Genomic DNA, 54,084 nt, shown 5'->3' with positions numbered 1-54,084 from the left:
TCCGCGGGCAGTCCGAAGGCCTTCGCCTGCGCGCGCCAATACCAGGGGCGGCCCCAGAGGTGCAACTGCAGGGTGTTGACGAAGCGGGCCAGGCCGTGGATGCCGTCCAGGGGAACGCCCGAGACGAGGCAGGAGCGCAGCAGGCCGGGATGGCGCGCCATGACCTGCACCGCTACGAGGCCGCCGAGGGAGAGCCCGACCAGGTGGGCGCGGCCGCCGTGCGCGTGCTCGGCGATGGCGGCGGCGACGTCGTCGGCGGTCTCGGCGAGTGAGCGCCAGTCTTCGGTGGAGCGGGCCCCGAAGCCCGGCAGGTCAGGGGTGAGCAGGTGGCGGCCGGGGAGGCCGGCGACCTGGGGCTCCCAGGACCAGGCCGCGACGGACCCGCCGTGCAGGAAGACGATCGTGTCGGTGTCGGTCGCTTCGGCGCCGTGTTCGAGGGGGTAGTTCATGACAGCGCCTCCACTGTTTCGGCCAGCCAGGCCAGCTCGGCCGCGGCGTGGCGGATCCCGTTCCGGAGGGTGGCGCGCCGGAGCGTGTGCGCGAGGTCGACGGCTTCGCCGCCGTCCTGCCCGACCAGGGCGGTGAGCCGAAACAGGACGGCATCCGCCTCGGCCCGGCGAGCCTGGAGCAGCGCGGTCGCGGCCGGGATCCCGAGTTCACCGACGAAGAAGACCCGCACCAGGAAGGCGTCGTGCGGGGTCTCCGGGGGCAGCGGCGAGGCCAGCCATCCGTGCAGGGCGGTCAGGCCGGTCGGGGTGATCCGGTGCAGGCGCCGGTCCGGACGCCCGTCCTGAGTGATCACTTCCACCTCAGCGAGACCGTCGGCGACGAGGAGGGCCAGGGTGCGGTAGATCTGGGACTGGTCGGCGGACCAGAAGTGGGCGACAGACGCTTCGATGGTCTTCTTGAGGTCGTAGCCCGTGTGCGGTTTCAGCTCGAGGACCCCGAGGATGGCGAATTTCAGTGACATGGTTATATTAGACCATGCACATATAGGACTTAGCAAGTATTAAATGGGGGCGAAAAGACACCCCTTTGTGGGGGAAGTGCGACCGGCCAACCGAGCCCCCGTTTCAGTACTCTGAGTATGCAGGCCTTGTGTTTCACGTCGAGCTAACCGACTGCTCGGTGTTCGTGAGGGGACGTACCCGAGTTTGCTCTTAGCGGCGGCACTGATATCCGCCTCACTGACCTTCCACACGGTCAGTGAGCCCCTCGGGGTGCACTCGCTCACGCCCCCGGCGGTGAGCGCCAGGGTCTCGGCCGCCCCGGCACCGGCGGGCGCCGTCATCCTGTCCACGCCGCTCCGACTGGACCTCGCGGTCTCCGGGGAGCCAGGGGTCGCCGGGCAACCGGCCATCTCCGTGCAACCGGCGGCCTCACTGGTCGCGGGGGCGGACGCCGCTCTCGAATCAGTGCGACGGATGTCGGGGGCCAGCCTCCTCGCCGGCCTGTCCCGGCTGTCCGTCGGCGACATTTCCACCTTCGTCGCCGAGTTCCCCGGCCAGGTCGACTCCCTGCTGGCCGTGCCCCCCGCCGCAACCGAGGTCACCGGGTGGTGGACCGGATTGGACGGCACCGAGCGGTCGTCCCTCCTCGCCGGGGCGCCCCGGCTGGTCGGCAACCTCGACGGGATCCCCTTCCGCGAACGCGGGCGGGCCAACGCCCGCTACCTGGGCCAGAGCCTGGCCGCGGTGGACCGCCGGCTCGCGGGCACGCTCGACGACGCGGCCCGGGACGCCGCCACGCGCGAGCGCGCCATCCTGACCCAGGTGCAGGCCGCTCTCCGCCCAGCCGACGGGGGTCCGCGGCGATCCCTGGTCCTCCTCGACACCGTGGCGGGGGGCCGGGCCGCCATCGCCCTCGGCAACCCGGACACCGCGGCATTCGTCAGCTACCTCGTGCCGGGCATGAACTACGGGGTAGAACCCCAGATCGTGAACTGGACCGCGACCGCGGAGTCCCTGTACGCCGAACAGCGCGCCGTCCTCGCCGAGCGGGCAGCGAGCGCCCGCGGATCGGTCGCCGCGAGCATCTCCGTCGTCTCCTGGATCGGCTACGAGGCCCCGGACCTGTTCAGCGTCGGGGGTCTCGACCACGCCGGCGCCGGCGCCGACTTCCTCGAGAAGTACTCGCAGGGCATCCGCTCGGACCGTGCCGGCGACCAGCCCTTCGTCTCGGTGTTCGCGCACTCCTACGGCTCCACGGTCGCGCTCACGGCCCTGTCCCGCGGATCGTTCGAGGTCGACGCGCTGGTCCTGGTCGGTTCTCCCGGCAGCCAGATCCAGTCCGTCGACAGCCTGAGCGTGGCCAACGGCAACGTGTTCGTGGGGAAGGCCGACTGGGACCCGGCGGTCAACAGCGCCTTCTTCGGCAGCGACCCGGGGGCGGAATCGTACGGCGCCCGGCCGCTGGGGGTGTTCGGAGCGCACAACCGGCTCACCGGGACCTGGCTCTCCGGTTCGCTCGGCCACAACGCCTATTTCGACCGGGGCAGCGAGTCACTGCACAACATGGCCCTGATCGGAACGGACAACGCGGATCTGGTCACCAACGGCTCCGAATAGAATTGGGGAATCCACCTCGACGATAATCGGAGCAACATGTCTGAAATCACGGCCGAGCAGGTAGCGCATTTGGCCAACCTCGCCCGGATCGACCTCAGCCCGGAGGAGATCAACCGCCTCACCACGGAACTCGGCCAGATCGTTGATTCCGTCGCGAAGGTGGCCGAAGTGGCCACCCCTGACGTTCCGGCGACCAGCCATCCGATGCCGCTGACCAACGTTTTCCGCCCCGACACGGTCGTTCCCTCGCTCACCGTCGAACAGGCGCTCTCCGGCGCGCCCGACCACGACGGCGACAAGTTCCGAGTGCCCGCGATCCTGGACGAGGAGTGACCATGACCAACCTGATCAAGCTGTCCGCCGCCGACCTGTCCGGCCTGCTCGCCGACCGATCGGTGAGCTCCGTCGAAGTGACGCGCGCCCACCTCGACCACATCGCGGCCATCGACACCGATGTGCACGCCTTCCTGCACGTGGCCGGGGATGCCGCCCTCGCCACCGCGGCCCGGATCGACGCCCGCCGCGCCGCCGGCGAGGTCCTCGGCCCGCTCGCCGGGGTGCCGATCGCCATCAAGGACGTGCTCGCCACCCAGGACATGCCCTCCACGGCCGGCTCGAAGATCCTCGAGGGCTGGATCCCGCCCTACGACGCCACCGTCGTCAGGCGCGTGCGCGACGCCGGGCTGATTCCCCTCGGCAAGACCAACATGGACGAATTCGCGATGGGCTCGTCGACCGAGTTCTCCGCGTACGGTCCGACCCACAACCCGTGGGACCTGGACCGGATCCCCGGCGGGTCGGGAGGCGGCTCTGCCGCCGCGGTGAGTTCCTTCGAGGCTCCCCTCGCCCTCGGCAGTGACACCGGCGGTTCCATCCGCCAGCCGGCTGCCGTCACCGGCTCGGTCGGCGTCAAGCCCACCTACGGCGGAGTGTCCCGCTACGGCTCGATCGCGCTCGCGTCCTCGCTCGACCAGGTCGGCCCCGTCACCCGCACGGTCTACGACGCGGCCCTGCTGCACGATGTGATCGGCGGGCACGACCCGCTCGACTCGACCTCGCTCACCGATTCCTGGCCGTCGATGGCCGCCGCCGCACGCGCCGGACTGGCCGACGGCGCCCTGAAGGGCGTTCGGGTCGGCGTGATCAAGGAGCTCGCCGGCGAGGGATTCCAGCCCGGCGTCAAGCAGCGCTTCGAGGAGACGCTCGCCCTGCTCGCCCGTGCCGGAGCGGAGATCGTGCAGGTCAGCGCGCCCAACTTCGAGTACGCGATCGCCGCGTACTACCTGATCCTGCCCGCGGAGGCCTCGAGCAACCTGGCCCGGTTCGACTCGGTGCGCTTCGGCATCCGGGTCAACCCGGCCGAGGGCCCTCTCACCAGTGAGCGGGTGATGGCGGCCACCCGCGACGCCGGCTTCGGTCCCGAGGTCAAGCGCCGCATCATCCTCGGCACCTACGCCCTCAGCGCCGGCTACTACGACGCCTACTACGGCAGCGCCCAGAAGGTGCGCACGCTCATCCAGCGCGACTTCGACGCGGCCTTCGCCCAGGTCGACGTGCTGGTGTCGCCGAGCGCACCCACCACGGCCTTCAAATTCGGTGAGAAGATGACCGACCCGATGGCGATGTACCTCAACGACGTCACCACCATCCCGGCGAACCTCGCCGGCGTGCCGGGAATGAGCCTTCCGATGGGGCTCGCGCCAGAGGACGGGCTGCCCGTCGGCCTGCAGATCATGGCGCCGGCGAAACTGGATGCCCGCCTGTACACCTTCGGTGCCGCCGTCGAGCGCCTGCTCGAGGCCACCTGGGGGCACACCCTGCTCAGCCAGGCGCCCGAACTCGCGCCCACCGAAATGTTCGCCAGCGAAGAGGGAGTCGTCTGATGAAAAAGGCCGAACTGATGGACTACGACAAGGCCCTCGAACTGTTCGAGCCGGTGCTCGGCTTCGAGGTGCACGTCGAACTCAACACCAAGACCAAGATGTTCTGCGGCTGTGCCAACGAATTCGGCCAGGGTGCCAACACGAACACCTGCCCGACCTGCCTCGGCCTGCCGGGCGGGCTCCCGCAGGTGAACGCGAAGGCGATCGAGTCGAGCATCCGCCTGGGCCTCGCCCTCGGCTGCGAGATCGCCGAGTACTCCCGCTTCGCCCGCAAGAACTACTTCTACCCGGACACCGCGAAGAACTTCCAGACCTCGCAGTACGACGAGCCGATCGCGTTCAACGGTCAGCTCACCATCGAACTCGAAAGCGGCCGCCAGGTCACGGTCGACATCGAGCGCGCGCACATGGAGGACGACGCCGGCAAGCTCACCCACGTGGGTGGGGCAACCGGTCGCATCCAGGGTGCCGACTACTCGTTGGTCGACTACAACCGCGGCGGCGTGCCGTTGGTCGAGATCGTCACCCAGATGATCGAGGGCGGCGAGGCCGACTCCCCGGAGATCGGGCGCACCTACGTCGCCGCGATCCGCGAGATCGTGAAAGGCCTCGGCGTCTCCAACGCCCGGATGGAGGAGGGCAACGTGCGCTGCGACGCCAACGTCTCGCTCCGCCCGCGCGGCTCGAACATCCTCGGCACGCGCACCGAGACCAAGAATGTCAACTCCCTGCGCTCGGTCGAGCGTGCCGTGCGCTACGAGATCCAGCGCCAGGCGGCGCTGCTGGCCGCGGGCGGAACCATCACCCAGGAGACCCGGCACTGGCACGAGGACACCGGCATCACCTCGGCCGGCCGGCCCAAGTCGGATGCCGACGACTACCGCTACTTCCCCGAGCCCGACCTCGTTCCCGTCGCGCCGTCGCGGGAATGGGTCGAGGAGCTCCGTGCGACCCTGCCGGAGCCCCCGGCCGCCCGGCGCAAGCGGCTCCAGGCCGATTGGGGTTTCGCGAACCTGGAGTTCCAGGACGTCGTCAACTCCGACCTGCTCGACGCCGTCGAGGCCACCATCGCCGCCGGATCGGCAGCCCAGGCCGCCCGCAAGTGGTGGACCGGTGAGGTGGCCAGGCTCGCGAACGTGGCCGGCGTGGCCGCCGACTCCCTCGTGCACCCCGTTCAGGTTGCCGCGCTGATCGAACTCGTCGTGGCCGGAACGCTCACCGACCGCCTGGCCCGCCAGGTGCTCGAGGGCGTAATCGCCGGCGAGGGCACCCCGCTCGAGGTCGTCGAGCTGCGCGGCCTCGCGGTCGTGTCGGACGACGGCGCGCTCATCGCCGCGATCGACGAGGCCCTGGCTGCGCAGCCCGACGTGCTCGCGAAGATCCGCGACGGCAAGGTGCAGGCCGCCGGCGCCGTGATCGGTGCCGTCATGAAGGCCATGCGCGGCCAGGCGGATGCCGCCCGGGTGCGCGAGCTCGTGCTGGAGAGAGCGGGAGCGGCGGAGTAATGGCATTCGGGAAGAAGCAGCGGCCGGCCGAACCCGGGCGAACCGGGTTCGGCGTGGGGGTCCAGGTCGTGGTGCGGCTCGACCGCGGCAACTACCCGGATTCCCACGCGCCGGACCCGAGCGGGGTGATCGTGGCCGGTGGGGACATGGAAGGCGCCGCGCTCTACGCCCCGGTGACCCTGCGCGAGGCGGTCTGGGTCGTGCAATTCGACGAACCGTTCTACGGCCTCGACGGGTCGGGCCCGCACGAGTCCGCCCGGGTGACCCAGAGTCACCTCGAAGCGGCGCTGGAAGCATGAGCGTGACCCACGAGCGCCCGGCCGGCGCGGCGGACATCCGTCGCTGGCGACAGTACCTGGCCGACGAGCAGGCCGAGGCCGCGGTCTACCGCGACCTGGCCGCGCGTCGCACCGGGGAGGAGAAGGAGATCCTGCTCGCCCTCGCCGAGGCGGAGGGCCGCCACGAAGCGCATTGGCGCGGCCTTCTCGGAGACCAGGCCGGGACACCGCGGCGCGGCGCCATGCGCACCCGCTTCCTGGGGTTCCTGGCCCGCCGGTTCGGCTCGGTGTTCGTGCTCGCCCTGGCCCAGCGGGCCGAGTCCCGTTCGCCCTACGACGACGACGCGGATGCCACCAGTACGATGGCCGCGGACGAACGCATCCACGAGGAGGTCGTGCGCGGGCTCGCGGCCCGCGGTCGCCAGCGTCTGGCCGGAACCTTCCGTGCCGCGGTCTTCGGCATCAACGACGGCCTGGTGAGCAACCTGGCACTGGTGCTCGGAATCGGAGCCACCGGGGTTCCGACGTCCACAATCCTGTTCACCGGCATCGCCGGGCTGCTCGCCGGCGCCCTGTCGATGGGAGCCGGGGAATACGTGTCCGTGCGCTCCCAGCGGGAACTGCTCGAGGCATCCACCCCGAACCCGGCGACCCGAACGGTTTTGTCCCACCTCGACCTTGCGGCCAACGAACTGACCCTGGTCTACCGAGCGCAGGGAATGAGCCCGGAGCGGGCCGAGGTGCACGCCCGGGAGGTGCTGCGCACGGTGGCCATCGCCACCGGTCCGGTCGACGTCGCTCCCCGGGGCGGGCTCTCGCCCGCGGTCGACGAGCACGAGGCGATCGGCACCGGCCTCGGCGCGGCAACGTCGAGTTTCTGTTTCTTCGCCTCCGGGGCGATCCTGCCCGTCCTTCCCTACCTGTTCGGGCTCAGCGGGCCTGCGGCGATCATCGTGGCGGCCGTGCTCGTCGGCCTCGCCCTGCTGGCCACCGGCGCAATCGTCGGGCTGCTCTCCGGCGGACCGCCTCTCAGACGAGCCCTCCGACAGCTGCTGATCGGCTTCGGCGCCGCCGGCGTCACCTACCTGCTCGGATTGCTCTTCGGCACGTCGATGGCCTGATCTGGTCTGACTCCAGAGATCGAACTCGTCCGAACCCCCGCACCTCGTCTCGCTATGCTCGACCACCGCCGGTGATTGAGCTCAGTACGCGCGGTGATCGACGAACGGCATCCTCGGCCCGCGCCGAGGCTTCCCGGCCACGCCGCTGTTCTCCAGCAGCCGCACCACCCGGAAGCGGTGCGGCCGCCACTGCTCCATGGCGGCCACCAGCTGCCGGTCGTCGAACTCCATGTCGAACAGGGCATGCCCGATGAACCCGGCCAGGTGGTAGTCGCCGACCGAGAGCGCATCCGCGTCGCCGAGGGCCCGCTGGGCGACCTCCGCTGCCGTCCAGACCCCCACGCCCGGCACCGATCGGAGCCTGGACGCCGCCTCTTCCGGGGACAGCTCCACACAGCGCTCCAGCTGCCGCGCCACGGCCAGGACAGCCATCACGGTCCGTGACCGTTGAGGATCGACGCCGGCCTTGTGCCATTCCCAGGACGGGATCAGCTGCCAGGCGCGCACGGTCGGCACGACCATCATGGGACCGGGGGTCGGGCCGGGGGCCGGCGTGCCGTACGCGTGCACCAACCGCCGCCACGATGCGGTAGCCTGCACGGCGATGACCCGCTGCTCGAGGATCGCCGGGATCAGCGCCTCCATCACCCGTCCCGTCTTCGGGATGCGCAGGCCCGGATGCCGCCGGTGCGCGCCGTCGAGCACCGGATGGGCGGGGCAGAACCCGGCCGGGTCATCATCCCGCCCGACCATCGCGGGTGCCGCGTCGATCGCGGCCCGGGCGCCGGCGCCCCAGGCCTGGCAGGTGATGGTGTGCAGGTCCGACTGCGCGAACCGCAGCGAGGCCGGTCCGTCGACGGTGAGTGTGGTGCGCCACAGCGACCCGTCGGCGGCGACCTGATGGGTCGGGTCGGCGCGGCCGCGCCGCAGGTGGGCGAGGGTGAGGGCGACGTCGGTCGGATGCCCGGGGTGCCAGGTGGAGGCGGCATCCGGGGAAATCGTGGGTGGGAGAGTCATCGTCCTCGTCGGGCGTAGCCATCCAACTCCCGGCGTGCCGCAGGGGCGAGCGTGCACTCGGGCAGACGCCGGGCAGAAGCGTCTTGATCGGAGCGATCGTTTCGCAAAAGTGTACGCCTTCGGCCGGCTGCGCGGCGGGTCGGCCGTGGCCGGGTGCCCGCAGCATGGACCGGTGCCGACGAGGCCCTGGCCACGAGCAACGGTCAGGCCGATCTGGTCGAGCAGAAGCGCGGGTTCTGGGTGGCCGGGCTCGGCATCTTCGCGCTCTGGAACCTGTTCACCCTGGTCGGTGCCCTCGCGGGCGACAGCCCGGTCTGCCCATCCTGGTCGCGGCCGTCGCGACCGGCCAGACCCTGAGCCTCGACTCCCGGGTGGGGACACCCGGCCGGGGGTCGCCCTTGTAGAATCGTCCATGGCCCTGCGCCTCCAGGGACACCGCACCGGAGTCCCACGGGTGCCCCTGAACCGCCCCTCGAGAGGCAGCAATGAGCCTGATCCGGCTGAACGACGTCAGCGTCCGCTTTGAAAACGCGCAGATCCTGCGCGAGGCGTTCTTCCGCCTCGAAACCGGCGACAGGGTCGGCCTGATCGGCAAGAACGGGTCGGGCAAGACGTCGATTCTGAAGCTGGTCCTCGGCCAGGTCCTTCCGGACACCGGCACCGTCAGCCTCGACGCCGACATCAAGGTGGGCTACTTCTCCCAGTTCTCCGAGCTGAACGGCCAATCCACGATCCTCGAGGTGCTCGACGAGCTCTTCGCCCCGATCAAGGCCATCGAAGCCGAACTGGCGTCGATCGACGCGGCCATCGCCGCCGACCCGTCGGGCAGTGCGGAACTGGACCGGCTCATCCACCGCCAGGCCGAGCTTTTCGAGGACATGGACCGGCTCGACGGCTGGGACTACACCCGCCGCATCGACACCGCACTGACCACCCTGGGCTTCGACGAGGCCCACCGGGTCTGCTCGATCGACGAGCTGTCGGGCGGGTGGCGCAACCGCGCCGCCCTGGCCAAGATCCTGCTCGAAGGCCCCGACGTCCTCCTGTTGGACGAGCCCACCAACTACCTCGACGTGGCCGGTGTCGAATGGCTGGAAGCCTGGTTCCGCACCTTCCGGGGCGCCGCGATCATCGTCTCCCACGACCGCAGGTTCCTCGACGCCGTCGTCACCCGGATCATCGAGGTCGAGAACTTCCACCTGCACGAGTACCCGGGCAACTTCGGCGAGTATGTGGTGCAGAAACAGTTCAGGCTCAAGAACCTGGAACAGCAATTCGTGCACGAATCAGAACTGCTCGCCTTCGAAGCGGAGGGGATCGCCGACCGCCGGGAGGCCGCGAAGGCTGCCACCCGGGACCTCGGAAACCAGCTGGCAAAGATCAAGAAGGCCCGCACGCCGCGACCCGTCGACCAGATCATCACCGAGATCTACGGTGGCCTGCACGTGAAGGATGTCCTCTGCCGGGTCGAATCGCTCGGCAAGTCCTACGGCGACAAGGTGCTCTTCCAGGGGCTCAGCTTCGAGATCAGGCGGGGCAACCGGATCGTGGTCCTCGGCGCCAACGGCAGCGGGAAGACCACCCTGCTCCGGGTGCTCACGGGCGAGGAACGGGCCGACTCCGGCGAGGTAGCCTGGGCGAGCGGGACCGCCGTGGTGTCCTACAACCAGGTCCTCGCCGAACTCGACGACACCGACACGGTCACCCACGCCGTCAACGCGATGCCCGGCAGCCTGGCCTTCACGGCGACCCGGAAGTCCGTCGGCCGGTTCCTGTCGATGTTCCAGTTCTCTGAGGCCGACCTCAAGCAGAAGATCGGCAACCTGTCCGGCGGCCAGCGTGCGCGCGTCGCGATGGCGCAGTGCCTGCTCTCCGGCGCATCCGTGCTGCTGCTGGACGAACCGACCAACCACCTCGACATGTCCAGCACCCAGGTGATGGAGCGGGCGCTGCTGCACTTCCCCGGCGCCGTGGTCGTGGTCAGCCACGACCGCTTCTTCAGCGACAAGATCGCCAACCGGCACCTCGTCTTCGGCGGCGACACCGCGGCGCCCGGTGAGATCGAGGTGCGCGCGGCCTGATGGTGGCCGGGTCGCGTCGTGCGGCCTACGCTAGCGGTCATGGGAGCCAATGCCGACAAGCCGATCGTGCTCTTCGAGACGGTGGCCGACTGGGAAGCGTGGTTGGAGCAGAATGCCGGCCATGACGGAGTGAGACTCCAATTGCGCAAGAAGAAATCCGTCGTACCCGGGATCACCTATCCGCTGGCGTTGGAGAGCGCGCTCTGCTTCGGCTGGATCGACGGGCAGGCCGGGTCTCTCGACGACGACTACCATCTGCAGGTCTTCACCCCGCGGCGCGCCCGCAGCGTGTGGTCGCAGCGCAACCAGGGCCTGGTCGCCGCGCTCATCGCGGACGGGCGGATGCGCCCCGCCGGCCACGCGGAGATCGACCGGGCCAGGGCGGACGGCCGGTGGGAGGTGGCTTACCGCCAGAAGGACAGCCCGGTGCCCGAGGACCTCCGGGTGGCCCTCGACGCCAACCCTGCCGCCTCGTCGGCGTTCGCGACACTGGACTCCCAGAACCGGTTCGCGATCCTGTTCCGCATCAACGCTGTGAAAAGAGCCCAGACCCGCGCCGCGAAGATCGCGGGCTACGTGGAGATGCTCGCGGACGGCCGCGCGATCTACCCGCGATGAGCCTCCGGCGAACGGATGCCTAAGGAGCCAGGTCGCGCCGGCGGAACGCCGTCGTTCCCGCGGCCAGGAACGCGACCGCGACCACCGTGAGCCAGAGCAGGCCGTCGAGGTTCGGATCGGGCCCCGGCAGGAGCGGCGAGTGCGCGAACGGGCTGAGGTCGATGACCATTTGGGGCACGCCCCACAGTGTGCCGAACTCGCCGGCCAGGATGAACGCGATGTAGGCGACCCAGGCGCCCGCGGTGGCCCGGGGCCAGAGGCCCCAGATGAGGATGGCCAGTCCCACCACGACCCACGCGGCCGGGATCCTCGCGATCGCCGCGATCGTGACCCGGGCGATCTGGCTCGGATCATCCACGGCGAGGGCATGACCGGCGCCCGTTCCGGCACCGGCGATGATCAGCAGCCAGGCGACACCGGCGAGGGCCAGCCCGCCGTGAGCGGCGAGCATCCGGACCCGCCCGACCGACGTCGCGAGGAGCGCCTCCGCGTGCCCCGCGGCTTCCTCGCCCCGGAGCCGGGACACCGCGACGATGCCGTAGGCGGCGACGAAGGTGCCGAACAGCCCGATCTCGGCGGCGAGGAAGGCATCCGTCAGACCCTGCCTGCCGCCGAGCTGTTCGATGATCGCCTTCATACCGGGGGAGTTGAGAAGCTCGGCAACCGTGTGCGCGATCGTGCCGAGAACCGGGCCCAGGATGGCCAGTGCGATGGTCCAGGCCAGCAGCGTGGGGGCCTGCAGGCGCCAGGCCAGGCCGAGCGGCGTCCCCAGCCGGCCCGATGCCGGACCGGAGCGCTCGGTGATCATCCCGCTGCCGAGGTCCCGGCGACGACGCAGGAGGAACGCAGCGGCCGTGGTCACCGCCGTGGCGGCCAGGGGGAGTGCCAGGACGCCCCAGTGGTCACCCGCGAACGCCCTGATCTGCTGATTCCACCCGATCGGCGACAGCCAGGACAGCCAGCCTGGTCCGGCTTCGGAGAGGTCACCGACCGCCCGGAGCAGATAGGCGACCCCGATCCCCGCCAGGGCCAGCCCGCTGGCGGCTCGTGCGCCCGTGGTGACCTGCGCGGTCGCTGCGGCCAGGCCGGCGAAACAGGCCCCCGTGACCGCCCAGCCGGCGCCGAACGCCACCGAACCGGCCGCAGGCAGGCCCGCGGCGAGGAGCCCCGCGGCGGTGGCCGCCCCGATTGCCGCGCTGGCCCCGATGGCGACGATCAACGCCGCGGCGAGCGGGGCCGAGCGCCCGACCGCGCCGGCGCCGATAATCTCGAGCCGTCCCGACTCCTCCTCGGCGCGGGTGTGCCGGATCACGACGACCACCATCAGGATCGCCACGGCCACCGCACCGAAAACGGCGGGTTTGAACATGGCCAGCGCGCCGAGCGAGGCGGGATCGTAGATCCGCCCGTACATGGCCACGATCGCGGCGGACGCGTTGACCGCCCCGGCCGCCTCGATCCGGGACGCCGGATCGGGGTACAGGCCCGCGGTCGCCGACGCGGACGAGGCGGCGATCCCGGCGAATCCGAGAACGGACCCGAGCAGCAGCCAGCGGTCCCGGCGCAGTGCCAGACGTAGCAGGCTGCCCGTGCCCCGCAGCTGGGTGCTCACCTCCGTACGCTCTCGTAGTGGCGCAGGAACAGCTCCTCCAGGGTCGGCGGGCTGCTCGTCAGCGAGCTGACCCCTGCCGCGCCGAGCGCGGCGAGCAGCCCGGGGAGACCGGCCGTTTCCACGCTCGCCGTGATGCGGTTGCCGGTCACCACCACCTCGTGCACGCCGGGCATCGCGGCGAGACCGGCCGGCACCGCCGGCACCTCGGCCTGGATCACCGTGCGGGTCAGGCGCCGCATGGCGGCGATGGAGCCGGTCTCCACGACGGCGCCATTTCGGATGATGCTGACCCGGTCGCACAACGCCTCGACCTCGGCCAGGATGTGGCTGCTCAGCAGTACCGTGCGCCCGGCGGTGCGCAACTCCTGCACGCAGGAACGGAAGGTGGCCTCCATCAGCGGGTCCAGGCCGGAGGTCGGTTCGTCCAGGAGCAACAGCTCGACGTCGCTGGCCAATGCGGCGATCAACGCCACCTTCTGCCGGTTGCCCTTCGAGTAGGTGCGGCACTTCTTGGTGGGATCCAGCTGAAACCTCTCCAACAGGTCGGCGCGCCGCACCGGGTTGAGTCCGCCGCGCAACCGGCCGAGCAGATCGATGACCTCTCCGCCGGACAGAGACGGCCAGAGCGTCACATCCCCGGGCACATAGGCCAGGCGGCGGTGCAGGTCGACCGCGTCGGACCACGGGTCGCCCCCGAGCAACGCCACCTCTCCGAAGTCGGCCCGGAGAAGCCCCAGCAGGATGCGCAGGGTCGTCGTCTTTCCCGAACCGTTCGGTCCCAGGAAGCCGTGAACCTCGCCGACCTCCACAGCCAGGTCGAGGCGATCCAGGGCCCTGACCTTGCCGAAACTCTTCGTCAGGCCCCGCACACTGATGGCTTCGCTCATATTTCACACCCTACTCAGCCTGACGGGCGCGGACGAGAGGGGCCATGATGGCGGCGAAGCGCATTGTGACCCGACCGCAACATCGGAAACCGGACGAAGTTACATCCGCTTCCATATGATTTAGCGACAAGGACGAGCGAGGAGGCCCCGTGGCTGCTGACCGACCAGCGATCCGGTTGACCGGGTTGACCAAGACGTTCGGCGCGGTCAACGCCGTCGACGGGGTCGACCTCGACATCGCGGAGGGGGAGTTCTTCTCCATGCTCGGGCCGTCCGGCTCGGGCAAGACGACAGTGCTCCGCCTGATCGCCGGATTCGAACAGCCCACCAGCGGCACGGTGTCCCTCTTCGGCCAGGACGTCACGGAGCGCGCGCCATTCGACCGTGACGTCAACACGGTCTTCCAGGACTACGCGCTCTTCCCGCACATGAGCGTGCTCGACAACGTCGCCTACGGACTCCGGGTGCGCGGGATGCCGAGACGCGAACGGCACGCACTGGCCAGGGAAGCGCTCACCACCGTGCGCCTCGAGGGTTACGGCGACCGTAAACCAGGTCAGTTGTCCGGCGGCCAGCGCCAACGGGTCGCCCTCGCCAGGGCGACGGTGGTGCGCCCCAAGGCGCTGCTCCTCGACGAGCCGCTCGGTGCCCTCGACCTCAAACTCCGGGAACAGATGCAGGTCGAGCTCAAGGAACTGCAGCGCGAACTCGGGATCACCTTCATCTTCGTCACGCACGACCAGGAGGAAGCCCTCACCCTCAGCGACCGGATCGCGGTCTTCAACGAGGGCCGAATCGAGCAACTCGGCAGTCCGGCCGAGATCTACGACAAACCGGTCTCACCGTTCGTCGCCGCGTTCGTCGGCACCTCCAACATCTTCGACGACACCCTGTCCAGGCTGGTGCTCGGGCGCGGCGGCATCCACTCCGTGCGGCCGGAGAAGATGAGCATCGGCCGCGAGGGCACCGCCATCCACACCGACCGCGAGGCGGCGGGCGTCATCGCCGAGGTCATCTACGTGGGCAGCAGCACCCGACTGATCGTCGACCTCGACATCGGCACACGCGTCACCGTGCTCGAACAGAACGACGCCGACCGGGTCGGCGAAGACGAACGCGGATCCCGGGTGCAGGTGGGCTGGGACGAACGCGACACGGTGGCCCTGGCCGCCGCCCCGGTTCCCGCCGACGACCTTCCCCCGCTCACCAGACCAGAACCCGCAACACGCTAACTCGAATGGAGACCGCAATGAATCGCTCTACTCCCCCTCGTCGCACGAAGACGTCGGCCACCCTCGCCGGGCTGGCCATCCTCTCCGTCGCCCTCCTGACCGCCTGCGGCACGACCTCGGCCGGCAACGGCGGAAGCACGGGGGCTAAGGCCCCGACGAAACTCGGCACCAACGAAGGGGCGGTGTCGATCCTCGCCTGGCCGGGCTACGTGGAGGACGGCAGCAACGACCCGGCCGTCGACTGGGTCAGCGCCTTCCAGGACGAGACCGGGTGCAAGGTCACCAGCAAGACCTACGGCACCTCGGACGAGGCGTTCAACCTGATGAAGACCGGCGACTACGACGTGGTCGCGGCATCCGGCGACGCCTCGCTTCGTCTCGTCGCGGCCGGCGACGTCGCCCCCGTGAACACCGACCTGATCCCCAACTACGCGGGCGTCTACGACTTCCTCAAACTGCAGGCCTGGAACAGCGTCGACGGCGTCTCCTACGGGGTGCCGCACGGCTACGGGGCGAATCTGCTCATGTACACAACGGACGCCGTGACCCCGGCGCCCACGTCCTGGGACGTCGTGTTCGACAAGTCCTCGGCCTACAAAGGCAAGGTCACCGCCTACGACTCGCCGATCTACATCGCGGATGCCGCCATGTACCTGATGAGCCACCAGCCCGACCTCGGCATCAAGAACCCCTACGCCCTCGACGAGAAGCAGCTGGCCGCGGCCGTGGACCTCCTCAAGGTGCAGCGCCCGAACATCGGCGAGTACTGGTCTGACTACCTCAAGTCGATCCAGGCATTCGAGACCGGGGACACCGTCGTCGGCACGACCTGGCAGGTCATCCGCAACTCCCTGGCCCCGGGCACCAAGGCGGAGGTCGTCGTGCCCTCCGAGGGAGTCACCGGTTGGTCGGACACCTGGATGGTCGCGGCGAAGGCGAAGAACCCGAACTGCGCGTACGCCTGGCTGAACTACATCAGCAGCCCGAAGGCCAACGCCCAGGCCACCGAGTACTTCGGCGAGGCACCCTCCAACCAGAAGGCCTGCGACTTCATGTCTAACCCTGACCAGTGCTCGCTCTTCCACGCCGGCGACGCCGACTACGCGTCGAAGATCTGGTATTGGACCACCCCGATCGCCACCTGCGTCGACGGCCGCACCGACGTGAAGTGCACCGACTACGCCGCCTGGACCACCGCCTGGCAGGGGATCAAGGGCTGACGCGCGGGCCATCCACCCTCCGTTTGAGCCGCGTCCGGCGAGAGAAAGACACCATGACCGTTGACACCCCGACCCGGCCTGCCGGCCGGCCGATCGTTCCCGCCCCGCGGGACACGGTCGCCCGGCGGGGCTCGGTCTTCCTGAGCAGGCATCCGAGGCTGCGCCTGTCGCTGCTGCTGTCGGCGCCGATGTTCTGGCTGGGCCTGGTCTACATCGCGGCCCTGGCTGCCCTGTTGATCACCGCGCTCTGGACGGTCGACACCTTCACCGGCACAATCTCGCAGACCTGGACTCTCGACAACATCGTCGCGGTGCTCACCGGGTCGCTCTACCAAACGGTCACCCTCCGTACGCTCGGGGTGGCCCTGATGGTGACCCTCGTCGACATCCTGATCGCCCTGCCGATCGCGTTCTACATGGCCAAGGTGGCCAGCGCCCGACTGCAACGGGTGCTCGTGATCGCGGTGCTGATGCCGCTCTGGGCGAGCTATCTCGTCAAGGCCTACGCCTGGCGCTCCGTGCTCTCCCGGGACGGGATCTTCGAATGGCTGGCGGCGCCGTTCGGCGGTCACACCCCGGGCTACGGCCTGCCCGCGACCATCATCACGCTGTCCTACCTGTGGCTGCCGTACGTGATCCTCCCCATCTACGCGGGGCTCGAGCGGGTGCCGGACTCGCTGCTGGAGGCATCCGGAGACCTGGGCGGCAAGACCTGGTCGACGCTGCGCCTCGTGGTGCTGCCGATGATCTGGCCGGCCATCATCGCCGGCTCGATCTTCAGCTTCAGCCTGTCGCTCGGCGACTACATCACGGTGAACATCGTCGGCGGGGCCAACCAGATGCTCGGAAACCTCGTCTACACGAACGTCGGCGCGGCCAACAACCTGCCGCTCGCCGCGGCCATCGCGCTGATCCCGATCGTGATCATCTTCGCCTACCTCGCCGCGGTGCGCCGCACCGGTGCGCTGGAAAACCTGTAGGGGCCATCATGAGACTGAGCCGCCCAGCCCGGGGCCTCCTGGCCGCGATCACGATCGTCGTGCTCGCGGCAATCTACCTGCCGCTTGTCGTGGTGCTCGTCAACTCGTTCAGCACGAGCACGAGCCTGACCTGGCCACCGCCCGGCTTCACCCTGGAGTGGTGGGTGAAGGCCTTCGGCAACGCGGGCGCGCTCGATGCGGTGCTGACCAGCGTGCAGGTCGCGCTCGCCGCCACCGTGATCTCCCTGGTGCTCGGCACGCTGGCCTCCCTGGCCCTGCAGCGCTTCGAGTTCTTCGGGCGGGAGGCGGTGAGCCTGCTGGTGATCCTGCCGATCGCGCTGCCCGGCATCATCACCGGCATCGCGCTCAACAACGCGTTCCGCACGATCCTCGGCGTGCAACTCTCCATCGTCACCGTGATCGTCGCCCACGCCACGTTCTGCATCGTCACGGTGTTCAACAACGTGATCGCGCGCCTCCGCCGGCTCGGCACGAGCTACGAGGATGCGTCCGCCGATCTGGGCGCGGGGGTATGGACGACCTTCCGGCTGATCACGTTCCCCCAGCTGCGATCCGCACTGTTCGCGGGTGGGCTGCTGGCGTTCGCCCTGTCCTTCGACGAGATCATTGTCACGACCTTCACGGCAGGGTCGTCGGTGAAGACCCTGCCGCTCTGGATCCTCGACAACCTGTTCCGGCCGAACCAGGCCCCCGTGGTCAACGTGATCGCCGTCGTGCTCGTGCTGGTGTCGATCGTGCCGATCTACATCGCCCAGCGCATCGCCGGGGCTGAGAAGATCGCCCGGTAGGGCACCCGTCCGGTCGAGACCCCGGGTCTCGGCACTAGATGTACCCGGCCATAACGTTGGTGACACTTTCGGGCTTGTGAAGAAGGAGGACCTCCGGGCTTAGTGGAGGTATCTGAAATCTTCACAAGTCACGGAGGTCCTCATGGGTCACATTAACGCGCGTTTGACTGTTCATGGAAAAGTTCTCCTGATCGAGCGGGTGACTGTGGATAACCGGCCCGTCGCTCACGTCGCGAAAGAGCTCGGCATCTCCCGCCAGTGCGCCCACCGCTGGGTCGCCCGCTACCGCGCCCAGGGCTATTCTGGGCTCCTCGAACGATCCTCCCGGCCCGGGTCCTCACCACGGAAGACCAGCCCGGAGCGCGAAGAGCTCGTGCTGAAATCACGCCGCGATCTCAAGTCCGGGCCGCTGCGTATCGCCGCAGCGACCGGCGCGCCGGCCCGGACCGTGTCCCGGATACTGGCCCGACACCACGTCCCCCCGCTGGCCTGGTGCGATCCCCTCACCGGGCAACTGATCCGCGCGACCCGGGCCACGGCCAACCGCTACGGACGCGAGCGACCCGGCGAACTCGTCCACATCGACGTGAAGAAACTCGGCCGGATCCCCGACGGCGGCGGCTGGAGAGCCCACGGCCGCAGCGAACAGGTGCGCGGCCGCGGCATCGGATTCGACTACGTCCACGCCGTGATCGACGACCACACCCGCCTCGCCTACATCGAAATCCACCCAGATGAGAAAGGCGTCACCGCCGCCGGCGTCCTCACCCGGGCGGCCGCATTCTTCGCCGATAACGGCATCCCAAAAATCGAACGAGTCCTCTCCGACAACGCCTTCGCCTACCGGAATTCCGCCGCATTCCACCAGGCCGTCGCCGACCTCGGCGCGGAGCAACGCTTCATCAAACCGCACTGCCCCTGGACCAACGGCAAAGTCGAACGCCTCAACCGCACCCTCGCCACCGAATGGGCCTACAGCCGAGTCTTCACCAGCAACGACGAACGCACAGCAGCTCTTGCACCCTGGCTCAATTACTACAACACTGAACGCATCCACACCGGCATCGGAACAACCCCCATCAGCCGAGTGTCACCAACGTCATGACTCAGTACAAACTAGACCCGCGCGTCCCGCCCGGTCAGGGCGAGCAGCCGCGACTGCAGCGGGGCATCCTCGGCGACCGGCACAGGGGAGGCGAAGAGGCCGCTGGCCTCCAGCGTGTCCCGCTGCGGCTCGAAGACCGTCCAGACGGCCTCGACGAGCGACCCGTCGAGCGTGTCGTCTGCGGCCGTCGCCCGGGCGAGGTCCCAGGTGTGGATGGCGACCTCGGAGACCTGCTCTCGCAGGTAGTCGAGTGCGGTCACGGTGTCGTAGGACAGGGCCACAGGGGCGTCCAGCGGCGTCGCCCGCCACGCGGCGGTCGCTGCCTCCGAGTAGGTGCGCCATTCGGCGGCCAGGTCCGCACCCAGCGGAGCCAGCGCGCGGCGGGCCTCGAGCGGGGAGAGCCCGCTGAGCAGGGGCGGGATCCACTGTTGCTCGAGCACCACATGGCGCACGAGGTCCCGCACGGTCCAGTCGGCGTCGGGCGTGGCCTGGTCCCACTCGGTGATCCGGTCCATCCGGGCGGTGAACTCGTCGTGGGCCAATTTCTGCAGCGCAATCCAATCGTGCGTCATGGGTGCTCCTTTCGTTGTCGAGTGCAACCGAGTTCGGCCCGCCCGCATTCCGGGAGACGACATCGGATGCCGGGAATCGGGTGGCGCGCGAAGGCCGCCGAGTGGGTTAGGGTCGCTCCATGAGCAGGCAGGACGGAAGCGACCGCACGGTCTCGGCGGCATCCGTCGACGACAGCACCGCGACCCTGCTGCACGTCGACCTCGACGCGTTCTTCGCCTCCGTGGAACTGCTCGACCACCCCGAACTCGTCGACAAGCCCGTTATCGTGGGGCACCGCTCCGGCCGGTCCGTCGTCACCGCGGCGAACTACGTGGCCCGGCGCTACGGGGTCAACTCGGCCATGCCAATGGCACTCGCGTTGCGCCGCTGCCCGGCCGCGATCGTGCTCGAGCCCCAGATGAGCCGGTACAAGCATTTCTCGGACCAGGTGATGGGCATCTTCGGCGACATCACGCCGCTCGTCGAACAGCTCGGCATCGACGAGGCGTTCCTCGACGTTGCGGGCGCCCGACGGCTGCACGGTTCGCCGGCCGTGATCGGGGCCCTGATCCGGCGCACCGTGGAGGCCGAGACCGGGCTCACCTGCTCCGTCGGCGCCGCGTCGACCAAGTTCGTGGCCAAGACGGCGTCGGGGCGCGCCAAACCCAACGGGCTGCTCGTGATCCCGGCGGAGGAGACCCTCGCCTTCTTGCATCCGCTGCCCGTCGGTGCCCTCTGGGGGGTCGGCCAGACGACCGAGGCCTCCCTGCTGCGGCTCGGCCTGCGGCAGATCGGCGATGTGGCCCGCACCCCGCTCGCGGTGCTGCAGAAGACCGTGGGGGAGGCGTCCGGACGCAAACTGCACGACCTGGCCTGGGGGCGGGACCCGCGCACGGTCACCACCGAGCGTGAGGAGAAGAGCGTCGGCCACGAGGTCACCTTCGAGCACGACGTCACGGATGTCGCCCGCCTGCGGAGCGAATTGCTGCGCCAGTCCGATGCGGTGGCGGCCCGGCTTCGCGGCGCAGGCCTCGTCGGCCGGTGCGTGGTGCTCAAACTGCGCTACGCGGACTTCAGCACGGTGACCCGGTCGCGCACGCTCGCGGATGCCACCGACGTCGGCCGGCGGATCTATGAGGAGGCTGCGGCCAGCTTCGACACCCTCGCCGCCTCGGGCATCCGAGTGCGCCTGATCGGGGTGCGCGTCGAGCAACTGGGCGACGGTGACGGCCAGGGCCTCGGCCTGTGGGACCCGGACGACGACTGGCGGGGAGCCGAGCGGGCCGTTGACACGGTCACCGCCCGGTTCGGGCGGGGCGCGGTGCGTCCGGCCTCGTTGCTCAAACCCGACAAGGGGTAGCCTGAGGGCATGACTAGCCTGCCAGAGAAGCTCGCAGAAATTTCCCGTTCCGCCGGCGTGAAGACCGCCTACGGCGACCCCGTTCAGGTGGACGGCATCAGCCTGGTGCCCGTCGCCCTCGTCTACTACGGCTTCGGCGGCGGCGAAGGCGATTCCGCGGAGAGCGGCAAGGGCAGCGGTGGCGGCGGCGGCGGAATGTCCCTCCCGATCGGCGCCTACGTGAAGTCGGGCGGTTCGCTGCGTTTCGAGCCGAACGTGATTTCGTTGCTCGCCGTCGGCATCCCGTTCGTCTGGGTGGCCGGCAAGGCGATCTCCCGCGTCATCCGCGCGCTGAAGCGCTGACGCGCCAGGGCACTCGGGTCGTCGAGACCGACCGTTCAGTTGACGAAGACGTCGGGGACGCCGTCGCTGTCCTCGTCGAGCCGTTCCTTCGCTTCGACCAGTCGGTAGTGCCGGTTCCGTGCGCGCAGCACGACCGTGGCGAGGAGCGCGGCGAGCAGTGACCCGGTCAGGATGGCCACCTTGGCGTGGTCGTCCAGCACCGTGCCGTGACCGAATCCGAGTTCGCTGATCAGCAGCGAGACCGTGAATCCCACCCCGGCGAGCATCGCCACCCCGATCACGTCGACCCAGGCCAGGTCAGGGTCCAGGGTTCCCCTTGTGGTCCTGGTGACCAGCCAGGTGGCGAAGAGGATGCCCACCGGCTTCCCGACGACCAGGGCGACGACGATGCCGATGGCAATCGGGTCGGTCAGGGCCTTCGTGAGTCCCTCGGCGCCGCCGATGCTCACCCCGGCGGAGAAGAACGCGAACACGGGCACGGCGAAACCCGCCGAGATAGGGCGGATGCGGTGCTCGAGTGTCTGGGCGAGGCCGGGACCGGCGTCGGGGCCGCCCCCCTTCCGGCTGCGCAGCACCGGCACGGCGAAGCCGAGCAGCACGCCGGCGACCGTGGCATGGATGCCGGAACCGTGCACGAGGGCCCAGACGAGCAGCCCGATCGGCAGCAGGATGACCCAGCCCGCCCAGGTCTTCCTGCCGAAGAAGTTCGAGTGCCGGTGGGTGAGGTAGGCGAAGAGGGCCAGCGGCACGACGGCCAGGAGGAGCATCATCGGCTGGATGTCAGTGGAGTAGAAGAACGCGATGATCCCGATGGCGAGCAGGTCGTCGACCACGGCGAGCGTGAGCAGGAAGATGCGCAGTGCGCTTGGCAGGTGGGAGCCGATCACGGCGAGGACGGCGACGGCGAAGGCGATGTCGGTGGCGGTGGGCACGGCCCAGCCGCGGAGCGCTTCCGGTCCGCCGCCGATGTTGATGGCCACGAAGAACAGGGCCGGGGTGATGACACCGCCGATCGCGGCCGCCACGGGGACGACGGCGCGGCTGAAGGTGCGCAGGTCGCCGGCGACGAACTCGCGCTTCAGCTCGAGACCGGCGATGAAGAAGAAGATGGCCAGAAGGCCGTCGGCCGCCCACGTGCCGAGGCTGAGCTTCAGGTGCCACGGCTCGAAACCGACCTCGAAGTCGCGCAGCGAGAAGTAGAAGCCGGCGGCCGGGGTATTGGCAAGAATGAGGGCGACAACGGTCGCCGCCAGGAGCAGGGCGCCGCCCACGGTCTCCTTGCGCAGGATCTGCGCGACGTGGAGGTGCTCCAGGTAGCTGCTCCGGCGGAAGATCTGCGCCCTGGTCTCTTCGGCGGGGGCGGACGGAGATGGTGGGTTCACGGGAGATCCTCTGGATTTCGGCTCGGCTCTAGGGCGTCGACCAGGCTTCCCGACTCACCGCTTCCAGCGTACACGGGGTCGGTTCCGGAGCCAGGCCGGCAGGTGCCAGGGGCCGCTCACTGGAAGCCCGCGCAGGAGCCGGCGCCGGCGCAGGATGAAGCGGCGTAGCAGCACGATCAGCAATGCCGCGAGCAGCAGGGGGACGGCGACGCTCACCCTGGGACGACCGGACGGGTCGACCGACCGTATCCGGTCCGGGCGCGGATTCGAGTCATCGTCCGAGTCTACGCGGCGGTCTATACTCGACTACGAACACGGGAGTCCGGTCAACCGGGCTGAGAGGAAGCTTCGGAAAGCTTCGACCGTCGAACCTGATCTGGATCATGCCAGCGCAGGGAGGCAGATTATCTCGTACCCGTGCCCTGTTTTCTCTACGGAAAGGGCACGAACAGTGCACACTGAAACCATCATCGCCACCCGGTCGGTCTCACGGAAATGGCGGGTCGTCGACATCGTCATCGCCAGCGTCATCGGCGTGGCCAGCGGCTTGATCTTCGTGGTCTGGAACCAGGCCTACAACCCGCTCAGCGGGCTGCTCACCCCGCTCCTGCCCGGACTCCAGGCCCTCCTCGGAGGCGGCTGGCTGTTCGCCGGGGTGCTCGGCGGCCTGATCATCCGGAAGCCCGGGGCTGCCCTGTACGCCGAGCTGCTCGCAGCCGTGGTCTCCACCCTCGTGGGCGGCACGGCCTGGGGTGCCACCATTCTCGTCTCCGGGGTGGTCCAGGGTCTCGGCGCCGAACTGGTGTTCGCGATCTTCCTTTACGCCAACTACCGCCTGTACGTCGCCCTCCTGGCCGGCGCCGGCGCCGGGCTCGCCCTGGCGGTCAACGACCTGCTGTTCTGGTACCCCGGTTCCGCGGCGCCGTTCATCACGATCTACACGCTCTCCTCCGTCCTCTCCGGCATCGTCGTGGCCGGTCTGTTGTCCTGGTTGGCCATGCGCGGCCTGGCCCGCACCGGGGCGCTGTCCCGGTTCGCCGCCGGCCGGGCGGTTCGTGCCTCGAACTAGGGCGCGGAAACGATGACCGCCGCGAATTCGCCGACCTCCCGGGGTGCGTCCGTCGACGCCCGGGGGTGGGGCTGGCGGCACGCCGGACGCACCGGCTGGGCCGTCTCCCGGCTCGACCTGCGAATCGAACCCGGCGAACGCGTGCTGCTGCTCGGCGCGTCCGGGGCGGGGAAGTCGACACTGCTGCACGCACTGGCCGGCGTACTCGGCGGCGACGATGAGGGCGAACAGCACGGCAGACTGCTGGTCAACGGTGGCGAGCCGGCCGCGGCCCGCGGCCAGGCCGGGCTGCTGCTGCAGGACCCGGACTCGCAGGTCATCCTTGCCCGGGTCGGCGACGACGTCGCCTTCGGCTGCGAGAACCTCGGTGCGCCGCGCGAGGAAATCTGGCGGCGCGTGCAGGAGAGCCTCCACATGGTGGGACTGGACGTACCGCTGGACCACCCCACCTCGGCATTGTCCGGCGGCCAGAAACAACGCCTCGCCCTGGCCGGCGTGCTCGCGATGAGGCCGGGTTTGCTCTTGCTCGACGAACCCACGGCGAATCTCGACCCCGCAGGAGTGATCGAGGTGCGCGACGCCGTGGCTCGGATTCTCGAGCATTCGGCGGCGACCTTCATCGTGATCGAGCACCGGGTGGCCATCTGGCAGGAACTGGTGGACCGGGTGATCGTGCTCGACCAGACCGGGGGAGTGCTGGCCGACGGCCGACCGGATGACGTGCTGGCCAGCCAGGGCGAGCGGCTCTCGGCCGCCGGGGTCTGGGTGCCCGGACGCGGCCACGGGATGCCGATCCGGCGGGCCACCGTACGCGACGTGGCGGACGGCACCCTGCTTCGCGCGGAGTCCCTCGCCATCGCACGCACGAAGAGCGTCGTCGTCGCCCGGGACCTCGACCTCACCGTTCGGGCAGGGTCCGCCCTGGCTGTCACCGGGCCGAACGGGTCTGGGAAGTCGACCCTGGCGCTCACGCTCGCCGGGCTGGTGAAGCCGGCGGGTGGACGGTTGGAGGCGAGTGCCGGGTTCGCCGACGGGGCGGGCGCCGCTCCGATCGGCTGGACCTCCCGGCAGCTTCTGACCAGGGTCGGCACGGTGTTCCAGGATCCCGAGCACCAATTCGTCGCCGGCACCGTGCGGGCCGAGCTCGCGGTCGGCCCCCGGGCCCTCGGCCGGAGCGGGCCGGCCGTCGACAGCCGGGTCGACACCCTGCTGCAGCGGCTCAGGCTCGACCACCTCGCGGAGGCGAATCCGTTCACCCTGTCCGGCGGGGAGAAACGACGCCTGTCTGTCGGCACAGTGCTGGCTACCCAGCCGCGCCTGCTCGTCCTCGACGAACCGACATTCGGCCAGGACTTCCGCACCTGGCGTGAAGTGGTGGCGCTGCTGCTCGAGCTCATCGACGACGGAACAGGGGTGCTGGCGGTCTCCCACGACAGCGACTTCGTCGCGGCCGTTGCCGACCGGGAATACCGCCTGACCGACCGCGTCGCCAACCGCCAGCCGGCGGCCCCGAGATGAGCGTGCTCAGGGTCCCCGAAGGGACGCAGGCGATCTTCCGGGTCAATCCGGTGGCCAAGCTGGCGGCGGCGCTCCTCCTCGCCGGCGTGCTCATGCTCACCATCGACTGGGTGTCCGCCCTCGTCGCGCTCGGCTGTGAGGCCGTCCTGTTCTTCTGGGCCGGATTGAGCGCACGGATGTTCCTGCTCCGCACCCTGCCGGTCTGGCTGGCCGCGCCGACGGCTGGCCTGACCACCCTCCTCTACGGGCAGGCTGCCGGTCAGGTGTACTGGGCATTCGGGCTCGTCCACGTGACACAGGGGTCAACCGACCTGGCTGTGGCCACGACCCTGCGGATCCTGGCGATCGGCCTCCCGTCGGTCGTGCTGTTCGTCACGGTCGACCCGACCGACCTCGCCGACGGCCTCGCCCAGGTCGTGCGCCTGCCGTCCCGGTTCGTGCTCGGAGGCCTGGCCGGCCTCAGGCTGGTCGGCCTGTTCATCGAGGACTGGCGTGCCCTCGAACTGGCCAGGCGGGCCAGGGGAATCGGCGACGGCGGCGCCATCCGCCGGCTGGCCGGCCAGGCGTTCGCGCTGCTGGTGTTGTCCATCCGGCGCGGGAGCAAACTGGCGACGGCGATGGAGGCCAGGGGCTTCGGCGCCCCGGTCCGTCGCACCTGGGCCAGGCCGTCCAGGTTCGGCGGGCGCGAGTATGCCCTGGTCGGCATCGGCCTGCTCGTGGCGTTGCTGGCCGTCATCGTCTCGGTGGCGACGGGAAACTGGAACTTTGTCCTCGCCTGAGCCGGACGGGCGCATGTCGGCGCTGCTCGCACCGATCCTCGCCGCCCTGGCCGGCGCCGGGCCCACCCCCGTCGTGCTCATCGACGGGCCGAGCGGGGCCGGCAAGAGCACCCTGGCCGACCGGCTCGCCGCCGCCTGGCCGGGGGAAGAGCCGGTTCTGGTGCGGCTCGACGACATCTACCCCGGCTGGCAGGGACTCGACGCCGCCGTTGAACATCTGACCCGGCAGGTGCTCACCCCGCGAGCGGACGGACTGCCCGCGGCCTGGCAGCGCTACGACTGGGCCAACGCCCGCGCCGCCGAATGGCATCCGGTTGATCCGGCGTGTCCGCTCATCGTGGAGGGATGCGGCGCCCTCGCCGCCGCGCACCTCCCGTTCAGCGAGATCCGGGTCTGGCTCGCCGCCGACGACGGCGTCCGCAAGAAGCGCGCCCTGGCGAGGGACGGGGACATGTTCCGGTCGCACTGGGACGAGTGGCAGCACGAGTGGGAAGCCTACCTGGGCCGGGACGACCCGGAACACGGCGCCACGATCCGGCTCAGCGGGACGACGGAGATTCCCTGCCCGCCGGCGCCTGAAATCGGCCGCCTAAAACCGGCCGTCCCGGACTAGGTTGGAGACATGGCCAGCCCCGAAACCCACAACGTCCTCTACACGGCGGAGTTCATCGACGGTCCCCTCGAGGGGCAGGTCGATTCACGCGTCCTCGTGCACGGCAAGCACGATTCCCGGATCAGCATGCTCGCCGCCGTCGAGGGCATCGAAGCCCTGTTCTGGTACGACGAGGTCGACGAACGCGACGTGCAGGGCCGGTTGCACGTGCGCTACCGCTTCGATGCCGGCGACAGCGACCCGTACCTGCCGACCGACGAACAGGACTGACGAACAGGATTGTCGGGCAGCAATGACGGCCAGCAGGGGCCGTCCGTCAGTCCTGAGGGTTAGCGGCGCGCCGCCAGCAGCGCGGTGATCATGGGGACCGGATTCAATAGGCGCCAGCCCGGACCCGGTGCGCTGATCGTGCGGTCGAGCACGAGCGGCGCCGAGACCGGGGTGCCGGCCGCTTCGACCGACACCCGGCCGATGGTGCGCCCCGCCCGCCCCGTCGAGAAGGTGTCCAGGGTGACCGTGGCCGCCCCGGGAGCCTGGGCCTGCCAGCCGAACCGGGTCTTCGAGGCGCGCACCGTTCCGGACGAGGCGGCGCCCCACGGGGTGCTGAACCGCACGTAGGCGTCTCCCTTGGCCAGCACCGGAAGCTCGCTGACCCCGGAGCGGGCGCTCTCCATCAACGCGGTGAGATCCGTCTTGAGCGTGTCGTAGTCGGGTTCGCCGATCACCGCTCCGGAGAAGGTGAAGACGGATTCATCGCTGCTGACACGGGCGGTGAACAGGAAGCAGACGCCGGCGGCATCCGTGTAGCTGCGGGACACGCCCGTGATGCCCTCGTCGGGCAGATAGGCCGTGGTGTTGTCGACGCCGCGCTGGCCGACCAGCGCCGACGGGGGCTGGGAGAGCATTCCCGCGATGACCGGGTCGGAGGCGGCCATGCCGGCCAGGCGGGCCAGGTCGGTGGCCGTTCCGGCGCTTGCGTCGTGGAGGCCGTTGGCGTCGGCGACCGTCGTGCCGTCCAGGCCGTGCGCGGTCAGCCAGGTGTTGGCGGCCGCGACATAGGCGTCGATGGAGCCGAACGCCCAGCGCGCGAGGGTGTCGGCGTGGTTGTTGCTGGAGCCGAGGACCATCGCCTGGAGCAGCTCCGTCTCCGTCCACAGCTCACCGGGGAAGACGACGACGGTGCGCGCGCCCGAGTTGCCGTAGTCGATGTAGTCCTGGTAATCGGCGGTGGTGATCGGGATCTTCGGACCCGCGGTACCGGCTGCCAGGGGCTTCGCGTCCAGGACCACCAGCGCGGTCACGATCTTCGCGGCCGACGCCATCGGCAGTGCGTCTGCGTTGCCGCCGACGGCGATCGGGGCGGTCTTCGCTATCGCGGAGGCATCCGGTGTTGTCGCGCCAGGGGCTGCGGTGTCGAGGGCGACGATGGCGCTGCCTCCCTGAGCGGGCAGCACGGGTGGGAACGGAGTGGCGTCGTTGAGCGCGGGGGTCAACCGAGTGGCGGTCGCGGCCGGGAGCGGGCCGAGGAGGGTCGCCGGGCCGTACACGCCGATCAGCAGGATAGCGAGCGCGCCGACCGTGATGCCGATGAAACGGCCAGGTCGGAATCTGTTCATGGGTTCAGGCTAGCAAGCGCCGGTCATCCCCAGCCGAGGTCGTGCAGCCTGTCGTCGTCGATGCCGTAGTAGTGCGCGATCTCATGCACGAGGGTGATGTGCACCTGGTCGCGCAGGTCGTCCAGATCGGCGCACAGCTCGAGGAGCGGTTCGCGGAACACCACGATGCGATCGGGCATCTCGCCGAACCCGTATTGGCCGCGCTCGGTCAGCGCCACGCCGTCGTAGAGACCCAGGGTGTCCAGTTCGCCGTCTTCCGGGCGGTCCTCGACCACGAAGATCACATTGTCGAGCCCGTCGACCATATCGTCGGGCAGGAGATCGAGTTCGTCGATAACCAGACTTTCGAACTCCTCGGGACCCAGTTGCAGCATCCGTTCAGCATCTCACGGGCGCGGGGCGATCGGGATGCCTAGCCGTTCGCCGCGGCGTTGATCGTGATCGTGTCGAGCCCGCCGTCGGCGACGCCCCACTTGTCGAGGATCGCTGCGTAGGAACCGTCATCGACCATCGACTGAAGGGCGGCCTGCACGGCCTTGGCCAGTGGCGCCCCTTTGGCGACGGCCAGGCCGTAGGGCGAGACATCGAACGTCTTCCCGGCAGTCTGCAGTTTGCCGCCGGTACGGGAGATCGCGTAGAGGGTGACGGGCGAGTCGGCGCTGAACGCGTCGGCCTGGCCGAGGATGGCGGCGTTGGTCGCAGCGTCCTGGGTGTCGAATTTCAACTTGGTGATCGGTGGCTTCCCGGCCGCGACGCAGGCATCGCTCTTCGCCGGGATCTCATCGGTGTCTTCGTAGGTGGTGGCCTGCACGGCAACCGTCAGCCCACAGGCGTTCTCGGGGTCGACGGACTTCCCCTTGGCCGATGCCCACTGGATGCCTGCCGTGTAGTAATTGACGAAGTCGACCTGCTCTTCGCGCTTGACGTTGTCGGTGAACGAAGACTCACCGACGTGCATCTTGCCGCCGATGATGTTCGGGATGATGGTGTCGAAGTTGGCCACCTTGTATTCGGCGGTGAGGCCGAGCTTGGCGGCGAGAGCATCGGTCAATTCAATGCCCCAGCCGATCGGGTTGCCGGAGTCGTCCTTGAACTCGTTCGGGGAGTAGTTCGGGCTCGTGCCGATCACGAGAACGCCGGCTGCGGTGATCTCCTTCGGCAGCAGGGCCGCGGCCGTGTCATCCTTGCCCACGGCGGTGCCGGTCGCGGTCCCGGTGGAGCCGCCCGGCGAACCGGCGGAATTGTTGACGCAACCGGTCAAGAGCAGCGCGGCCAGGGCCGCGACTGCGGGGACTGCATAGCGCACGCGCATGGAGACTCCTTCGTCTGTTTTCCCCCACCCGTCGAGTGTGCGGCGCGGAGCCGGAACGGAAGGATTCCCCCGGAGTCTATGAGGCCGGCTGGGAGGGAGCGCTGCCGGAGGACACAGTGCCGGGAATGACAACCGGATCGTGATGGAGGCCGGCCGGAACCGGACCATGTTCGGGGCTTAAACGCAGAAGCTCCACCCGAGGTGGAGCTTCTGCGACATTGGGGTGACTGACGGGGCTTGAACCCGCGACCTTCCGGACCACAACCGGACGCTCTACCAACTGAGCTACAACCACCATGTGTTGCGCTTCTCCCGAAGAAGCAGCGGCAACTCAAGAATTCTATTACACGTTTGGGCTGAATGTGGACACGGCTTCGGCCGCGCGCGATTTCGCCTGGTCGCTGGTGGGCCCGGGGTCGGTCACGAAGACCGTCTGGCGGTAGTAGGCGAGCTCGCGGATGGATTCCAGGATGTCGGCCAGGGCGCGGTGACCGCCGTCCTTGGCCGGCGCGTTGAAGTACACCCGCGGGTACCAGCGGCGGGCGAGTTCCTTGATCGAGGACACGTCGACGTTGCGGTAGTGCAACTGGTTGTCCAGGCGTGGCATGTACTTGGAGAGGAAGGCCCGGTCGGTTCCGATCGAATTGCCCGCGAGCGGGGCCTTCTGCTCGGCCGGGATGAACTTCAGCACGTACTCGAGGACCTCGAACTCGGCCTCGGCCGCGCTGACCCCGTTGGGGATCTCCTCGATCAACCCGGAGGAGGTGTGCATCTCCCGAACGAAGTCACCCATGTTGGCCAGGGCGGAATCGTTCGGCTTGATCACGATGTCGAGGCCCGGGTCGATGATGTTGAGGTCGTAGTCGGTGATCACGACCGCGATTTCCACGAGTTCGTCCGAATCCAGGTCCAAACCGGTCATCTCACAGTCAATCCAAACCAACCGGTCACTACTTTTTGTCATGTGACGAGTCTAGCGGCGGCCACCGACCGGCCCTGGGGGAGCGGCCCCGCGCCGACCTAGACTGGTTCCGACACCGTCGACGGCACGGATACGTTGCCCCGGCACCGTCTGGAAGGGAACCCCTGATGGAACTGACCTACTTTTCTTCCGCGTTCTGTGAGCCGTGCCGGCAGACCAGGGCGGTGCTGGCTGAGGTGGAGCGCCTGGTTCCCCAGGCGCACGTACGGGAGCTCGACGTGGCCAGGGACACCGCGGAGGCCGAGGCCAGCGGCATCCGGATCACGCCGACCGTCATCGTGCATGATTCCGCCGGGGCGGAGGTGTTCCGGGCGACCGGCGTGCCCACCCTCTCCCAGGTGCTCGTGGCAATCGCGAAGGCCCTGTGACCAACCCGGCGGGCCGTCTGCTGTATCGTTGAACCGCTTTCCCCGCCCCCGTAGCTCAGTGGATAGAGCAGCGGCCTTCTAATCCGCTTGTCGTTGGTTCGATTCCAACCGGGGGCACCACGAGCGCGGTCTGATCAGGTTTTTTTGTCCTCATGGAAAAGCCAAGACTTGATGCACTCAACGTATATTCAACGTTTATTCCACCGTGCCCGCGGTCCGCGTCAACCTGGGGGAGAGGGGCGAGATTGTGGTCAACATCATGTTGACCAGCTCGAACCCGCGAATCTAGGGCGCCGGGGACGCGACCGGCATCCGATGTGTTTGCCGGGTCCTGCCGTTGGAATACGTCCCCGGGCCGTAGTCAACCGGGATATTCGCGGCTTCGTCAAGATCGTCGCCGACGCCGAGACAGGCGGATCGTGGGGATAAGGTCACAGGACGACTCAGCTTCGGCGAACGCCCAGCCTGGCTATTCAGCGGACTGCGGTAGTTTAAGACTTTGCAGACTTTCAACTAAGAAGGCGAACAGCCCCTGTTGGCTACATGGGGTAATCCATGCCCAGCACTAGGGAATTGAAGATGGCGGCACTGAGAGAATTCACGAAGACAAACTTGGATAAGCAAGGATTTGGAGGCCTCGATGATGACGCCAAGTCCTGCTACTCGCGGCCCCTACGATTCACACCGGCAATTGGCACTGTCTTGATCGTTGTCGGATTGGTCTTGCAGTCGCCTATATTTCTGGGTGTGGGGGCAATCGTTCCTCTCACCGGGGCACTATTCCCCCGTGGCATGATTCTCGACCTGGTCTATAACTTGGGCGTCCGCCATCTGTTTCGTGCTCCGGCGCTTCCCCCCACGCCCAGTCCACGACGGTTTTCCTACCTGCTGTCTACTGTGCTGATTGTAGGTTCAGCCTTGTCCTTCTACTACGGATTGGCAGCGCTGGGATTCGTGCTGGGAGGAATGGTCGCTCTCGGAGGCACAATCCTCGCCACCACCCATTGGTGTCTCGGATCGTGGTTCTACAGACTGATTTTCGCTCACGCGGCGGCAAAGTAAAGGGCAGGGCCACGCAACAAAAGCACAGTGCACCCGTGAGGTCCGCAAGACTGGGTTGGGCTGGGCACAGCTGTACTTCCACAACCACATGGTGCCTTTCGGGCATTGGCTTCGTGGTCCGTCCATGATCGTCCTGCCAATCAGCTACCGGAGGATCAGCGGACGTAGGAGAAGACACCCATCATGCCGCGGCCAGCGTGATAGGCGTTGTGGCAGTGGGCGAGCCACTGCCCGGGATCATCCGCCTCGAATTCGATGGCCACCGTTTCGTTAGGACGGACGATGACGGTGTCCTCACGGGCTCCGTTGCCGGCAATTTGGAAAGTGTGCCCGTGCAGATGCATGGGGTGCCACATCTTCGTCTCGTTGATGATCTTCACTCGGATGCGGTCGGTGGCGGCGACCTCGAAGGCGCCGGCGAAGGGGTTCAGCATGTCAAAATGACGGCCGTTGATGCCCCAGTTGTATTTCGCCATGGTGCCGGTCAGGCGCATGGTGTGCCCGCGGTCGGGCGACCGGGATGGCAGCAGGACGGACTCGTGACCCTTCAGCCGACCGCCGTCGGTGACTTTTCCCTCCAGCACGGTGGGCAGCCCCGCTGCATCCGGGGCCGACCCGGTAGGCGGTGTCGCCTGCTGCGTTGAGGATTCGCAGGCGAACGCGGTTGCCGGGAGGGCTGGCAAGGACTTCGGCGTCACTGGTTGTTTTGCCGTTGAAGAGATGGGCCGGCATGTCGCGTCCCCTGCGTCGCCGCCGAGGTAGGAGCTGTGGGAGACCTTGAGCATGTGTTTCATGCTCATTACGGGATTCCAAGTCCCACACAGTAGTACAGCCCCAACAGGGCACCTCGCCCAGGGGATCCCGTGCCGAGGCTGAGGAGTGAAATGGCCGTCAGGGTCGGCCCGAGGCAGGGCGTCCAGCCGATGTCGAAGACCAGACCGAGTAGAGGTCCCCCGGCCAGCCCGGTGGCCGGTGCGAAACGGGGTTTCACTGTGCGTTGGAACGTGGAGAAGGCGCCGATGAACGTAAGTCCCATGATGATCACGACGATTCCGAGAGCGCGGGTGATCGGATCTTGCCAGGGGACCAGCCAGTACCCCGCCGCTCCGAAAGCGGCGCCATAAGAGATGAACACCACCGAGAAGCCCAGGACGAACAGGCCGACCCCGGTCAGGCGGCGCCGCCGGGGGTGGGCGCCTTCTTGACCGGCCATGCCGCCGACGTAGGCCAGGTATCCGGGGACCAATGGCAGCACGCAGGGGGAAGCGAATGAGATGAGGCCGGCCGGCACGGCGATGGGGATGGCCATCAGCAGTTGCCCGTTGAGGACGATTTGGGCGAAGTTTTCACCCATCGTTGCTCTTCGTCGACGGCATCATTTCTGTCCGGTGGCGTCGCCGGTCGGTACGTCGTCGGCGTCAGTGGATGCGGCAGTCGGTGGGAGTTCCGTGATCGGTTGGTGAAGCGAGGTCCATTGCCGACCGGGCAGGTATGGGCTTGGTTCCGGTTCCGTATGGCGGCGCGATTGGACGATGATCAGGATGAGGCCGACGACGGCGACTGCCGTGGCTGTGATCATGTTGATCTTGATCCCGAGCAACTCGAATTCGGTGGGGTCGAGCCGGAAGGATTCGAACCAGGTGCGACCCACCCCGTAGATGATCAGGTAGAGGCCGAGGGTCTTGCCCCAGCGGAGGTTGTACTGACGTTCGGCGAGCAGGACGATAATGACGCCGGCCAAGTTCCACAGAATCTCGTACAGGAACAGGGGGTGAAAGAGGGTGTCCGCGGGCAATCCGGTCGGGAACGCGGGCTGGGACGGGGTGATCTGCAGGCCCCACGGGAGCGTGGTGGGGGTGCCGAAAAGTTCCTGATTGAAGTAATTTCCGAGGCGCCCGAACGACTGGGCGAGGAGCATACCGGGGGCAAGGGCGTCGCCGAACGAGAGGAATCGCACTCCGGCTCGACGGCAGGCAACGTATGCTCCGAGGCCACCGAAGAGGATCGCACCGAAGATTGCCAGCCCGCCCTCCCACACATAGAGGGTCTTCCAGAGATCCGCTCCGGGAAAAAAGTAGTCGGTCGGATGCGTGACCACATGATAAAGCCGTCCGCCGATGATGCCGAACGGGACAGCCCACAGCGTGATGTCGAGGACGATTCCGGGCTCTCCGCCGCGGCGGGTGAGTCGGCGGGAGGTCAGGATCACGGCGACAACGATGCCGGTGAGAATGAACAGGGCGTAGAAGTGAATCTGGAAGGGTCCGACCTGGATGGAGCTGATGTCGGGGCTCGGGATGCTGGTGGGAATGGTCATGGGTGGGGCGTGCTTTCCTGGGTCTGGCGCGGGCGGCGGGCGCTCGTGTGCCGCCGTGAGATGGTCATTCTTCTGGTTCGAGCGCGGTCTTGATCAGCGCATCGAGGACGCTGGAGTCGGGGATCCGGCCGAGTATCCGTGCGGACAACCGGCCTTTTGTGCCAAGGTCGAGTGTGTCCGCAACGGCGTTCGGGGCGACCGTTCCCCCGATCCGGGAATTCCGCCGACGGTCATCCAAGGGCGATCCCTCTCGCGCTCATGAAGGGCGCCGGGTTGATTCGGGCGCCATCGACTCGAGTCTCGAAGTGTAAGTGGCATCCGCTGGATGCCCCAGTCGTGCCCACGAGGGAGATGGTCTCGCCGGCGGCAACCTGCTGGCCATTGCTTACCAGGATTTGGCTGTTGTGTGCGTAGCCGGTCTGAACGCCGTTGCCGTGGTCGAGGAGGACCCAGTTGCCGTAGCTTCCCAGATACCCGGCGTAGATGACCGTGCCTCCGGTCGCGGCAGATACCGCTCGCCCGCACCCGGCAGCAATGTCGGTTCCGTAGTGAAAGGCGCCCACTCCGGCGACGGGTCTGGAGGGGCGTGGGCCGAAGGAGTCGCTGATCCAGCCAGACACGGGAAGCGCCCAGCCTTGCTCGCTGAGCTGACCGACATCGAGCGCGGATCCTCCGCCACCACCCCTGGACGCAGCAGCAGCAGCCGCTGCCGCGGCCGCCGCTGCGGCCGCTGCCGCTTCGGCTGCTCGACGCACTTCCTCGCCCTTGGCGTAGTCAGCTTCAGTGGCGGCACGATTTTCGCTGAGAACCGCGAGTTGCGCCTGGAGAGTGCCTGCGTTCTCTTCCTGTTCCGCAAGCTTGGACTCCAGTGCGGCTCTGGCCGCGATGGCCTCGGTGAGCGCCGTCTCGGCTCTCCTGGCCAAGGCGCCAAGCGCATCCTTTGCTACCTTCGCCTGGTCGGTCAATGCGGTCGCCGAATTCCGGTCCGCTGCTGCCCTGTCATAGATCATGGTTGAACGCTCGGTGAGCTTGCTCATGGCGCCCAGCTGGTAGAGCAGGGCGTCGGAGTTTTCGCCCTGGAGAAAGAGGGTCATCGAGAGATCGGACGCACCCGCACGGGCCAGCGTTGCAGCCAATCGGCCGGCCTGTTGTTGGGAGAGGCCGGCGCGCTGGGTGGCGTCATCGGCTTGGCTCTGGAGAGTGGTGGCACGGTAGGTGGCTTCGTCGAATGCGCCCTGTGCGTGCTCGTACTCGGCGCCGCGTCGAACGGCCAGGTCCCGGGCCGTCGCCACCTCGGTCGCGAGCCCTGCGATCAGGTCCTTGAGTGCGGTGATCTGAATCTGCTTGGACGTCTCGCTGGAACGCGCGGTCTCGACATCTGACCACGACGGATACTCGCCCGCTGCCGCCGGGGACGTCACACCGATGACGGCGACCAGCGACAGCGTGGCGACCATAGCCCCGGCCCATTTCCCGATGAACGGGCGTTTGGACGTTTGCGGGTGGTAACTAATTTGCGCCATTGGGACGTACTTTCTCTGTGAGCCAGGCAAATGGATACGTCGGTGTTGTGCCGTCGAGCAGGATCTCGAATAAAGGTGTGGTCCGGTGCTGTGCCCGGTCGAGCCGACGTTCCCCACGAGCTGGCCGACCAGAACGGGTTGCCCCACGGTGAGAGCGAGGGAACCCTTCCTCATATCCAGTCCCTTGGGGAAGCCCGAGCAGCCGTAGCAGGGCGGCACTCGCGGCCCAAAGTCCGTCGAGATCGGCGCCCCGACCGTGAACGGCCCCTGGATTGGAGGATTCACGTTGTTGTTCGAAGCATGAGCGGGCCCGCCAGCGCGGTGCCCCGGGTGTCGAAGGGCCCTACAGGGTCGCGAGGATGTCTTTCATGATGCCGATCTCATCGGTCTGGCTTTTCACGATGTTCGACGCCATGGCCTTCGCGTCCACGTTCTGACCCTCATCCAGTTCCAACTGCGCCATTCTCACGGCGCCGTCGTGGTGGACGATCATCTGCTTCAGGTAGAGCTTGCCGGCATCCGCGCCGGTCGCATCGGTGAGAGCCGTCATGTCGCCATCGGACATCATTCCGTCCGATCCGTCGCCCATCCCCGACATTCCGTCCATGCCCTGGGTGCTGGCCTCATCGGTGCCCCAGTCACGGAGCCACGCCTTGAGCTGGGTGATCTCGGGCTGTTGGGCCGCCTTGATATGGGTGGCGAGGTCGAGAATGCGCTTATCGATTCCGTCCTTGGCCACGATGCTGTCGCTCATCTCGACGGCCTGTTCGTGGTGGGGGATCATCATCTGCGCAAAAGTCACATCAGCCGGCGCGAAGGCGGCGGAGGCGGAGGGGACGCTGGAGGAGTCGGATGAGGCGTTGGGGGCTGTCCCGTTGGTGCAGGCACTGAGCGTGAGCGCCGCGGCGACGGCTAATCCCGTGAGGAGATAGGTACGTGATTTGAGCATTTTTCTTCCATTCATAGTCAGACTCAAGAAACCGGAGCGCCGAGTGGCGCATGATTCCGCGCGTCCTGGTGACGGCGCGCGCAGGGTTTCGGTCTAAATGCGACTAATGGAAAGTATGGTCAGCCTCGGGCAGTAGATGTCGAGTGTCGGCCCGCCCAGTCGGCGAACGACGGGGCCGCCGGCGTCGAGCAGCCGACGATACACGGACGGTGACCGAGCAAGAATGATCAGCGAAGTGAGCGCGATCACAATGGTGCAGGTGATCGCGAGGAGTGCACAGTCCAGCACGCAGTCGAGGCAGCCGAGCATCCCGAAGCCGGAGTGTGCGGCAACGGACAGCGCAGCGGCAGCGCTACCCGCGGCGGCGATACCCGTTACGGCGAAACCGACATCCGCACGGTGGCTCTGGTCCGATGCGGATTTGGGTGCGGTCCCGCCGGTCTCATGCGCTGCATGGGTCGAACTGATGGCGAGGAGACCGACCAGCATTGCGGCCATGGCGAGCAAGGCAACCAGGGAGGACCGGAGCGGAGGCCGCCTGAGGTGTGTCGAGCGTGCACTGCGATCGAGCTTCATCTCACCTCCGAGTCCATGGCTGTCGCTGACTTCGCGTATACCCTCCCACAGTATCGACTTTCGGGTGCGGGTACCTGTGAAACGGATAGCAACGGCCGGGGCGCGGGAAGTGACTGGACTTTGCGGCCAGGACGAATGCGCAGACGGTGGGTTTCATCGAATCTTCACACACCCGGAGGTCGAAGCTTCATGCCGCGTCCGCATGCTGGTGTGAAGGCGCCAATCGGTGCCTGAATGCGAAAGGGGCTGGGAAAGATGAAAACGAACCGAAGGAGCATTACCGGAGGACTGGTTGGGCTCGGGTTGGTCGGAGCGCTCCTCACCGGCGGCGTTGTCGCCGCTCAGGCGGATGCGGGCGATGGCACGACTCCACAGCCGGTGTCGACGTCCTCGCCAGCCGTCGGAATCCGACAGTTCGGCCACATGTCCGGAACAATGCTCGGCCAGAATTCCCCGATGACCGCGGTGGCCAGGTACCTCGGCCTGAACCAGACTGAGCTGCAGGACCGGCTGATGTCGGGCGAGTCGCTCGCGGCGGTCGCCAAGTCCCAGGGCAAATCTGTTTCGGGGCTCACAGACGCGATGTTCGCGGCGCTCAAGACCAATCTCGGCACCAACACCAGCCTGACATCAGATCAGAAGACCGCAGTAGTGGCGCAGCTGAAGATTCGCATGGACACGATGGTGAACGCGACACACACCCCGGGTGAGGGAATGGGAGTGGGAATGGGAATGGGGATGGGCGTGGAACCTGGTGCCGGAATGGGCATGCACGCGGACCCGGGAATGGGCTCAGGAATGGGTTCGGGAATGACGCCGACCACGCGCTGAAGGAGTGCATCATGCGAAAGAAGACGATGATCGCCGCGGCGATTGCAAGCGGAACGCTGGCAATCGTGGGGCTCACGGGCCTGTCTGTTGGCGCGGGCAATGCCCTCAGCGGGGGGCAACCCCTGCCCTTGCTCGCTTCCCGATCCTCATGCCCTACCCCCCGGCTACCAGGGACGGTCGTGAACGTGGATCTGACGAATACGGGAGGCCCCATGATGGGCAACAGCCCCGGCATGATGTCTGGTGGCGGCAACCGGGAAATGTTCGGTGGAACGATGCGCCTGAGCATTGATCAAGCGCTCGTTGGTCGCGGGACGGTGTCCTTTCTCGCGACCAATGGCGGCAGCATCAGCCACGAATTGGTCATCTTCCCCCTGGCTGATTCGCAGGTCGTCGGCACCCGGCCCATGTCACGTGAAGGCCAGGTTGATGAGGAAAGGAATCTCGGCGAGGCATCCTCCAACTGCGGCGCCGGCGCCGGCGAGGGAATCGCTCCCGGAGCGTCAAGCTGGGTCACGCTGAAGCTTTCGCCCGGACGCTACGAAGTCGTCTGCAACCTGCCCGGACACTATTCGGCCGGAATGTACAGCGAGCTGACCGTCACCTGAATTTCCAGCCCGGTCCTCGGGCACATTCACAATCACCAACGAACAAAACCGAAGGAGCAGAAGAAATGATGTGGGGAACCGGATACAACATGGCGTGGGGATGGCCGGTCGGGCTACTCATGCTCGCCGCAATCGTCTTGCTGGTCATCTGGGCCGTGCGAGCGTTTGCCGGCGGAACGGATGGTGGAGGTCAACGCGGAGATTCTCCGCTCACCCCGGGACGAGGGGAACGGAGCCAAGCACGTCAGATCCTTGATGACCGCTTCGCGAAGGGCGAATTGGACACCACGGAATATCGGGAACGGTTAAAGCTCCTCGAAGACAAGGTCCGATGAAAGTTCTCTCTCAACGAGTCCCGTGAGCACGGCTCAGCGTCGGCGCCGCTCGGCGGTTCCGGCGCTGCCGGCCTGTCGTTGCGGCCATAATCAGAGGAAAGGGGTGAGACATGCACAAGGTCCTGGTCGTTGACGATGAGCCGCAGATCCGGACAGTCCTGTGCGGCTACCTGGAGGCAGAAGGTTATGAGGTGGCGGAGGCTGCGGACGGCGCTGAGGCGCTTGCCGCACTCCGCAACGATCCTCCGGCCCTCGTGCTCCTGGACGTGATGCTTCCGGGAATGGACGGACTCGAAGTCCTCCGGCAGTTGCGCAGCTTCAGCGACGCGTACGTGATCCTCCTCACAGCGCGGGCTGAGGAGGTCGACAAGCTTGTCGGACTCGGTGTGGGTGCGGACGACTATGTGACCAAGCCGTTCAGCCCGCGCGAGGTCACGGCCCGCGTGAAGGCCATGCTGCGTCGTGACAATCGGGGCGACCGGACCGATGCAGACCCCCTGCTTCACTTCGACGGCTTGTCCGTCAACCCGGCCCACCGGGAAGTCGAGGCGAACGGAACACCAGTGGTGCTGTCGAGCCTGGAATTTGACCTTCTCGCCGCACTCGCCGCCGAGCCCGGGCGAGTGTTTTCACGGGCGCAACTGCTGGAGAAAGTCTGGGGCTACGACTTCTACGGCGACGAGCGGGTCGTCGATGTCCACATCCGCAGTGTGCGCGCGCGACTCGGAGACGACGCCGGCGACCCGCACCTGATTGCCACCGTGCGCGGAGTGGGCTACAAATTCGTGGGCCGGCCCCGATGAGAATGCGCCTGTCGCTGCGGCTGTTCATCTCCTATGCTGCGGTTGCCGTGGTCGGCGGCATCGTCGCCTACCTGACAATCTCGCTGCTCGCCCCACGCCTGTTCGAGGATCGGCTGGGGATGATGATGAACAGTGACGGAACGGGCATGTCCATGGGGAGCATGGACGCGGCGAGCGTGCGCTCCGCCTTCCTCTCCGCCCTGACGACCTCGCTCATCATCGGCGTGCTGGCCAGTGTCGTCGCCGCCGGATTCGTGGCGGCGGCAGTGACCGGTCGTCTTCTCCGACCCCTCAACGCGGTGCGGGCCGCAACGAAGCTGATTGCCGCGGGAAAGTACGGAGGCACGGTTCCCGTGCCCTCCGAGCCGGAACTGGCCGCGCTGGCCACTGACGTCAACACCCTCGCCCGGGCCTTGGCTGACACGGAGTCCCGGCGCACACGGCTGCTCGGGGAAGTTGCGCATGAGATGCGAACCCCGCTGACCGTGCTGGACGGCTACGTCGAGGGCCTGATCGACGGTGTGTTCACCGCCGGCCCCGACACGTTCGGCTCCCTCAGCGAGGAACTGCGCCGCCTGCACCGGCTCTCCGACGACCTCTCCAGCCTCTCGCGCGCTCAAGAGCAGCGACTCGACCTGAACCCAGTCACTGCAGACCTGGCCGTCCTTGCTCGCCGCGCCGCTGCGCGCCTCTCACCTCAATTCGAAGATGCGGCGGTCACGCTGAAACTTGACGCCGACACAGCACTCCCCGTGCATGTGGATCCCGACCGAATGACCCAAGTTCTGACCAACCTTCTCGGTAACGCTCTGCATGCCACTCCCGCCGGTGGAACCGTCACGATCACTGCGCGTGGTGCCGGTGGCCGCGGCGAAGTCGTCGTGAGCGATACGGGAGTGGGCCTGGACGAGGAGGATAGAGAGCGGGTATTCGAGCGGTTCTACCGTGTGCCAAGCCAGGCCCGTCGGTCAGCAGGATCGGGGATCGGCCTGACGATCGCCCGCGAGATTGCACGCGCGCACGGTGGGGACGTCACCGCATCGTCGGCCGGCCCTGAACGCGGGGCGAGCTTCACGGTAGTCCTGCCTTTGCGCATAGGCGGCCGTGAAAGCTGACACGTCGGGCGTCAACACGAGGGCGGGTTGCCTCGGGTGCCGCGCCGACGGCAGCCTGCCCCGTCCCTAGCCAGTGCGGCCAGGAACGCCGGGTTCTTTCTGGAGGCCAGGCCGTGGACCGTCCACGCGGCCGCTGTCGTTCACCTTCTACGGGGCTTCGATCGGCACCGGAGTGGATGCCGCGTCCGAGCTGAGGCCGGCGGCCGTTGGAAGGTGAAGCCGCTTCAGGAGGAGGGCGTTGACTGCGACGATGACGCTGGAGCCGGACATGGAGAGGGCCGCGATTTCCGGGCTCAACCGGATGCCGAGGCTGGGGAAGAAGACACCGGCGGCGATGGGGAGGGCGAGGGCGTTATAGCCGATGGCCCAGCCGAGGTTCTGGCGCATCTTGCGCAGGGTGCCCTTGCCGATCCTCAGGGCAATCGGCACATCGAGTGGGTCGGACCGCATCAGGACCACGCCGGCGGTGTCGATGGCGACATCCGTGCCGGCGCCGATGGCGATGCCGAGGTCGGCCTGCGCCAGGGCGGGAGCGTCGTTGACTCCGTCGCCGACCATGGCGACCCGTTTGCCGGTGGCCTGGAGTTCTTTGATCTTCGCGGACTTGTCTTCGGGGAGGACCTCGGCGATGACGGTGTCGATCCCCAGTAGGGACGCGATGCGGGCGGCGGTTGCCTCGTTGTCGCCGGTAAGCATGACGACTTGGATGCCGGCGTCGTGCAGGGCGGCGACGGCGGCGGCGGCGGTTTCGCGAACGGCATCGGCGAGGGCGATCACGCCGTTGGCTTTCCCGTCGACAGCGACGAGGACGGCGGTGCGTCCGGTCGAGGCGAGTCTCTCGCGGGTTTCGGCGACCGGGTCGATGTCGATGCCCTGGGCGAGCATCAGTTTGCGGTTGCCGACGAAGACCTCGTGGCCGTTGACGGTGGCGCCGGCACCGTGGCCGGGAACGTTGCGGAACTCGGAGGCGGTCATCACGGCTGCGCCCTGGGCGGTGGCGTAAGTGACGACGGCGCCGGCGAGGGGGTGCTCTGATTCTCGTTCGACGGCGGCGACGAGGGCGAGGAGTTCACTCTCGTCCATCCCGATTGCGACGAAGTCGGTGACTTCCGGTTTGCCCTGGGTGAGGGTGCCGGTCTTGTCCATCACGACGGCATCGATGCGGGCCGAGGTCTCCAGGGCGGTGGCAGTCTTGAAGAGGATGCCCCGTTTGGCGCCGAGTCCGGTGCCGACCATGATCGCGGTCGGGGTGGCGAGTCCGAGGGCGTCGGGGCAGGTGATCACGACGACCGTGATGGCGAAGAGGATGGCGGTGGGCAGAGTGGACCCGAGGAGGAGCCAGGTGACGAGGGTCGCGGTGCCGCCGATCAGGGCGACCAGGACGAGCCAGAACGCGGCCCGGTCGGCGAGGCGCTGGCCGGGGGCTTTGGAGTTCTGCGCTTCCTGAACGAGGGCGACGATTCGGGCCAGGGCGGTATCGGCGCCGACCGCGGTTGCGCGGACCCGGAGGGTTCCGGTGGTGTTCACGGTTGCGCCGATCACGGGTGATCCGATGCTTTTGGCGACCGGGAGGCTTTCTCCGGTGACCATGGACTCGTCGATGTCGGATTCGCCGTCTTCGACGACACCATCGGTGGGGATCTTCGAACCGGGGCGCACCATGAGCAGGTCGCCGGGGATCACTTCGGCGGTGGGGACCTCGACCGGTTCGCCGTCGCGGATCACGAGCGCCATCGACGGGGCGAGTTCGAGCAGTGTGCGGACAGCGTCGTTCGCGCCGCCTCTGGCGCGCATCTCGAACCAGTGGCCGAGCAGGACGAAGCTGGTCAGCACGGTCGCGGCCTCGTAGAAGACGTCGCCGCCGCCGGTGAGGGTGACGATCAGGCTGTAGACCCAGCCGGCTCCGACGCCGACGGCCACGAGGACCATCATGTCGAGGGTGCGAGCCCGCAGCGCCCGGACGGCGCCATCGAAGAAGATCCAGGCGGAGTAGAAGATGACCGGCAAGGACAGGATCAACGCGAAGATATCGTCGCGGAGACCGAATGGGGTTGGCGCGGTGAAGCCGAACACGTCGCGTCCGATCGGCGACCAGAGGGTGATCGGGATCGACAGGACGGCCGCGAGGATGAACCGGTTCCGCATGTCCTTGATCATGCCGTCCATGGACATGCCGCCGTGGCCGCCGTGTCCCATCGTGTCCTGCATGCTGCGTTCAGGTGGCGCCCCCTTGACGGCGCCCATTGTGGAGTGGTCCATTTTCGAATGACCCATTTTCGAGTGGTCCATCGGTCCCATCTTTTCCGTCTTGCCTGTCTGTTCCGACGCGTCGTGACCGCCGGACTTGCCGGTGCCGGACGACCTGGATGTGGATTTTTCGCTCATGCGAAACTCTTCCCTTCAAAATCGGACGCTGCCGTGAGGCCGCGGCGTTATGCGACAACATCAACTATATACCCCAAGGGGGTATCTATTGAAACCGCAGAGGGCGGTGGATTGTTCCCGACCGGCGCCGGAGCGCGCCGAGAAGGCACAGCGCCAGGCCGGCGAGACCGAGCCCGGAGACGAGCCATTCGATGCCGCTGCCGACGCGCATAGCGGGGGTGACGGTGTCGCTGAGCGGCACGGTCTGCACCATGGCGCCCGGTTCCCAGGTGGGGAGGCTGTCGAGGGTTTTGCCGTCGGGCGTGATGATCGCACTCGAGCCGACGGTGGAGATGTTGACGACGGTACGACCGGCCTCGATGGCGCGGAGTCGGGCGATGGCGAGCTGCTGCACGCTTTCGTCGGTGCGTCCGAAATCGGCGTTGTTCGTCTGGGCGAGAATGATCTGTGCCTTCGCGTCGATCATTTCCCGGACCAGTCGGTCGTCCGCGATGTCGAAGCAGATCGCGATCCCGGCCAGGATACCGTTGAGGTCGAACACGTTGCCGCGCGTGCCGATCTCGTAGTCACGCCAAACGAGGTCGACCAGTTCCGGCGCGAAGGGGCGCCAGAATGTTCGGTCCGGCAGGTACTCGGCGAAGGGGACCGGGTGCGCCTTGTCGTAGACACCCACGGCGCCCTGGCCCGCCTTCCACAGGAGGGAAGAGTTGTAGAACTTGCCGTCGCGTTCCGTGATCGTGCCGGTGACCAGAGGCGCGTTCATCGCTCGGCTGATGTCGTCGCTGACCCTGGCGGCATCCGCGGACCGGGTCGGGTCGATGTCGCTGCTGTTTTCGGGCCAGACCACGAAATCGACCTCTTCGCCGCCGAGCGGCACGGTCGCGGAGGCGTGGTCGGCCAGGATCTGGCCGGGCGCGTACCGCGCGAAGAGGCCGGCATCGGAGGCGCCCTGAACCGCCGCGAGCCGTGTGCTGCCCGTCTGGATGGTTGGCAAGGCCGGCACCGCCAGCAGAATGGCAATGGCAGCGACGGCGATTCCCAACCGCAGGGCGCATTCAAGCCGGTACTCCCGGAGCAACTGCAGTATGAGGGCGCTCAACCACACGACGATGAAGCTCAGACCGGACATGCCGACCCAGGCGACGAGGGAGCCGAAGGGGCTCTCCGACTGGGAGAGGGCCACCCGCCCCCAGGCGAATCCGCCGTAGGGCCAGACCGCAGTCAGGGCTTCTCGCGCCGTCCAGATCCCGGCCACGATGACCGGAACGACTCCGAGACGCCCCGGTGCGCCTGACCAGACTCGGGGCCCGACCCGCAGCACGACGCCGATCAGAGCAAGGCTGGCTCCGAAGAAGATGGCTTGCAGGGTGGCCAGGGCCAGCCAGGGGACCGGTCCGAGGTAAAGGGTGAGCCAGCTGATGTGTACCAGCCAGAAGGACAGGCCGGCAACCATTCCGACCAGCAATCCGGCCCCCGGTCCGCGACCTAAAAGCGCCAGGAGCATGAGGACCACCCCGACCGGAGCGAGAACCCACCAGCCGCGATCCGGGAAGGCGCCGTCGAGAATCGCTCCGGCACCGGCCGCGAGCAGGATTGCGGCCCACAGCGGTAGTCCGGTCGCGCTCGCCGGGGTGAGGGACCGGTGATCTGCTCGCCGCTGGAAGTCGCGGTCGAGCATGGGACCGGCCTTCCGAAGCGTTGGCTCCGCTGCCCGGGCGATTAGGGATGCTTCGATGTTCTCAATCCTCCCGGGACGCGCTGCGCCCGTTCCATCCTGTAAACGGCCACAGTCGCGATATCGCGGAACCTGCCGCCCGACACCGAGTGCGCTGACGCTTTCCTGTGTGTTGTCCTGAGCAGGAGGTCCTGACGAGGCCCACCTACTACTATGAATGATAGTAGAACCGAAAGGGAGGCGCTCATGCGCACACAAATCTGGATATCTTCGCTGGCGGCCGCTGGATTGATCGTGGCCGGCTCAGTCGCCCCTGCATACGCGGCCCAAAGCGCGCTCACGACCGATGGCATGGCGGGGACCACGGAATCTCAGGAAGTGAGGGGGCACGCAGGGACCGCCGCCATGGCGAAGATGCACAGGCAGATGAAGAAGGACATGACCGACATGACCGACATGGACATGACTGACATGACCGACACGGACATGACCGACATGAAGGGTGAATCCGGCGGAGCGAGGATGGACGCGAAGATGAAGGCTCATCATGCGGCCGCATCGTCCACGTCCGCTCACACGCATTCCACCGAGCAGGGGGAATCATGAGCCAGGTCCTCTACACCCTCGCTCTGCTTGCCTGCCCCGTCGGTATGGGATTGATGATGTGGTTCATGATGCGCGGCAAGAAGCACGACGGCGCGGCGACTTCCCTGTCGCCCGGCGACGCGGCTGAATTGGCTACGCTTCGTGCCGAGGCCGACCTTCTGCGTGCGAACCAGCATGACCTCCGATCGACGGCGACCCCGCCGACTGCGGCTGACGGTTCCCGATGACCGAGCTCATCCTGCCTGCAGCGATTCTGTTGGCGTCGGTGACCCTGACCTACCTCTTCTGCGTGCGCCCGATGCTCAAGGGCCACTGTGCCCACGGCCATCCGGCCGAATCGATGGACCGCCTGGCCTCATCGACGACCGAGGCAACGGAGCTGACCCGCTTGCGCGCGGAGCTGGCGACGCTGCGAGTGACTCCACTCAACCGCACAGACGGTACGTCGACTCGCGCCTAGCGTCCTTTCATCCGCCGCAACTCATCATGAAAGGGAAGGAGGCCACATTGTCCGGCTGCTGCAAACCCACCACCGACGCTCCGCACGAATGCGGGGAAAGCTGCACCTGCTCCCCGCGATGACACACCCGTAGTGACACGGGAATCCCCGGCCGGCGACCGCCCGGCCGGGGATTCCCGCGTCGGGGCGGGCTTCTGAGCTACATGGTGAGGGATGTATCGCCCGGAGGGCAGGGCGGCATGGTGCCCGCGGCGGTGGCGGGAGCGAGAGCGAAGAACAGTGGCAGCGCCAGCAGCACGCCCGCGCCCGCGGCCGCGATCACGGTTCTCGCCGCACCGAGCGGTCGGTGCGGGGCGACAAGTCGCCGCACACGGATGACGGCCGACTCGCCACCGGCGCCAAGCGCCGGGGCAGGGGCCAGGCCGTGTTCGGCCAGTCGCACGAGCGCCGTGGCCACAGTAGTCCGGCCGCTGCGCCGTGCGGCATCGTCGTCTGCCAGCATCTCGACGAGACGGCCGAGCGTGCCGCGGGCCTCGCGGAAGACCGCGATCCGGGGGAAGGCGCAGTGCAGCGTCTCGGCCGCGGCCAGGATCAGGTGGTGCCGACCGCGCAGGTGCGCCTGCTCGTGCGCGAGCACGGCGATGAGCTGATTGTGATCGAGCGCCGTCAACGCCGCACTTGTCAGAACGACCCGATGCTGGCGACCAGGCAGGCAGTAGGCGGCGGCCGACGCATGCTCGATCACGAACGCGTCGTAGTCACGGTGTCGCTCGCCGAGAACTGCAAGGGCATCCAGCTGGGTTTGCCGATCGCGGGACAAGCGGACCCGGACGGCGATGAGAGAGTAGCAGACCCTGCCGAGCACGGCGAGGGCCGCGACGGCCCCCGTCGCGCTGACGGCGGCACCGCCGGGGGTGGAGTATTGCGCCAGCAGAGTCATCGCGCAGGCGCTGATGAACTCCGCCAGGTTCGTCGTCCAGGGGATCGCCGGAATCGCGAGGCTCAGTCCGGCGAACACGACGGCGGACACCAGCGACAGACTGAGGGCTTGCCAGACCGCGATTCCGAGCCGAGGTGACCTTTCGAGCCAGGGGATTCGGCGCAGGATCATGGGTCCGAGGCCGGCCACGAGCGCGGCGTAGAGGATCAGGGCGGCCGGCGCGGTCATGGGGTGGCGGCGCTCGGGCCGTGCTCCGTGCTCTGATTCAGGGCCTCACGGAGTCGAGCGACCTCGGCGGGCGGGATCTGTTCAAGAAAATGCAGCAGCGTCGCGGTAGTGTCGGCACTCCCGGCCAGCACCGTCCCCATGAAGGCCGCCGTGTACTGTTCGCGCGTCATCACCGGGCGATAGCGGTAGGCCCGACCATCCTTCTCCCGGGTCAGGATGCCCTTGCGACGCAGGTTGTCCATCACGGTCATCACCGTGGTGTACGCGAGGACACGGTCCTTTTGGAGGTCCTCGAGAACCTCACGCACGGCAACCGGGTGATTCCAGGACCACAGTCGATCCATGATGAGCTTCTCGAGTGTGCCCAACTGACGCATGCGCACACTCCCTTCCGGCGGGGCTGCCACCGGCATCCGTCTTCAACTACTCAGCATAGTACCGGATGGGACTGGCCGCGCGGATCGGGTGCGTCAGCCGTCGATCCCGCCGGAACAGGGAGCACCGGGTTCGGGAGTTTGGGGGCCCTGCAAGTAGGTGGCCAGGAATTGTGCCAGCCTGGGGTCGTCGGCGCTCTGCAGGCTGAGCTGCTTGCCCCACGCGCTGACGACCACGGGTGCCGGCAGATCCGGATATGGGCTGAGCAGTTCATAGTCGTTGTCGGCAGCCTGCGCGGCGAGCATGTCGCGTTCGTCGGCTGGGAGGTCGGGGTGGTAGGTGACCCAGACGGCCCCATGCTCGAGGGAGTGCACCGCTCTCCAGGTGTCGACCGGGTCCGGGTAGATTCCGCAGTTGGTGAGTTGCTCGGAATGGTCGCCTCCCACGGGAGGCACGGCAGGAAACGCCACCTTGTTGACGACGTGGTCTCGACCCAGGCCCTCCGAGCTCACGACCCCTCGTATCGGCCCAGTGGCGATCGGGGTCGATCCCGTTTGGCCGGACACGATCACCAGGGTGACGGTCAGGGCGGCTGCGAGGATGATCACGGCCCCAGAACCGTAGAACCAGAGTTTGCGGCGCCGCTCGGCGCGTTTGAGATCTGCCTTCACGGATGCGACGACAGCCTGCCGATGCGGGGTCGCTCCCATCCCGAGGTTCTTGGGCTTCATTCGGAGGCTCCTGTCCGGGCTGCGCCCGTCATCTTCACGAGTTGGCTGAGTTGGTGGCGCAATTTCTTTTCCGGGAGGCGTCCGTAGCTGAAGAGCGCACCGTCGACGAGGACTCCGGGAGCGAAGGCGACAGCGTGTCGAAGTGCCAGCGCCCGACCGGTTTCGCTGCCGAGAGGGATCTCTTCGACTTCGAGGGGGAACTCCAAGGCTAGCCGAGCAAGTGCGATCTTTGCCTGCTCGCAGGAGACGCAGGAAGCCTGGGTCAAAAGGATGATCCGGGTCACGAGGCCAACCGGCCGTCCTGCATATCGGAGAGGATCTGCTCCAACGGCACATACATCGTGAAATCGGGCGCGCCGCCGTAGTCCGCGCGCCACTCGATGTCACCGGTCGGGCCCACCAGGACAAAGCTGTGACCGTTCCGGGAATCGCCCATCATGCCGTATTTGTTCGCGTCGTACTCAATGGAGACGTCAAGCCTGGTATCCGCCAGGGCCAATGCCGTGAGCTTGTCATCGGACATCTTCTGAGCAATCAAGTCGACAGGTCCGCTGGTGATCGTGACGAGTTCGTCGATCCCGGCCGACGTCAACTGTTCGTCAGCGGCGGTCAGGTCTCGGATCTGATCCCAGCAAGGCTGGCAACCGATTCCCTCATGGAAGAACAAGAGAACCGATTTGCCCCGATAGTCGCTGAGGTTGACGATCCCGCCCGCAGTGGAGGGCAAGGAAAATGGGGGAGCCTTCTCGCCCGGACCGGGACTGCCGACCGCGTAACTGGCGGCTACTGCTGCGCCCGTGGGCGCCGACGGAGTGGGCTGCGCGTTCAGGGTGACGAAGAAGATGGCTGGGAGCACGGAGAGGACGCCGATCACGATCAGGGTTCTCCACAGTCGCGGGTGAGTCGTCCGCTTCATCGGGCCGGACGGCGGGAGGGTCGTGCTGGGTGAAGCCATTACTCGGATTCCTTCGTTTTCGTGTTCGTGTCCGTGGGGGTGTGCGCGTGCTCGGGCTGCTAGGCGGCCGGGGCCGATTCCGTCGCGGGTCGGCTGGCCCGGGATCGGCTGGCCAACGCCAGCCAAATGAGCAGGACCAACGCCGCGAATACGGCGACTGAGGTGATCCAGCCGGGAACGAACGACAGGAACTGCAGTATGAGCGCGGCGCTGTGCCCGAGCGCGGCGGCGACCTCGACCTGCCACCCGTCGGGTGCCATTCCGGGACCCTGCACTGCCAGCGCGATGGTGATGGCTCCCATCGCAACCATCAACCCGCCCGATACCAGCGTCACGAGCGGCATCCGCTTGCCCGAGCCGGGCCAGAGCGGCACGGATGCCGACATCACGCGACTGCTGCCCCAGTCTTTCTTGTCCCAGACCAGGGCCAACACGGTCAATGGTGCGACCATGCCGAAGACATAGGCCACACCCACCACAGCTGCGGCAGGGATCGACGACGCCGCCCCGGATAGTGCTGCCACGCCGGCCAGCACCGGGGCACAACAGGCGCTAGCCGCACCGGAGAAGACCCCGAGGCTGTAGACGGATCCGATGCCGGTTCCACCACCGCGCCCGGATGGCATCGGAAGCATCAACTTCCAGCCGAGCAGGGTGGCGACGCCGACCCCCACCATGAGCAGGCCGACGACGCTGAAGATGCCGAAGTGGTATTGGAACAGGATTCGGCTCACGAGCGCGGCACCGAGGGCGATCGGCAGGATGATCGTGGCGATCCCGGCGGAGAACACGAGCGTCATTCCCAGAATTTGGGTGCGACTTCGAAAGCTCGAGGCGAAAAACGCCGGCAGCATCACGGACACACAGCACGGCGCCATCAGGGCGACGACACCGCCGAGAAATGCCGCGAGAATCGTTGTCGAGAACAGAATTTGTTCCATGGGCCAGCTCCGATCAGGAATGCTGGGACGACAACCCAACTACTAACTAATCTAGTAGATGGAAGCTGACCCGAAGCTGAGAGTGCGCGACCTGCCCAAGTCGTCGAGACCGACGCGCGCCCTGTGAGGCGGAAGCCAGCCGCAGGTCAGGTCACGGTGGCCGGTTCGGTGTGCAGCGCGCCAGTGTGCGTCGGCGCGACGGTCAGGGTGAGTCCGCGGAATCGGCGGAGGCGGAGGCTGTTGCTGACGACGAAGACCGAGGACAGTGCCATCGCGGCGCCGGCGATCAGCGGGTTGAGCAGGCCGAGCATCGCGAGGGGAATCGCGGCCACGTTGTAGGCGAAGGCCCAGAACAGGTTTGCCTTGATGGTGGCGAGGGTGCGTCGGGAGAGTCGGATCGCGTCCGCGGCCGCGACCAGGTCGCTGCGTACCAGGGTCAGGTCGCTGGCCTCGATGGCGACGTCCGTTCCGGTTCCCATCGCGATGCCGAGGTCGGCGGTGGCCAGCGCGACGGCGTCGTTCACGCCGTCGCCGACCATGGCGACGACGCGCCCTTCGCTCTGAAGTTGCCGGATGGCCTCGGCCTTCTCGGCGGGCAGGACGCCGGCCCGCACCTCGGTGATGCCGACTTCCGCGGCGACGGCTGCGGCGACGATCTCGTTGTCGCCGGTGAGCAGCACCGGGCGCAGGCCGAGGCGACGGAACTCGGCGATCGCGGCCGCGCTGGTGGGCTTGACCGTGTCGGACACGGCGATCAGGCCTTTCGCCTGACCGTCCCAGGCCACGGCGACCACGGTGCGACCCTGGCCCTCGAAGGAGGAGAGCGCCGCCTGGAGGTCGGAGGGGAGCGGGATGGCCCACTGGTCGGCCAGCCAGTGGGGGCGGCCGACGAGCACGACCCGCCCGTCGATGAGGGCTTGCACGCCGAGCCCGTCGGTCGAGGCGAACGATTCCGGCGTCGGCAGGTCACCGGTCCGGTCCCGGGCGCCGGTCACGATCGCCTTCGCGATCGGATGTTCGGAACCGGTCTCCGCCGCGCCGGCGAGGCCGAGGAGCTCGGCCTCGGTGGTGCCGGCGGTGGGGGCGGTCGCGACGAGGGTCATCCGGCCGGTGGTGACGGTGCCGGTCTTATCGAGCACGATGGTGTCGACCCGGCGGGTGGATTCGAGTACCTGCGGGCCCTTGATCAGGATGCCCAGCTGGGCGCCGCGGCCGGTGCCGACCAGCAGCGCGGTGGGTGTTGCCAGGCCGAGCGCGCACGGGCAGGCGATGATCAGGGTGGCCACGGCCGCGGTGAACGCCACGACGGGCCCGGCGCCGAGGAGGAGCCAGACGACCAGGGTGGCCAGTGCCAGCCCGATCACGATGGGCACGAACACGGCGGACACCCGGTCGGCGAGGCGCTGCACCTCCGCCTTGCCGGTCTGCGCCTGTTCGACCAGGCGGCCGAGTTGGGCGAGCTGGGTGTCTGCGCCGATCCGGGTGGCCCGGATCACCAGACGCCCACCCGAGTTGAAGGTGGCGCCGACGACGGCGGCGCCGGGGCCGACCTCGACGGGGACGGACTCGCCGGTGAGCATGCTGGCGTCGATCGCCGAGTTGCCCTCGGTGACCGTGCCGTCCGTGGCGATCTTCTCGCCCGGACGCACCACGAACAGGTCGCCGACGACGAGGGACGCGGTCGGCACGGTGGTCTCGATGCCGTTCCGGAGGAGGGTCGTCTCCTTCGCTCCGAGTTCGAGCAACGCTTTCAGGGCGGCGCCGGAGCGCTTCTTGGCGCGGGCCTCGAAGTAACGCCCGGCCAGGATGAACACGGTGACGGCGGAGGCGACCTCGAGGTAGATCTCGTGCGCGCCGCCTTCCGGGTTGGCGGTGAGGCTGAAGTTCATGGTCATGCCCGGCATCCCGGCGGTGCCGAAGAACAGGGCGAACAGCGACCAGCCGAGGGCGGCGAGCACGCCGATGCTGATCAGGGTGTCCATGGTCGCCGCGCCGTGGCGCAGGTTGGCCCAGGCGGCACGGTGGAAGGGCCAGGCACCCCAGACGGCGACGGGCGCGGCCAGGGTCAGGGCCAGCCACTGCCAGTTGCTGAATTGCAGCGGCGGGATCATCGAGAGCAGCAGCACGGGCGCGGCGAGCACGGCGGAGAGGATCAGCCGCTGGCGCAGGCTCGCGACCTCACGGTCCTGCTCGGTGGGCGCGTCGGGTGCCGTGGCTTTGGGCGGCCGGGGTCGTTCGGCGGTGTAGCCGGTCTCTTCGATCACGGCGATGGCCTGCTCGAGGGTTGTGCCGTCGGGGAGGAAGACGCTGGCCTTCTCGGTGGCGTAGTTCACCGAGGCCTCGACCCCGGGCATCCGGTTGAGCTTCTTCTCGATCCGGGCCGCGCAGGAGGCGCAGGTCATTCCGCCGACGAGAAGGTCGACCTGCTCCCCGCTCATGAGCTCGCCGGGACCAGTTCGTAGCCTGCTTCATCGATGGCGGCAGCCACGGCGGCCGCGTCGAGCGGGGCGGCACTGGAGACGGTGACCACCGAGACACCACCCGGGACGAGTGCGACCGTGACATTCTCGGGGCCGGCCAATTTACCGACTTCCGCCGTGACGCTGGCGACACAGTGCGAACAGGTCATCCCGGTCACCCGGTAAGTTGCGGTGGACGTGTTGCGGGGGAGTGCCGTTGTGCTTTCGCCGTGATCTGAGTGCGAATCGCAGGTGCAGGATGCATCAGTCAGGCCGAGGTCGTTCACATTCGTGGTGTGCATAAGATTCAGTGTTCCTTTCGATCCGCGACGTTTTCGCGAACTCTCGCCGTCTACCCCTGTGGGGTATCGAAACAATTATACCCCTGTGGGGTATGATTATGTGACGATGAGATTCCGGACCGCGGACGGCGTGGTTTTGGTCCGGTGTGGAGATGAGAATGGAACGACAATGAGTGAGTCAATCGAAGCCTCGACCGGGGAGCATTCCGCTCATCACGGCTATATCTCCGGCAAGGATGCCTACCTCAAGCGGCTGCGTCGGATCGAAGGGCAGGCCAGGGGTATCCAGGGGATGGTCTCCGACGAGAAGTACTGTATCGATATCCTCACCCAGATTTCGGCGATGACGAGCGCCTTGCAGTCCGTTGCGCTCGGCCTGCTCGACGACCACCTGAACCATTGCGTCGTGTCCGCCGTCGCCGCCGGAGGCGAAGAGGGGGTCCTCAAGATCAAAGAGGCCTCGGAGGCGATCGCCCGGCTGGTTCGTTCCTGACCCGAGGCGGACGCCGTCGAGGACGGCGCTCACGGACGTCGATACCGACGCTGTCGGACTTCTCATTGCGCATCAGCGGCAGGGTGCGGGAGAACCAGACGGTGACCAGGATCCTGGCGCCGATCGTCCCGGGCGGAACCGGCAGGCCAGCCTGGTGCACGGGTTCCACGAGAACCAGATCCTCAAGGAAGTGGCTCGTGTCAAACACACATGGCGAGGCTGAGCCCACTGTCCCGGTGGCGGCATAGACGTCAAGGGGGTTGACTCGTTTGCCGCCCTGATCTCGGCCAAGGTCGTGCCTGCCGTTGCCGCTGCCCACCAGCTACCCGGCCAGGGACGCCCGGGGTCCGCGCCGTTCGCCACCAAGTTCCGCACATACTCCTTCACGATTGCTAGCCGCAGCCCGGGATCGGTAACAGTCTCGTCGAAGCGGCTCATCAGGTCAGCCGTCGGCACCGAAGGCAGTTGGGACTTCACGCTGCGGGATCGTTGAGTGGGCTCGTCAAGGTGCTCGAGAGCCTGGCACCCCGATTATTTCCAGCGAATATCCCGGCTCATTCTCATGAACGGGTCGGCATTGATTGCTGGACTCCGGTACCGCCACTTC

The 54,084-nt window shown here is 67.6% G+C and carries 60 protein-coding genes, 2 tRNA genes and 1 riboswitch (1 of these 63 running past the window's edge); of the genes, 33 read left to right on the top strand and 29 right to left on the bottom strand.

The features are described from left to right. Positions 1-449, bottom strand: partial view of an alpha/beta fold hydrolase gene (locus tag E3O48_RS12510; protein WP_134539230.1) — the 5' portion only. It extends 316 nt beyond the left edge of the window; 449 of the gene's 765 nt are visible here — the first part of the coding sequence; the start codon lies at positions 447-449; the stop codon falls past the left edge of the window. Beyond that, positions 446-970 (bottom strand): PadR family transcriptional regulator, encoded by a 525-nt coding sequence (locus E3O48_RS12505; RefSeq protein ID WP_134539228.1) that lies wholly within the window; start codon positions 968-970, stop codon positions 446-448. The genes E3O48_RS12510 and E3O48_RS12505 overlap by 4 nt, the downstream gene beginning before the upstream one ends. Positions 971-1,220: 250 nt before the next feature. Between E3O48_RS12505 and E3O48_RS12500 the strand changes: the two genes are divergently transcribed. From E3O48_RS12500 to E3O48_RS12475, 6 genes are read left to right on the top strand one after another with little or no spacing between them, the layout of a single operon-like run. Further along, a complete protein-coding gene (locus E3O48_RS12500; RefSeq protein WP_134539226.1) occupies positions 1,221-2,567 on the top strand; it encodes an alpha/beta hydrolase in 1,347 nt (448 codons plus the stop codon). Positions 2,568-2,603: 36 nt separating this feature from the next. After that, positions 2,604-2,900: an Asp-tRNA(Asn)/Glu-tRNA(Gln) amidotransferase subunit GatC gene (gene gatC / locus E3O48_RS12495; protein WP_134507059.1), complete on the top strand. Its 297-nt coding sequence runs from the start codon at positions 2,604-2,606 to the stop codon at positions 2,898-2,900. 2 nt (positions 2,901-2,902) lie between these two features. Further along, positions 2,903-4,450 carry an Asp-tRNA(Asn)/Glu-tRNA(Gln) amidotransferase subunit GatA gene (gene gatA / locus E3O48_RS12490; RefSeq protein ID WP_134539224.1) on the top strand — a complete coding sequence of 516 codons (1,548 nt, stop codon included), beginning with the start codon at positions 2,903-2,905 and terminating at the stop codon, positions 4,448-4,450. After that, positions 4,450-5,955 (top strand): Asp-tRNA(Asn)/Glu-tRNA(Gln) amidotransferase subunit GatB, encoded by a 1,506-nt coding sequence (gene gatB, locus E3O48_RS12485; RefSeq protein ID WP_134539222.1) that lies wholly within the window; start codon positions 4,450-4,452, stop codon positions 5,953-5,955. The genes gatA and gatB overlap by 1 nt, the downstream gene beginning before the upstream one ends. After that, complete coding sequence (locus tag E3O48_RS12480) at positions 5,955-6,254, top strand: hypothetical protein (protein WP_134539221.1); 300 nt, start codon at positions 5,955-5,957, stop codon at positions 6,252-6,254. Before gatB ends, E3O48_RS12480 begins: the two co-directional genes overlap by 1 nt. Further along, on the top strand, positions 6,251-7,354 hold the full coding sequence (locus E3O48_RS12475; protein ID WP_134507067.1) for a VIT1/CCC1 transporter family protein: 1,104 nt from the start codon (positions 6,251-6,253) through the stop codon (positions 7,352-7,354). Before E3O48_RS12480 ends, E3O48_RS12475 begins: the two co-directional genes overlap by 4 nt. Positions 7,355-7,435: 81 nt before the next feature. On the opposite strand, the gene E3O48_RS12470 is transcribed toward E3O48_RS12475, so the two are convergent. Next, complete coding sequence (locus tag E3O48_RS12470) at positions 7,436-8,371, bottom strand: DNA-3-methyladenine glycosylase (RefSeq protein ID WP_134539219.1); 936 nt, start codon at positions 8,369-8,371, stop codon at positions 7,436-7,438. 153 nt (positions 8,372-8,524) lie between these two features. On the opposite strand from E3O48_RS12470, the gene E3O48_RS18365 reads away from it, so the two are divergent. The 3 genes from E3O48_RS18365 (at position 8,525) to E3O48_RS12455 (ending at position 11,070) form a co-directional block, all read left to right on the top strand. Then, a complete protein-coding gene (locus tag E3O48_RS18365) occupies positions 8,525-8,728 on the top strand; it encodes a hypothetical protein (protein WP_134539217.1) in 204 nt (67 codons plus the stop codon). Positions 8,729-8,856: 128 nt separating this feature from the next. Then, on the top strand, positions 8,857-10,452 hold the full coding sequence (locus tag E3O48_RS12460) for an ABC-F family ATP-binding cassette domain-containing protein (RefSeq protein WP_134539215.1): 1,596 nt from the start codon (positions 8,857-8,859) through the stop codon (positions 10,450-10,452). A 39-nt stretch (positions 10,453-10,491) separates the two neighbouring features. After that, positions 10,492-11,070: a YdeI family protein gene (locus E3O48_RS12455; protein ID WP_134539213.1), complete on the top strand. Its 579-nt coding sequence runs from the start codon at positions 10,492-10,494 to the stop codon at positions 11,068-11,070. Between the two features lie 19 nt (positions 11,071-11,089). Here E3O48_RS12455 and E3O48_RS12450 read toward each other — a convergent pair whose 3' ends face one another. Both E3O48_RS12450 and E3O48_RS12445 read right to left on the bottom strand, forming a co-directional pair. Then, a complete protein-coding gene (locus E3O48_RS12450) occupies positions 11,090-12,682 on the bottom strand; it encodes an ABC transporter permease (protein ID WP_134539212.1) in 1,593 nt (530 codons plus the stop codon). Then, positions 12,679-13,569: an ABC transporter ATP-binding protein gene (locus E3O48_RS12445; RefSeq protein WP_134539210.1), complete on the bottom strand. Its 891-nt coding sequence runs from the start codon at positions 13,567-13,569 to the stop codon at positions 12,679-12,681. The genes E3O48_RS12450 and E3O48_RS12445 overlap by 4 nt, the downstream gene beginning before the upstream one ends. Positions 13,570-13,718: 149 nt before the next feature. Here E3O48_RS12445 and E3O48_RS12440 point away from each other — a divergent pair, with 149 nt between their 5' ends. From E3O48_RS12440 to E3O48_RS12420, 5 genes are all read left to right on the top strand, one after another. Beyond that, positions 13,719-14,801 carry an ABC transporter ATP-binding protein gene (locus E3O48_RS12440; protein ID WP_134539208.1) on the top strand — a complete coding sequence of 361 codons (1,083 nt, stop codon included), beginning with the start codon at positions 13,719-13,721 and terminating at the stop codon, positions 14,799-14,801. Positions 14,802-14,818: 17 nt separating this feature from the next. Next, on the top strand, positions 14,819-16,021 hold the full coding sequence (locus E3O48_RS12435; RefSeq protein WP_134539206.1) for an ABC transporter substrate-binding protein: 1,203 nt from the start codon (positions 14,819-14,821) through the stop codon (positions 16,019-16,021). 53 nt (positions 16,022-16,074) lie between these two features. Continuing rightward, complete coding sequence (locus tag E3O48_RS12430) at positions 16,075-17,001, top strand: ABC transporter permease (protein WP_134507087.1); 927 nt, start codon at positions 16,075-16,077, stop codon at positions 16,999-17,001. 8 nt (positions 17,002-17,009) lie between these two features. Then, complete coding sequence (locus tag E3O48_RS12425; RefSeq protein ID WP_134507089.1) at positions 17,010-17,810, top strand: ABC transporter permease; 801 nt, start codon at positions 17,010-17,012, stop codon at positions 17,808-17,810. 142 nt (positions 17,811-17,952) lie between these two features. Then, a complete protein-coding gene (locus E3O48_RS12420; protein WP_134539204.1) occupies positions 17,953-18,915 on the top strand; it encodes an IS481 family transposase in 963 nt (320 codons plus the stop codon). Positions 18,916-18,926: 11 nt separating this feature from the next. Here the strand turns inward: E3O48_RS12420 and E3O48_RS12415 are convergent, their stop codons facing one another. Beyond that, on the bottom strand, positions 18,927-19,487 hold the full coding sequence (locus E3O48_RS12415; protein WP_134539202.1) for a TIGR03086 family metal-binding protein: 561 nt from the start codon (positions 19,485-19,487) through the stop codon (positions 18,927-18,929). A gap of 119 nt (positions 19,488-19,606) precedes the next feature. Between E3O48_RS12415 and E3O48_RS12410 the strand changes: the two genes are divergently transcribed. Further along, positions 19,607-20,827 (top strand): DNA polymerase IV, encoded by a 1,221-nt coding sequence (locus E3O48_RS12410; RefSeq protein WP_134539200.1) that lies wholly within the window; start codon positions 19,607-19,609, stop codon positions 20,825-20,827. Between the two features lie 9 nt (positions 20,828-20,836). After that, positions 20,837-21,169, top strand: coding sequence for a hypothetical protein (locus tag E3O48_RS12405; protein ID WP_134507095.1), 333 nt, complete (start codon positions 20,837-20,839; stop codon positions 21,167-21,169). Between the two features lie 35 nt (positions 21,170-21,204). Here the strand turns inward: E3O48_RS12405 and nhaA are convergent, their stop codons facing one another. Both nhaA and E3O48_RS17665 read right to left on the bottom strand, forming a co-directional pair. Further along, the gene (nhaA, locus tag E3O48_RS12400) at positions 21,205-22,551 is read right to left on the bottom strand and encodes a Na+/H+ antiporter NhaA (protein WP_134539198.1); all 1,347 of its coding nucleotides are present in this window, start codon (positions 22,549-22,551) and stop codon (positions 21,205-21,207) included. Positions 22,552-22,605: 54 nt separating this feature from the next. Further along, a complete protein-coding gene (locus tag E3O48_RS17665; RefSeq protein WP_166788700.1) occupies positions 22,606-22,767 on the bottom strand; it encodes a hypothetical protein in 162 nt (53 codons plus the stop codon). 88 nt (positions 22,768-22,855) lie between these two features. After that, a riboswitch (TPP riboswitch) is annotated at positions 22,856-22,966 on the top strand. 36 nt (positions 22,967-23,002) lie between these two features. Here E3O48_RS17665 and E3O48_RS12395 point away from each other — a divergent pair. From E3O48_RS12395 to E3O48_RS12375, 5 genes are read left to right on the top strand one after another with little or no spacing between them, the layout of a single operon-like run. Next, positions 23,003-23,620, top strand: coding sequence for an ECF transporter S component (locus E3O48_RS12395; protein ID WP_134539196.1), 618 nt, complete (start codon positions 23,003-23,005; stop codon positions 23,618-23,620). Between the two features lie 12 nt (positions 23,621-23,632). Further along, positions 23,633-25,138, top strand: coding sequence for an ABC transporter ATP-binding protein (locus E3O48_RS12390; protein ID WP_134539194.1), 1,506 nt, complete (start codon positions 23,633-23,635; stop codon positions 25,136-25,138). Then, positions 25,135-25,917, top strand: coding sequence for an energy-coupling factor transporter transmembrane protein EcfT (locus tag E3O48_RS12385; protein WP_134539192.1), 783 nt, complete (start codon positions 25,135-25,137; stop codon positions 25,915-25,917). The genes E3O48_RS12390 and E3O48_RS12385 overlap by 4 nt, the downstream gene beginning before the upstream one ends. Further along, positions 25,904-26,530: an ATP-binding protein gene (locus tag E3O48_RS12380; RefSeq protein ID WP_241982519.1), complete on the top strand. Its 627-nt coding sequence runs from the start codon at positions 25,904-25,906 to the stop codon at positions 26,528-26,530. Before E3O48_RS12385 ends, E3O48_RS12380 begins: the two co-directional genes overlap by 14 nt. Before the next feature lie 9 nt (positions 26,531-26,539). After that, positions 26,540-26,800 (top strand): hypothetical protein, encoded by a 261-nt coding sequence (locus tag E3O48_RS12375; protein ID WP_134507105.1) that lies wholly within the window; start codon positions 26,540-26,542, stop codon positions 26,798-26,800. A gap of 59 nt (positions 26,801-26,859) precedes the next feature. On the opposite strand, the gene E3O48_RS12370 is transcribed toward E3O48_RS12375, so the two are convergent. From E3O48_RS12370 to orn, 5 genes are all read right to left on the bottom strand, one after another. Then, a complete protein-coding gene (locus E3O48_RS12370) occupies positions 26,860-28,146 on the bottom strand; it encodes a D-alanyl-D-alanine carboxypeptidase family protein (protein WP_134539190.1) in 1,287 nt (428 codons plus the stop codon). Positions 28,147-28,169: 23 nt separating this feature from the next. Then, entirely contained in the window at positions 28,170-28,520 is a 351-nt protein-coding gene (locus tag E3O48_RS12365) for a metallopeptidase family protein (RefSeq protein WP_134507109.1), read from the bottom strand. Positions 28,521-28,558: 38 nt separating this feature from the next. Continuing rightward, complete coding sequence (locus tag E3O48_RS12360) at positions 28,559-29,458, bottom strand: ABC transporter substrate-binding protein (protein WP_134539188.1); 900 nt, start codon at positions 29,456-29,458, stop codon at positions 28,559-28,561. 219 nt (positions 29,459-29,677) lie between these two features. Continuing rightward, positions 29,678-29,753: transfer RNA gene (locus tag E3O48_RS12355), tRNA-His, on the bottom strand. A 48-nt stretch (positions 29,754-29,801) separates the two neighbouring features. Next, complete coding sequence (gene orn / locus E3O48_RS12350; RefSeq protein WP_134507113.1) at positions 29,802-30,422, bottom strand: oligoribonuclease; 621 nt, start codon at positions 30,420-30,422, stop codon at positions 29,802-29,804. Positions 30,423-30,547: 125 nt separating this feature from the next. On the opposite strand from orn, the gene E3O48_RS12345 reads away from it, so the two are divergent. From E3O48_RS12345 to E3O48_RS18360, 3 genes are all read left to right on the top strand, one after another. Beyond that, positions 30,548-30,808, top strand: a complete 261-nt coding sequence (locus E3O48_RS12345) for a thioredoxin domain-containing protein (RefSeq protein WP_134539186.1) — start codon at positions 30,548-30,550, stop codon at positions 30,806-30,808. A gap of 44 nt (positions 30,809-30,852) precedes the next feature. Next, a tRNA-Arg gene (locus E3O48_RS12340) sits at positions 30,853-30,928 on the top strand. A 435-nt stretch (positions 30,929-31,363) separates the two neighbouring features. After that, positions 31,364-31,870 (top strand): DUF4395 family protein, encoded by a 507-nt coding sequence (locus E3O48_RS18360; protein ID WP_134539185.1) that lies wholly within the window; start codon positions 31,364-31,366, stop codon positions 31,868-31,870. A 155-nt stretch (positions 31,871-32,025) separates the two neighbouring features. On the opposite strand, the gene E3O48_RS12330 is transcribed toward E3O48_RS18360, so the two are convergent. The 6 genes from E3O48_RS12330 to E3O48_RS12305 form a co-directional block, all read right to left on the bottom strand. Continuing rightward, complete coding sequence (locus E3O48_RS12330) at positions 32,026-32,670, bottom strand: multicopper oxidase domain-containing protein (protein WP_241982518.1); 645 nt, start codon at positions 32,668-32,670, stop codon at positions 32,026-32,028. Beyond that, positions 32,670-33,224 (bottom strand): cytochrome c biogenesis CcdA family protein, encoded by a 555-nt coding sequence (locus tag E3O48_RS12325; RefSeq protein ID WP_134539183.1) that lies wholly within the window; start codon positions 33,222-33,224, stop codon positions 32,670-32,672. Before E3O48_RS12325 ends, E3O48_RS12330 begins: the two co-directional genes overlap by 1 nt. A 21-nt stretch (positions 33,225-33,245) precedes the next feature. Further along, positions 33,246-34,187, bottom strand: a complete 942-nt coding sequence (lgt, locus tag E3O48_RS12320) for a prolipoprotein diacylglyceryl transferase (protein WP_134539181.1) — start codon at positions 34,185-34,187, stop codon at positions 33,246-33,248. Positions 34,188-34,417: 230 nt separating this feature from the next. Then, positions 34,418-35,644 carry a M23 family metallopeptidase gene (locus E3O48_RS12315; protein ID WP_134539179.1) on the bottom strand — a complete coding sequence of 409 codons (1,227 nt, stop codon included), beginning with the start codon at positions 35,642-35,644 and terminating at the stop codon, positions 34,418-34,420. A 409-nt stretch (positions 35,645-36,053) separates the two neighbouring features. Next, on the bottom strand, positions 36,054-36,659 hold the full coding sequence (locus E3O48_RS12310) for a DUF305 domain-containing protein (protein ID WP_198413067.1): 606 nt from the start codon (positions 36,657-36,659) through the stop codon (positions 36,054-36,056). Positions 36,660-36,752: 93 nt separating this feature from the next. Next, positions 36,753-37,235, bottom strand: coding sequence for a hypothetical protein (locus tag E3O48_RS12305; protein ID WP_134539177.1), 483 nt, complete (start codon positions 37,233-37,235; stop codon positions 36,753-36,755). 423 nt (positions 37,236-37,658) lie between these two features. On the opposite strand from E3O48_RS12305, the gene E3O48_RS12300 reads away from it, so the two are divergent. The 5 genes from E3O48_RS12300 (at position 37,659) to E3O48_RS12280 (ending at position 40,927) form a co-directional block, all read left to right on the top strand. After that, entirely contained in the window at positions 37,659-38,066 is a 408-nt protein-coding gene (locus E3O48_RS12300; protein WP_134539176.1) for a hypothetical protein, read from the top strand. Between the two features lie 11 nt (positions 38,067-38,077). Further along, complete coding sequence (locus E3O48_RS12295; RefSeq protein WP_241982517.1) at positions 38,078-38,674, top strand: sulfocyanin-like copper-binding protein; 597 nt, start codon at positions 38,078-38,080, stop codon at positions 38,672-38,674. Positions 38,675-38,739: 65 nt separating this feature from the next. Then, positions 38,740-39,009 (top strand): SHOCT domain-containing protein, encoded by a 270-nt coding sequence (locus E3O48_RS12290; protein ID WP_134539174.1) that lies wholly within the window; start codon positions 38,740-38,742, stop codon positions 39,007-39,009. 110 nt (positions 39,010-39,119) lie between these two features. Continuing rightward, a complete protein-coding gene (locus E3O48_RS12285) occupies positions 39,120-39,812 on the top strand; it encodes a response regulator transcription factor (RefSeq protein ID WP_134539172.1) in 693 nt (230 codons plus the stop codon). Between the two features lie 2 nt (positions 39,813-39,814). Continuing rightward, complete coding sequence (locus E3O48_RS12280) at positions 39,815-40,927, top strand: cell wall metabolism sensor histidine kinase WalK (RefSeq protein ID WP_198413066.1); 1,113 nt, start codon at positions 39,815-39,817, stop codon at positions 40,925-40,927. Positions 40,928-41,074: 147 nt separating this feature from the next. On the opposite strand, the gene E3O48_RS12275 is transcribed toward E3O48_RS12280, so the two are convergent. Both E3O48_RS12275 and lnt read right to left on the bottom strand, forming a co-directional pair. After that, the gene (locus E3O48_RS12275) at positions 41,075-43,186 is read right to left on the bottom strand and encodes a cation-translocating P-type ATPase (protein ID WP_241982516.1); all 2,112 of its coding nucleotides are present in this window, start codon (positions 43,184-43,186) and stop codon (positions 41,075-41,077) included. A gap of 211 nt (positions 43,187-43,397) precedes the next feature. Beyond that, the gene (lnt, locus tag E3O48_RS12270; RefSeq protein ID WP_134539167.1) at positions 43,398-44,990 is read right to left on the bottom strand and encodes an apolipoprotein N-acyltransferase; all 1,593 of its coding nucleotides are present in this window, start codon (positions 44,988-44,990) and stop codon (positions 43,398-43,400) included. 243 nt (positions 44,991-45,233) lie between these two features. On the opposite strand from lnt, the gene E3O48_RS12265 reads away from it, so the two are divergent. From E3O48_RS12265 to E3O48_RS12255, 3 genes are read left to right on the top strand one after another with little or no spacing between them, the layout of a single operon-like run. Next, entirely contained in the window at positions 45,234-45,593 is a 360-nt protein-coding gene (locus E3O48_RS12265; protein WP_134539166.1) for a hypothetical protein, read from the top strand. Continuing rightward, positions 45,590-45,820 carry a hypothetical protein gene (locus E3O48_RS12260; RefSeq protein WP_134507141.1) on the top strand — a complete coding sequence of 77 codons (231 nt, stop codon included), beginning with the start codon at positions 45,590-45,592 and terminating at the stop codon, positions 45,818-45,820. Before E3O48_RS12265 ends, E3O48_RS12260 begins: the two co-directional genes overlap by 4 nt. After that, positions 45,817-46,053 carry a hypothetical protein gene (locus E3O48_RS12255; RefSeq protein ID WP_134507143.1) on the top strand — a complete coding sequence of 79 codons (237 nt, stop codon included), beginning with the start codon at positions 45,817-45,819 and terminating at the stop codon, positions 46,051-46,053. The genes E3O48_RS12260 and E3O48_RS12255 overlap by 4 nt, the downstream gene beginning before the upstream one ends. A gap of 199 nt (positions 46,054-46,252) precedes the next feature. Here E3O48_RS12255 and E3O48_RS12250 read toward each other — a convergent pair whose 3' ends face one another. The 8 genes from E3O48_RS12250 to E3O48_RS18355 form a co-directional block, all read right to left on the bottom strand. Continuing rightward, the gene (locus tag E3O48_RS12250; RefSeq protein WP_134539164.1) at positions 46,253-47,221 is read right to left on the bottom strand and encodes a M56 family metallopeptidase; all 969 of its coding nucleotides are present in this window, start codon (positions 47,219-47,221) and stop codon (positions 46,253-46,255) included. Then, on the bottom strand, positions 47,218-47,598 hold the full coding sequence (locus tag E3O48_RS12245; RefSeq protein WP_134539162.1) for a BlaI/MecI/CopY family transcriptional regulator: 381 nt from the start codon (positions 47,596-47,598) through the stop codon (positions 47,218-47,220). The genes E3O48_RS12250 and E3O48_RS12245 overlap by 4 nt, the downstream gene beginning before the upstream one ends. Before the next feature lie 93 nt (positions 47,599-47,691). Next, positions 47,692-48,327 (bottom strand): DUF3105 domain-containing protein, encoded by a 636-nt coding sequence (locus tag E3O48_RS12240; RefSeq protein ID WP_198413065.1) that lies wholly within the window; start codon positions 48,325-48,327, stop codon positions 47,692-47,694. After that, positions 48,324-48,611, bottom strand: a complete 288-nt coding sequence (locus tag E3O48_RS12235; RefSeq protein ID WP_134539160.1) for a thioredoxin family protein — start codon at positions 48,609-48,611, stop codon at positions 48,324-48,326. Before E3O48_RS12235 ends, E3O48_RS12240 begins: the two co-directional genes overlap by 4 nt. Continuing rightward, complete coding sequence (locus tag E3O48_RS12230; RefSeq protein ID WP_166788698.1) at positions 48,608-49,201, bottom strand: redoxin domain-containing protein; 594 nt, start codon at positions 49,199-49,201, stop codon at positions 48,608-48,610. Before E3O48_RS12230 ends, E3O48_RS12235 begins: the two co-directional genes overlap by 4 nt. Before the next feature lie 140 nt (positions 49,202-49,341). After that, positions 49,342-50,223: a cytochrome c biogenesis CcdA family protein gene (locus E3O48_RS12225; protein WP_134539156.1), complete on the bottom strand. Its 882-nt coding sequence runs from the start codon at positions 50,221-50,223 to the stop codon at positions 49,342-49,344. Positions 50,224-50,369: 146 nt separating this feature from the next. Next, complete coding sequence (locus E3O48_RS12220) at positions 50,370-52,661, bottom strand: cation-translocating P-type ATPase (RefSeq protein WP_134539154.1); 2,292 nt, start codon at positions 52,659-52,661, stop codon at positions 50,370-50,372. Continuing rightward, positions 52,658-52,984, bottom strand: coding sequence for a heavy-metal-associated domain-containing protein (locus E3O48_RS18355; protein WP_134539152.1), 327 nt, complete (start codon positions 52,982-52,984; stop codon positions 52,658-52,660). The genes E3O48_RS12220 and E3O48_RS18355 overlap by 4 nt, the downstream gene beginning before the upstream one ends. A gap of 169 nt (positions 52,985-53,153) precedes the next feature. Here E3O48_RS18355 and E3O48_RS12210 point away from each other — a divergent pair, with 169 nt between their 5' ends. Next, on the top strand, positions 53,154-53,477 hold the full coding sequence (locus E3O48_RS12210) for a metal-sensitive transcriptional regulator (protein ID WP_134507161.1): 324 nt from the start codon (positions 53,154-53,156) through the stop codon (positions 53,475-53,477). The last annotated feature ends 607 nt before the right edge of the window (positions 53,478-54,084 follow it).

The sequence above is a fragment of the Cryobacterium sp. HLT2-28 genome, from assembly GCF_004402495.1.
Taxonomy (GTDB): Bacteria; Actinomycetota; Actinomycetes; order Actinomycetales; family Microbacteriaceae; genus Cryobacterium; species Cryobacterium mannosilyticum.
This window is presented reverse-complemented; position numbering and strand designations above follow the sequence as displayed.

Bases quoted from the DNA above. Each gene is read 5' to 3' on its own strand.
- E3O48_RS12290 (WP_134539174.1), top strand. From the start codon at position 38,740: ATGATGTGGGGAACCGGATACAACATGGCGTGGGGATGGCCGGTCGGG.
- E3O48_RS18360 (WP_134539185.1), top strand. From the start codon at position 31,364: ATGCCCAGCACTAGGGAATTGAAGATGGCGGCACTGAGAGAATTCACG.
- E3O48_RS12445 (WP_134539210.1), bottom strand. From the start codon at position 13,569: ATGAGCGAAGCCATCAGTGTGCGGGGCCTGACGAAGAGTTTCGGCAAG.
- E3O48_RS12245 (WP_134539162.1), bottom strand. From the start codon at position 47,598: ATGCGTCAGTTGGGCACACTCGAGAAGCTCATCATGGATCGACTGTGG.
- E3O48_RS12460 (WP_134539215.1), top strand. From the start codon at position 8,857: ATGAGCCTGATCCGGCTGAACGACGTCAGCGTCCGCTTTGAAAACGCG.
- E3O48_RS12295 (WP_241982517.1), top strand. From the start codon at position 38,078: ATGCGAAAGAAGACGATGATCGCCGCGGCGATTGCAAGCGGAACGCTG.
- E3O48_RS18355 (WP_134539152.1), bottom strand. From the start codon at position 52,984: ATGCACACCACGAATGTGAACGACCTCGGCCTGACTGATGCATCCTGC.
- E3O48_RS12305 (WP_134539177.1), bottom strand. From the start codon at position 37,235: ATGAAGCTCGATCGCAGTGCACGCTCGACACACCTCAGGCGGCCTCCG.
- E3O48_RS12240 (WP_198413065.1), bottom strand. From the start codon at position 48,327: ATGAAGCCCAAGAACCTCGGGATGGGAGCGACCCCGCATCGGCAGGCT.
- E3O48_RS12430 (WP_134507087.1), top strand. From the start codon at position 16,075: ATGACCGTTGACACCCCGACCCGGCCTGCCGGCCGGCCGATCGTTCCC.
- E3O48_RS12410 (WP_134539200.1), top strand. From the start codon at position 19,607: ATGAGCAGGCAGGACGGAAGCGACCGCACGGTCTCGGCGGCATCCGTC.
- E3O48_RS12280 (WP_198413066.1), top strand. From the start codon at position 39,815: ATGCGCCTGTCGCTGCGGCTGTTCATCTCCTATGCTGCGGTTGCCGTG.
- E3O48_RS12360 (WP_134539188.1), bottom strand. From the start codon at position 29,458: ATGCGCGTGCGCTATGCAGTCCCCGCAGTCGCGGCCCTGGCCGCGCTG.
- E3O48_RS12310 (WP_198413067.1), bottom strand. From the start codon at position 36,659: ATGCTCAAATCACGTACCTATCTCCTCACGGGATTAGCCGTCGCCGCG.
- E3O48_RS12315 (WP_134539179.1), bottom strand. From the start codon at position 35,644: ATGGTCGCCACGCTGTCGCTGGTCGCCGTCATCGGTGTGACGTCCCCG.
- E3O48_RS12505 (WP_134539228.1), bottom strand. From the start codon at position 970: ATGTCACTGAAATTCGCCATCCTCGGGGTCCTCGAGCTGAAACCGCAC.
- E3O48_RS12250 (WP_134539164.1), bottom strand. From the start codon at position 47,221: ATGACCGCGCCGGCCGCCCTGATCCTCTACGCCGCGCTCGTGGCCGGC.
- E3O48_RS12435 (WP_134539206.1), top strand. From the start codon at position 14,819: ATGAATCGCTCTACTCCCCCTCGTCGCACGAAGACGTCGGCCACCCTC.
- lnt (WP_134539167.1), bottom strand. From the start codon at position 44,990: ATGCTCGACCGCGACTTCCAGCGGCGAGCAGATCACCGGTCCCTCACC.
- E3O48_RS12345 (WP_134539186.1), top strand. From the start codon at position 30,548: ATGGAACTGACCTACTTTTCTTCCGCGTTCTGTGAGCCGTGCCGGCAG.
- E3O48_RS12455 (WP_134539213.1), top strand. From the start codon at position 10,492: ATGGGAGCCAATGCCGACAAGCCGATCGTGCTCTTCGAGACGGTGGCC.
- E3O48_RS12370 (WP_134539190.1), bottom strand. From the start codon at position 28,146: ATGAACAGATTCCGACCTGGCCGTTTCATCGGCATCACGGTCGGCGCG.
- E3O48_RS12260 (WP_134507141.1), top strand. From the start codon at position 45,590: ATGAGCCAGGTCCTCTACACCCTCGCTCTGCTTGCCTGCCCCGTCGGT.
- E3O48_RS12285 (WP_134539172.1), top strand. From the start codon at position 39,120: ATGCACAAGGTCCTGGTCGTTGACGATGAGCCGCAGATCCGGACAGTC.
- E3O48_RS12420 (WP_134539204.1), top strand. From the start codon at position 17,953: ATGGGTCACATTAACGCGCGTTTGACTGTTCATGGAAAAGTTCTCCTG.
- E3O48_RS12325 (WP_134539183.1), bottom strand. From the start codon at position 33,224: ATGGGTGAAAACTTCGCCCAAATCGTCCTCAACGGGCAACTGCTGATG.
- gatB (WP_134539222.1), top strand. From the start codon at position 4,450: ATGAAAAAGGCCGAACTGATGGACTACGACAAGGCCCTCGAACTGTTC.
- lgt (WP_134539181.1), bottom strand. From the start codon at position 34,187: ATGACCATTCCCACCAGCATCCCGAGCCCCGACATCAGCTCCATCCAG.
- E3O48_RS12275 (WP_241982516.1), bottom strand. From the start codon at position 43,186: ATGGACCACTCCACAATGGGCGCCGTCAAGGGGGCGCCACCTGAACGC.
- E3O48_RS12475 (WP_134507067.1), top strand. From the start codon at position 6,251: ATGAGCGTGACCCACGAGCGCCCGGCCGGCGCGGCGGACATCCGTCGC.
- E3O48_RS12255 (WP_134507143.1), top strand. From the start codon at position 45,817: ATGACCGAGCTCATCCTGCCTGCAGCGATTCTGTTGGCGTCGGTGACC.
- E3O48_RS12220 (WP_134539154.1), bottom strand. From the start codon at position 52,661: ATGAGCGGGGAGCAGGTCGACCTTCTCGTCGGCGGAATGACCTGCGCC.
- E3O48_RS12385 (WP_134539192.1), top strand. From the start codon at position 25,135: ATGAGCGTGCTCAGGGTCCCCGAAGGGACGCAGGCGATCTTCCGGGTC.
- E3O48_RS12480 (WP_134539221.1), top strand. From the start codon at position 5,955: ATGGCATTCGGGAAGAAGCAGCGGCCGGCCGAACCCGGGCGAACCGGG.
- orn (WP_134507113.1), bottom strand. From the start codon at position 30,422: ATGACAAAAAGTAGTGACCGGTTGGTTTGGATTGACTGTGAGATGACC.
- E3O48_RS12375 (WP_134507105.1), top strand. From the start codon at position 26,540: ATGGCCAGCCCCGAAACCCACAACGTCCTCTACACGGCGGAGTTCATC.
- gatA (WP_134539224.1), top strand. From the start codon at position 2,903: ATGACCAACCTGATCAAGCTGTCCGCCGCCGACCTGTCCGGCCTGCTC.
- E3O48_RS12415 (WP_134539202.1), bottom strand. From the start codon at position 19,487: ATGACGCACGATTGGATTGCGCTGCAGAAATTGGCCCACGACGAGTTC.
- gatC (WP_134507059.1), top strand. From the start codon at position 2,604: ATGTCTGAAATCACGGCCGAGCAGGTAGCGCATTTGGCCAACCTCGCC.
- E3O48_RS12330 (WP_241982518.1), bottom strand. From the start codon at position 32,670: ATGAGCATGAAACACATGCTCAAGGTCTCCCACAGCTCCTACCTCGGC.
- E3O48_RS12225 (WP_134539156.1), bottom strand. From the start codon at position 50,223: ATGGAACAAATTCTGTTCTCGACAACGATTCTCGCGGCATTTCTCGGC.
- E3O48_RS12425 (WP_134507089.1), top strand. From the start codon at position 17,010: ATGAGACTGAGCCGCCCAGCCCGGGGCCTCCTGGCCGCGATCACGATC.
- E3O48_RS12470 (WP_134539219.1), bottom strand. From the start codon at position 8,371: ATGACTCTCCCACCCACGATTTCCCCGGATGCCGCCTCCACCTGGCAC.
- E3O48_RS12365 (WP_134507109.1), bottom strand. From the start codon at position 28,520: ATGCTGCAACTGGGTCCCGAGGAGTTCGAAAGTCTGGTTATCGACGAA.
- E3O48_RS12210 (WP_134507161.1), top strand. From the start codon at position 53,154: ATGAGTGAGTCAATCGAAGCCTCGACCGGGGAGCATTCCGCTCATCAC.
- E3O48_RS12265 (WP_134539166.1), top strand. From the start codon at position 45,234: ATGCGCACACAAATCTGGATATCTTCGCTGGCGGCCGCTGGATTGATC.
- E3O48_RS12390 (WP_134539194.1), top strand. From the start codon at position 23,633: ATGACCGCCGCGAATTCGCCGACCTCCCGGGGTGCGTCCGTCGACGCC.
- E3O48_RS12405 (WP_134507095.1), top strand. From the start codon at position 20,837: ATGACTAGCCTGCCAGAGAAGCTCGCAGAAATTTCCCGTTCCGCCGGC.
- E3O48_RS12300 (WP_134539176.1), top strand. From the start codon at position 37,659: ATGTCCGGAACAATGCTCGGCCAGAATTCCCCGATGACCGCGGTGGCC.